67 protein-coding genes, 2 rRNA genes and 2 other annotated features (2 of these 71 cut by a window edge) are annotated in these 55,000 nt (G+C 49.5%); all 69 genes read left to right on the top strand.

All coding sequences use genetic code 11. The features are described from left to right. Positions 1-2,753 (top strand): 23S ribosomal RNA (locus AC13H5_RS14905); it begins 161 nt to the left of the window's first position. Positions 2,754-2,809: 56 nt separating this feature from the next. Further along, positions 2,810-2,925, top strand: a 5S ribosomal RNA gene (rrf, locus tag AC13H5_RS14900). A gap of 149 nt (positions 2,926-3,074) precedes the next feature. Beyond that, positions 3,075-3,542, top strand: coding sequence for a CtsR family transcriptional regulator (locus AC13H5_RS14895; protein ID WP_483546101.1), 468 nt, complete (start codon positions 3,075-3,077; stop codon positions 3,540-3,542). A gap of 19 nt (positions 3,543-3,561) precedes the next feature. Beyond that, a complete protein-coding gene (locus AC13H5_RS14890) occupies positions 3,562-3,996 on the top strand; it encodes a UvrB/UvrC motif-containing protein (RefSeq protein ID WP_034781746.1) in 435 nt (144 codons plus the stop codon). After that, positions 3,996-5,039: a protein arginine kinase gene (locus tag AC13H5_RS14885; RefSeq protein ID WP_200881519.1), complete on the top strand. Its 1,044-nt coding sequence runs from the start codon at positions 3,996-3,998 to the stop codon at positions 5,037-5,039. The genes AC13H5_RS14890 and AC13H5_RS14885 overlap by 1 nt, the downstream gene beginning before the upstream one ends. Positions 5,040-5,063: 24 nt before the next feature. Then, positions 5,064-7,499 carry an ATP-dependent protease ATP-binding subunit ClpC gene (gene clpC / locus AC13H5_RS14880; RefSeq protein WP_034781743.1) on the top strand — a complete coding sequence of 812 codons (2,436 nt, stop codon included), beginning with the start codon at positions 5,064-5,066 and terminating at the stop codon, positions 7,497-7,499. Between the two features lie 54 nt (positions 7,500-7,553). Further along, positions 7,554-8,930, top strand: a complete 1,377-nt coding sequence (gene radA, locus AC13H5_RS14875) for a DNA repair protein RadA (protein WP_034781742.1) — start codon at positions 7,554-7,556, stop codon at positions 8,928-8,930. A gap of 115 nt (positions 8,931-9,045) precedes the next feature. Beyond that, a complete protein-coding gene (locus AC13H5_RS14870; protein WP_034781740.1) occupies positions 9,046-10,110 on the top strand; it encodes a PIN/TRAM domain-containing protein in 1,065 nt (354 codons plus the stop codon). 59 nt (positions 10,111-10,169) lie between these two features. Next, on the top strand, positions 10,170-10,847 hold the full coding sequence (gene ispD / locus AC13H5_RS14865; protein ID WP_483546565.1) for a 2-C-methyl-D-erythritol 4-phosphate cytidylyltransferase: 678 nt from the start codon (positions 10,170-10,172) through the stop codon (positions 10,845-10,847). Then, positions 10,844-11,317, top strand: a complete 474-nt coding sequence (gene ispF / locus AC13H5_RS14860) for a 2-C-methyl-D-erythritol 2,4-cyclodiphosphate synthase (protein ID WP_021066582.1) — start codon at positions 10,844-10,846, stop codon at positions 11,315-11,317. Before ispD ends, ispF begins: the two co-directional genes overlap by 4 nt. Positions 11,318-11,362: 45 nt before the next feature. Further along, positions 11,363-12,820: a glutamate--tRNA ligase gene (gltX, locus tag AC13H5_RS14855; RefSeq protein ID WP_483546564.1), complete on the top strand. Its 1,458-nt coding sequence runs from the start codon at positions 11,363-11,365 to the stop codon at positions 12,818-12,820. Continuing rightward, positions 12,818-13,021 (top strand) — a binding site (T-box leader). It overlaps the preceding gene by 3 nt. Before the next feature lie 49 nt (positions 13,022-13,070). Next, entirely contained in the window at positions 13,071-13,760 is a 690-nt protein-coding gene (cysE, locus tag AC13H5_RS14850) for a serine O-acetyltransferase (RefSeq protein ID WP_034781737.1), read from the top strand. After that, positions 13,729-15,126, top strand: a complete 1,398-nt coding sequence (cysS, locus tag AC13H5_RS14845) for a cysteine--tRNA ligase (RefSeq protein WP_214797791.1) — start codon at positions 13,729-13,731, stop codon at positions 15,124-15,126. The genes cysE and cysS overlap by 32 nt, the downstream gene beginning before the upstream one ends. Next, complete coding sequence (locus tag AC13H5_RS14840) at positions 15,123-15,530, top strand: Mini-ribonuclease 3 (protein WP_138858558.1); 408 nt, start codon at positions 15,123-15,125, stop codon at positions 15,528-15,530. The genes cysS and AC13H5_RS14840 overlap by 4 nt, the downstream gene beginning before the upstream one ends. A 106-nt stretch (positions 15,531-15,636) precedes the next feature. After that, positions 15,637-16,389 (top strand): 23S rRNA (guanosine(2251)-2'-O)-methyltransferase RlmB, encoded by a 753-nt coding sequence (gene rlmB / locus AC13H5_RS14835; RefSeq protein WP_034781752.1) that lies wholly within the window; start codon positions 15,637-15,639, stop codon positions 16,387-16,389. Beyond that, the gene (locus AC13H5_RS14830) at positions 16,386-16,913 is read left to right on the top strand and encodes a YacP-like NYN domain-containing protein (protein ID WP_034781731.1); all 528 of its coding nucleotides are present in this window, start codon (positions 16,386-16,388) and stop codon (positions 16,911-16,913) included. The genes rlmB and AC13H5_RS14830 overlap by 4 nt, the downstream gene beginning before the upstream one ends. Positions 16,914-17,134: 221 nt before the next feature. Then, positions 17,135-17,776, top strand: coding sequence for an RNA polymerase sporulation sigma factor SigH (gene sigH, locus AC13H5_RS14825; RefSeq protein ID WP_034781729.1), 642 nt, complete (start codon positions 17,135-17,137; stop codon positions 17,774-17,776). Between the two features lie 127 nt (positions 17,777-17,903). After that, positions 17,904-18,050 carry a 50S ribosomal protein L33 gene (gene rpmG / locus AC13H5_RS14820; RefSeq protein ID WP_034781727.1) on the top strand — a complete coding sequence of 49 codons (147 nt, stop codon included), beginning with the start codon at positions 17,904-17,906 and terminating at the stop codon, positions 18,048-18,050. A gap of 34 nt (positions 18,051-18,084) precedes the next feature. After that, positions 18,085-18,255 carry a preprotein translocase subunit SecE gene (gene secE / locus AC13H5_RS14815; RefSeq protein ID WP_012727692.1) on the top strand — a complete coding sequence of 57 codons (171 nt, stop codon included), beginning with the start codon at positions 18,085-18,087 and terminating at the stop codon, positions 18,253-18,255. A gap of 17 nt (positions 18,256-18,272) precedes the next feature. Then, complete coding sequence (gene nusG / locus AC13H5_RS14810; protein WP_034781725.1) at positions 18,273-18,824, top strand: transcription termination/antitermination protein NusG; 552 nt, start codon at positions 18,273-18,275, stop codon at positions 18,822-18,824. Positions 18,825-18,972: 148 nt separating this feature from the next. Next, entirely contained in the window at positions 18,973-19,398 is a 426-nt protein-coding gene (gene rplK, locus AC13H5_RS14805) for a 50S ribosomal protein L11 (RefSeq protein WP_021066593.1), read from the top strand. Between the two features lie 98 nt (positions 19,399-19,496). Continuing rightward, positions 19,497-20,183 (top strand): 50S ribosomal protein L1, encoded by a 687-nt coding sequence (gene rplA, locus AC13H5_RS14800; protein ID WP_034781720.1) that lies wholly within the window; start codon positions 19,497-19,499, stop codon positions 20,181-20,183. A 59-nt stretch (positions 20,184-20,242) separates the two neighbouring features. Further along, positions 20,243-20,396: a sequence feature (ribosomal protein L10 leader region), on the top strand. Positions 20,397-20,441: 45 nt separating this feature from the next. After that, positions 20,442-20,948 (top strand): 50S ribosomal protein L10, encoded by a 507-nt coding sequence (gene rplJ, locus AC13H5_RS14795; protein WP_034781718.1) that lies wholly within the window; start codon positions 20,442-20,444, stop codon positions 20,946-20,948. Between the two features lie 59 nt (positions 20,949-21,007). Beyond that, positions 21,008-21,373 (top strand): 50S ribosomal protein L7/L12, encoded by a 366-nt coding sequence (gene rplL / locus AC13H5_RS14790; RefSeq protein WP_024372175.1) that lies wholly within the window; start codon positions 21,008-21,010, stop codon positions 21,371-21,373. An 85-nt stretch (positions 21,374-21,458) separates the two neighbouring features. Then, the gene (locus AC13H5_RS14785; protein WP_034781715.1) at positions 21,459-22,055 is read left to right on the top strand and encodes a class I SAM-dependent methyltransferase; all 597 of its coding nucleotides are present in this window, start codon (positions 21,459-21,461) and stop codon (positions 22,053-22,055) included. Positions 22,056-22,248: 193 nt separating this feature from the next. Continuing rightward, complete coding sequence (gene rpoB, locus AC13H5_RS14780) at positions 22,249-25,797, top strand: DNA-directed RNA polymerase subunit beta (RefSeq protein WP_034781750.1); 3,549 nt, start codon at positions 22,249-22,251, stop codon at positions 25,795-25,797. Between the two features lie 22 nt (positions 25,798-25,819). Next, on the top strand, positions 25,820-29,419 hold the full coding sequence (gene rpoC / locus AC13H5_RS14775) for a DNA-directed RNA polymerase subunit beta' (RefSeq protein WP_034781713.1): 3,600 nt from the start codon (positions 25,820-25,822) through the stop codon (positions 29,417-29,419). A 288-nt stretch (positions 29,420-29,707) separates the two neighbouring features. Next, the gene (gene rpsL, locus AC13H5_RS14770; protein ID WP_012727683.1) at positions 29,708-30,130 is read left to right on the top strand and encodes a 30S ribosomal protein S12; all 423 of its coding nucleotides are present in this window, start codon (positions 29,708-29,710) and stop codon (positions 30,128-30,130) included. Positions 30,131-30,178: 48 nt separating this feature from the next. After that, positions 30,179-30,646 carry a 30S ribosomal protein S7 gene (rpsG, locus tag AC13H5_RS14765; RefSeq protein ID WP_021066600.1) on the top strand — a complete coding sequence of 156 codons (468 nt, stop codon included), beginning with the start codon at positions 30,179-30,181 and terminating at the stop codon, positions 30,644-30,646. A 116-nt stretch (positions 30,647-30,762) separates the two neighbouring features. Then, a complete protein-coding gene (gene fusA, locus AC13H5_RS14760; protein WP_214755078.1) occupies positions 30,763-32,841 on the top strand; it encodes an elongation factor G in 2,079 nt (692 codons plus the stop codon). Positions 32,842-32,956: 115 nt separating this feature from the next. Further along, positions 32,957-34,144, top strand: coding sequence for an elongation factor Tu (tuf, locus tag AC13H5_RS14755; protein WP_131437953.1), 1,188 nt, complete (start codon positions 32,957-32,959; stop codon positions 34,142-34,144). 110 nt (positions 34,145-34,254) lie between these two features. Continuing rightward, entirely contained in the window at positions 34,255-34,764 is a 510-nt protein-coding gene (locus AC13H5_RS14750; protein WP_214755080.1) for a nucleotidyltransferase family protein, read from the top strand. A 378-nt stretch (positions 34,765-35,142) separates the two neighbouring features. Continuing rightward, on the top strand, positions 35,143-35,451 hold the full coding sequence (gene rpsJ, locus AC13H5_RS14745; RefSeq protein ID WP_012727678.1) for a 30S ribosomal protein S10: 309 nt from the start codon (positions 35,143-35,145) through the stop codon (positions 35,449-35,451). Positions 35,452-35,512: 61 nt separating this feature from the next. Beyond that, on the top strand, positions 35,513-36,139 hold the full coding sequence (gene rplC / locus AC13H5_RS14740) for a 50S ribosomal protein L3 (protein WP_034781707.1): 627 nt from the start codon (positions 35,513-35,515) through the stop codon (positions 36,137-36,139). 28 nt (positions 36,140-36,167) lie between these two features. After that, positions 36,168-36,791, top strand: a complete 624-nt coding sequence (gene rplD / locus AC13H5_RS14735) for a 50S ribosomal protein L4 (protein ID WP_034781706.1) — start codon at positions 36,168-36,170, stop codon at positions 36,789-36,791. Next, on the top strand, positions 36,791-37,072 hold the full coding sequence (gene rplW, locus AC13H5_RS14730) for a 50S ribosomal protein L23 (protein ID WP_034781704.1): 282 nt from the start codon (positions 36,791-36,793) through the stop codon (positions 37,070-37,072). Before rplD ends, rplW begins: the two co-directional genes overlap by 1 nt. Before the next feature lie 34 nt (positions 37,073-37,106). Then, on the top strand, positions 37,107-37,937 hold the full coding sequence (gene rplB / locus AC13H5_RS14725) for a 50S ribosomal protein L2 (RefSeq protein ID WP_034781701.1): 831 nt from the start codon (positions 37,107-37,109) through the stop codon (positions 37,935-37,937). 66 nt (positions 37,938-38,003) lie between these two features. Further along, a complete protein-coding gene (rpsS, locus tag AC13H5_RS14720) occupies positions 38,004-38,279 on the top strand; it encodes a 30S ribosomal protein S19 (RefSeq protein WP_012727673.1) in 276 nt (91 codons plus the stop codon). Between the two features lie 20 nt (positions 38,280-38,299). Beyond that, on the top strand, positions 38,300-38,632 hold the full coding sequence (gene rplV, locus AC13H5_RS14715) for a 50S ribosomal protein L22 (protein ID WP_034781699.1): 333 nt from the start codon (positions 38,300-38,302) through the stop codon (positions 38,630-38,632). Between the two features lie 13 nt (positions 38,633-38,645). Next, positions 38,646-39,305 carry a 30S ribosomal protein S3 gene (rpsC, locus tag AC13H5_RS14710; protein WP_034781696.1) on the top strand — a complete coding sequence of 220 codons (660 nt, stop codon included), beginning with the start codon at positions 38,646-38,648 and terminating at the stop codon, positions 39,303-39,305. A gap of 32 nt (positions 39,306-39,337) precedes the next feature. Beyond that, positions 39,338-39,775 carry a 50S ribosomal protein L16 gene (gene rplP / locus AC13H5_RS14705; RefSeq protein ID WP_016508922.1) on the top strand — a complete coding sequence of 146 codons (438 nt, stop codon included), beginning with the start codon at positions 39,338-39,340 and terminating at the stop codon, positions 39,773-39,775. Further along, complete coding sequence (gene rpmC / locus AC13H5_RS14700) at positions 39,762-39,965, top strand: 50S ribosomal protein L29 (RefSeq protein ID WP_012727669.1); 204 nt, start codon at positions 39,762-39,764, stop codon at positions 39,963-39,965. The genes rplP and rpmC overlap by 14 nt, the downstream gene beginning before the upstream one ends. Positions 39,966-39,998: 33 nt before the next feature. Beyond that, positions 39,999-40,259 carry a 30S ribosomal protein S17 gene (gene rpsQ / locus AC13H5_RS14695; protein ID WP_021066611.1) on the top strand — a complete coding sequence of 87 codons (261 nt, stop codon included), beginning with the start codon at positions 39,999-40,001 and terminating at the stop codon, positions 40,257-40,259. Positions 40,260-40,302: 43 nt separating this feature from the next. Further along, complete coding sequence (gene rplN, locus AC13H5_RS14690; RefSeq protein ID WP_012727667.1) at positions 40,303-40,671, top strand: 50S ribosomal protein L14; 369 nt, start codon at positions 40,303-40,305, stop codon at positions 40,669-40,671. A gap of 37 nt (positions 40,672-40,708) precedes the next feature. After that, entirely contained in the window at positions 40,709-41,017 is a 309-nt protein-coding gene (rplX, locus tag AC13H5_RS14685; protein WP_021066612.1) for a 50S ribosomal protein L24, read from the top strand. A 32-nt stretch (positions 41,018-41,049) separates the two neighbouring features. Then, positions 41,050-41,589: a 50S ribosomal protein L5 gene (gene rplE, locus AC13H5_RS14680; protein WP_016508927.1), complete on the top strand. Its 540-nt coding sequence runs from the start codon at positions 41,050-41,052 to the stop codon at positions 41,587-41,589. Between the two features lie 20 nt (positions 41,590-41,609). After that, positions 41,610-41,879, top strand: a complete 270-nt coding sequence (rpsN, locus tag AC13H5_RS14675) for a 30S ribosomal protein S14 (RefSeq protein ID WP_034781694.1) — start codon at positions 41,610-41,612, stop codon at positions 41,877-41,879. A 31-nt stretch (positions 41,880-41,910) separates the two neighbouring features. Beyond that, positions 41,911-42,309, top strand: a complete 399-nt coding sequence (gene rpsH / locus AC13H5_RS14670) for a 30S ribosomal protein S8 (protein WP_021066614.1) — start codon at positions 41,911-41,913, stop codon at positions 42,307-42,309. Between the two features lie 33 nt (positions 42,310-42,342). After that, the gene (rplF, locus tag AC13H5_RS14665; RefSeq protein WP_034781691.1) at positions 42,343-42,882 is read left to right on the top strand and encodes a 50S ribosomal protein L6; all 540 of its coding nucleotides are present in this window, start codon (positions 42,343-42,345) and stop codon (positions 42,880-42,882) included. 34 nt (positions 42,883-42,916) lie between these two features. After that, complete coding sequence (gene rplR, locus AC13H5_RS14660) at positions 42,917-43,279, top strand: 50S ribosomal protein L18 (protein WP_012727661.1); 363 nt, start codon at positions 42,917-42,919, stop codon at positions 43,277-43,279. Between the two features lie 20 nt (positions 43,280-43,299). Further along, positions 43,300-43,800 (top strand): 30S ribosomal protein S5, encoded by a 501-nt coding sequence (rpsE, locus tag AC13H5_RS14655; RefSeq protein WP_021066616.1) that lies wholly within the window; start codon positions 43,300-43,302, stop codon positions 43,798-43,800. Positions 43,801-43,815: 15 nt separating this feature from the next. Next, positions 43,816-44,001 (top strand): 50S ribosomal protein L30, encoded by a 186-nt coding sequence (gene rpmD / locus AC13H5_RS14650; protein ID WP_021066617.1) that lies wholly within the window; start codon positions 43,816-43,818, stop codon positions 43,999-44,001. 31 nt (positions 44,002-44,032) lie between these two features. Next, complete coding sequence (gene rplO, locus AC13H5_RS14645) at positions 44,033-44,473, top strand: 50S ribosomal protein L15 (protein WP_021066618.1); 441 nt, start codon at positions 44,033-44,035, stop codon at positions 44,471-44,473. Continuing rightward, positions 44,473-45,762 carry a preprotein translocase subunit SecY gene (gene secY / locus AC13H5_RS14640; RefSeq protein WP_034781688.1) on the top strand — a complete coding sequence of 430 codons (1,290 nt, stop codon included), beginning with the start codon at positions 44,473-44,475 and terminating at the stop codon, positions 45,760-45,762. Before rplO ends, secY begins: the two co-directional genes overlap by 1 nt. 78 nt (positions 45,763-45,840) lie before the next feature. Continuing rightward, on the top strand, positions 45,841-46,491 hold the full coding sequence (locus AC13H5_RS14635; RefSeq protein ID WP_029594431.1) for an adenylate kinase: 651 nt from the start codon (positions 45,841-45,843) through the stop codon (positions 46,489-46,491). Next, the gene (map, locus tag AC13H5_RS14630) at positions 46,488-47,246 is read left to right on the top strand and encodes a type I methionyl aminopeptidase (RefSeq protein ID WP_034781687.1); all 759 of its coding nucleotides are present in this window, start codon (positions 46,488-46,490) and stop codon (positions 47,244-47,246) included. Before AC13H5_RS14635 ends, map begins: the two co-directional genes overlap by 4 nt. A 105-nt stretch (positions 47,247-47,351) precedes the next feature. Next, positions 47,352-47,570 (top strand): translation initiation factor IF-1, encoded by a 219-nt coding sequence (gene infA, locus AC13H5_RS14625; protein ID WP_021066622.1) that lies wholly within the window; start codon positions 47,352-47,354, stop codon positions 47,568-47,570. A gap of 30 nt (positions 47,571-47,600) precedes the next feature. Continuing rightward, positions 47,601-47,714: a 50S ribosomal protein L36 gene (gene rpmJ / locus AC13H5_RS14620; protein WP_003156543.1), complete on the top strand. Its 114-nt coding sequence runs from the start codon at positions 47,601-47,603 to the stop codon at positions 47,712-47,714. A 19-nt stretch (positions 47,715-47,733) separates the two neighbouring features. Next, positions 47,734-48,099, top strand: coding sequence for a 30S ribosomal protein S13 (gene rpsM / locus AC13H5_RS14615; RefSeq protein ID WP_024372197.1), 366 nt, complete (start codon positions 47,734-47,736; stop codon positions 48,097-48,099). A 16-nt stretch (positions 48,100-48,115) separates the two neighbouring features. Further along, positions 48,116-48,511, top strand: a complete 396-nt coding sequence (rpsK, locus tag AC13H5_RS14610; RefSeq protein ID WP_021066624.1) for a 30S ribosomal protein S11 — start codon at positions 48,116-48,118, stop codon at positions 48,509-48,511. A gap of 92 nt (positions 48,512-48,603) precedes the next feature. Then, positions 48,604-49,548, top strand: a complete 945-nt coding sequence (locus AC13H5_RS14605; RefSeq protein WP_021066625.1) for a DNA-directed RNA polymerase subunit alpha — start codon at positions 48,604-48,606, stop codon at positions 49,546-49,548. Positions 49,549-49,572: 24 nt separating this feature from the next. Then, positions 49,573-49,926: a 50S ribosomal protein L17 gene (gene rplQ, locus AC13H5_RS14600; protein ID WP_012727650.1), complete on the top strand. Its 354-nt coding sequence runs from the start codon at positions 49,573-49,575 to the stop codon at positions 49,924-49,926. Positions 49,927-49,995: 69 nt separating this feature from the next. Further along, entirely contained in the window at positions 49,996-50,832 is an 837-nt protein-coding gene (locus AC13H5_RS14595) for an energy-coupling factor transporter ATPase (RefSeq protein ID WP_483546100.1), read from the top strand. Continuing rightward, complete coding sequence (locus AC13H5_RS14590) at positions 50,808-51,686, top strand: energy-coupling factor transporter ATPase (protein ID WP_034781683.1); 879 nt, start codon at positions 50,808-50,810, stop codon at positions 51,684-51,686. Before AC13H5_RS14595 ends, AC13H5_RS14590 begins: the two co-directional genes overlap by 25 nt. After that, positions 51,683-52,474, top strand: coding sequence for an energy-coupling factor transporter transmembrane component T family protein (locus tag AC13H5_RS14585; protein ID WP_034781681.1), 792 nt, complete (start codon positions 51,683-51,685; stop codon positions 52,472-52,474). The genes AC13H5_RS14590 and AC13H5_RS14585 overlap by 4 nt, the downstream gene beginning before the upstream one ends. Further along, a complete protein-coding gene (truA, locus tag AC13H5_RS14580) occupies positions 52,471-53,211 on the top strand; it encodes a tRNA pseudouridine(38-40) synthase TruA (protein ID WP_034781678.1) in 741 nt (246 codons plus the stop codon). The genes AC13H5_RS14585 and truA overlap by 4 nt, the downstream gene beginning before the upstream one ends. Before the next feature lie 154 nt (positions 53,212-53,365). Then, positions 53,366-53,803: a 50S ribosomal protein L13 gene (rplM, locus tag AC13H5_RS14575; RefSeq protein WP_034781675.1), complete on the top strand. Its 438-nt coding sequence runs from the start codon at positions 53,366-53,368 to the stop codon at positions 53,801-53,803. Between the two features lie 25 nt (positions 53,804-53,828). Next, on the top strand, positions 53,829-54,221 hold the full coding sequence (gene rpsI, locus AC13H5_RS14570; protein WP_021066631.1) for a 30S ribosomal protein S9: 393 nt from the start codon (positions 53,829-53,831) through the stop codon (positions 54,219-54,221). Between the two features lie 142 nt (positions 54,222-54,363). Continuing rightward, a protein-coding gene (locus AC13H5_RS14565) for an Mrp/NBP35 family ATP-binding protein (RefSeq protein WP_021066632.1) crosses the window boundary here: on the top strand, positions 54,364-55,000 show its 5' portion. 395 nt of this gene lie beyond the right edge of the window; the window shows 637 of its 1,032 coding nt (coding positions 1-637); it begins with the start codon at positions 54,364-54,366; its stop codon lies beyond the right edge, outside the window.

Raw genomic sequence — 55,000 nt, 5'->3', positions numbered from 1 at the left:
ATACATAGCACGGCGTGAGGCAAACCCGGGGAACTGAAACATCTAAGTACCCGGAGGAAGAGAAAGAAAATTCGATTCCCTGAGTAGCGGCGAGCGAAACGGGAACAGCCCAAACCAGGAAGCATGCTTCCTGGGGTTGTAGGACACTCTATACGGAGTTACAAAGGGATAGGATAGGTGAACGACCTGGAAAGGTCGGCCAGAGAAGGTGACGGCCCTGTAGCTGAAATCTTATCCCCTCCAGAGTGGATCCTGAGTACGGCGGGACACGTGAAACCCCGTCGGAATCCGGGAGGACCATCTCCCAAGGCTAAATACTTCCTAGTGACCGATAGTGAACCAGTACCGTGAGGGAAAGGTGAAAAGCACCCCGGAAGGGGAGTGAAACAGATCCTGAAACCGTATGCCTACAAGTAGTCAGAGCCCGTTAACGGGTGATGGCGTGCCTTTTGTAGAATGAACCGGCGAGTTACGATGGCGGGCGAGGTTAAGCCGATGAGGCGGAGCCGCAGCGAAAGCGAGTCTGAATAGGGCGCATCAGTCCGTCGTCGTAGACCCGAAACCAGGTGATCTACCCATGTCCAGGATGAAGGTCAGGTAACACTGACTGGAGGTCCGAACCCACGCACGTTGAAAAGTGCGGGGATGAGGTGTGGGTAGCGGTGAAATGCCAATCGAACCTGGAGATAGCTGGTTCTCCCCGAAATAGCTTTAGGGCTAGCCTCGAGGTGAAGAGTTCCGGAGGTAGAGCACTGATTGGACTAGGGGCCCCCACAGGGTTACCGAATTCAGTCAAACTCCGAATGCCGGCAACTTGTACTCGGGAGTCAGACTGCGAGTGATAAGATCCGTAGTCGAAAGGGAAACAGCCCAGACCATCAGCTAAGGTCCCCAAGTGTATGTTAAGTGGAAAAGGATGTGGCGTTGCACAGACAACTAGGATGTTGGCTTAGAAGCAGCCATCATTCAAAGAGTGCGTAATAGCTCACTAGTCGAGTGACGCCGCGCCGAAAATGTAACGGGGCTAAACATACCACCGAAGCTATGGATCCCGTAAGGGATGGTAGGGGAGCGTTCCAAGCAGCAGTGAAGCGGTATCGTGAGGAGCCGTGGAGCGCTTGGAAGTGAGAATGCCGGTGTGAGTAGCGAAAAGAGGGGTGAGAATCCCCTCCGTCGAAAGCCCAAGGTTTCCTGAGGAAGGCTCGTCCGCTCAGGGTTAGTCTGGACCTAAGCCGAGGCCGAAAGGCGTAGGCGATGGACAACAGGTTGATATTCCTGTACCGCCGTACCACCGTTTGAACGATGGGGGGACGCAGAAGGATAAGGTAACCGTGCGACTGGAAGTGCACGGACAAGCAGCGAGGCCGTCGGGTTGGCAAATCCGCCCGACACACAAGGCTGAGCTGTGATGTGGAGCCCGTAGGGCGAAGTACCGGATTTCACGCTGCCAAGAAAAGCCTCTAGTAAGGAGGTCGGCGCCAGTACCGTAAACCGACACAGGTAGGCGAGATGAGAATTCTAAGACGCGCGGGATAACTCTCGTTAAGGAACTCGGCAAAATGGTCCCGTAACTTCGGGAGAAGGGACGCTTATGGCAACATAAGCCGCAGTGAATAGGCCCAAACGACTGTTTAGCAAAAACACAGGTCTCTGCTAAATCGCAAGATGAAGTATAGGGGCTGACGCCTGCCCGGTGCTGGAAGGTTAAGGGGATGTGTCATCGCAAGAGAAGCACTGAACCGAAGCCCCAGTAAACGGCGGCCGTAACTATAACGGTCCTAAGGTAGCGAAATTCCTTGTCGGGTAAGTTCCGACCCGCACGAAAGGCGTAACGATTTGGGCACTGTCTCAACGAGAGACCCGGTGAAATCATAGTACCTGTGAAGATGCAGGTTACCCGCGACAGGACGGAAAGACCCCATGGAGCTTTACTACAGCCTGATATTGAGGCTTTGTACGCGATGTACAGGATAGGTGGGAGTTTGTGAAGCCGGAGCGCCAGCTTCGGTGGAGACACCCTTGGGATACCACCCTTTGCGTATAGAGTCTCTAACTCGCAGCCGTGATCCGGCTGGAGGACCGTGTCAGGTGGGTAGTTTGACTGGGGCGGTCGCCTCCTAAACAGTAACGGAGGCGCCCAAAGGTTCCCTCAGAATGGTTGGAAATCATTCGAAGAGTGCAAAGGCAGAAGGGAGCTTGACTGCGAGACCTACAAGTCGAGCAGGGACGAAAGTCGGGCTTAGTGATCCGGTGGTTCCGCATGGAAGGGCCATCGCTCAACGGATAAAAGCTACCCTGGGGATAACAGGCTGATCTCCCCCAAGAGTCCACATCGACGGGGAGGTTTGGCACCTCGATGTCGGCTCATCGCATCCTGGGGCTGGAGTAGGTCCCAAGGGTTGGGCTGTTCGCCCATTAAAGCGGTACGCGAGCTGGGTTCAGAACGTCGTGAGACAGTTCGGTCCCTATCCGTCGTGGGCGCAGGAAATTTGAGGAGAGCTGTCCTTAGTACGAGAGGACCGGGATGGACGCACCGCTGGTGTACCAGTTGTTCCGCCAGGAGCATCGCTGGGTAGCTACGTGCGGACGGGATAAGTGCTGAAAGCATCTAAGCATGAAGCCCCCTCCGAGATGAGATTTCCCTTTGAGCAATCAAGAAAGACCCCTCAGAGACGATGAGGTAGATAGGTCATGGGTGGAAGCACGGCGACGTGTGGAGCTGAATGATACTAATCGGTCGAGGCTTTGATCTAGTCTAAGGTTTGTATGAATTGATGAGTCTTCAGTTTTGAGAGAACGATCTCTCTTGTCTGGTGGCGATAGCGAAGCGGCCACACCCGTTCCCATGCCGAACACGGAAGTTAAGCGCTTCAGCGCCGAAAGTAGTTGGGGGTCTCCCCCTGTGAGGATAGGACGTTGCCAGGCCAACGCGAAGGACGATCAAGCATCCGCTTGGTCGTTCTTTTTTTGTATATCTAGCGATGTCGCAGTTGCGACATCGCTTTTCGTTTGCCTTTTTTTGAATCAATGATAGAATATAGTCAAAAGTCAAAGATGGTCAGAGGGTGGTGGAGATGAGAAACATATCGGATGTAATCGAACAGTATTTAAAACAAGTGCTGAAGGAGAGCCAGGCCGAAGCAATCGAGATTAAACGGCAAGATATTGCCAAGCGTTTCGAATGTGTTCCGTCTCAAATCAACTACGTCATTAATACGCGCTTTACGGTCGAGAAGGGCTATTTGGTGGAAAGTAAGCGTGGGGGCGGGGGATATATTCGCATTCGCCGCGTAATTTTACATGAAAAGCAAGACGTGTTGGTCAGCTTGATGGATATTTTACAAGACCATCCTCGTCTTTCCGAACAGCTTGTCGAGAACATCTTGATTCGCTTATTTGAAGAAGGGATGTTGAGTGAGCGGGAAGTGCGCTTGTTGTATCATTTATTGTCTGATGAAGCGCTCGGCTTGAACGCTGAAGATCGACACTTGATTCGAAGACAACAGTTACTCGTATTAATGAAATTACTTAGTTACCATTGACTGACGGAGGCATACATCTATGCTATGTGAACGATGCAAACGGCGACCTGCCGTCAATGAAATTCAAGTAGTGGAGAATGGAATTCCTGTAACGCGTAAACTATGTCGTAATTGTACAGTAGAAATCATGTCAGGTTATGTGCCGGTCGTGAAACGCTGTCCCACGTGTCAACTGACACAAAACGAGCTGGCTCATTTACGAAAAGCTGGATGCGCTACTTGTTATACGGTGTTTCGTGATGAACTGATTAAAATCACTCGGCAGTACCAGCAAGGCCATGATGTTCACGTCGGTTCGATGCCTGATGCCTTGCGCACACCCGACGAGCGAATCGAAGAGCGACTCCAAAAGTTAGCAGGGGAGTTACAACGAGCCGTCGAACAAGAAGATTATGAACGTGCAGCGCGAATTAAAAAAGAAATAATTCAGCTGAAAGGACAAGGTGAGGCATGATGGAACCATTTCTCAAGCATCCACTCGGTCCGAAGATGAAAGAGCGAGCGAAACTTGATGACTTAGTCATCTCCACTCGTATCCGTCTAGCGCGTAATTTAAAAGATACAGTCTTTTCTCCGGTTTTATCTAAAGAAAGTCAACATCAGCTTTGTCAACGTGTTGAAACGTCACTTGGCGGATTGCAAGGCTTCGAATATTTGCACATGGGCACTTACGATGTAGTGACACGACAAGCACTCGTTGAAAAACATTTGATTAGCCCAACGATTGCTGGAAAAGAAGAAAGTGCCGTCTTGTTAAGTGAAGATGAAACGATCAGTGTGCTTATTAATGAAGAAGATCACTTACGAATTCAAACGTTACTCCCGGGTTATCAAGTGGAAGAAGCGTTTGAACTCGCGAAACGAGTCGATGTTCTCTGTGGCGAATCTCTCCCATACGCATATGACGAACAGCTCGGATATTTAACGACTTGTCCAAGTAATATCGGTACAGGGCTTCGAGCGTCAGTGATGCTCCATCTCCCAGGGCTAACGTTGACAGGGCGAATTACTCCTATATTGAAAGAGCTTCGCAAGCTCGGATATACGATTCGGGGACGGTATGGAGAAGGTAGCGACGCGGCGGGACGATTGTTTCAATTATCGAATCAACGCACACTCGGCAGTCATGAATCACAGTTGTTGACAGATTTTATGGAAGTTACGGAGCAAGTCATTCAGGCGGAACGACAAGCACGGGAAGAGCTACTGGCTAGCAACCAAGACGAGTTAGAGGACCAGTTTTATCGCTCATACGGAATTTTACGTTATGCGAAACTGTTATCATCGACAGAAGCGATTGAACGTCTGTCGGATTTGCATTTGGCGAGTGACCTTGGTATTTTGTCCGACTGGAGTCCACCTCAGTTTCACGAATTAATTGTAAAGCTTCAATCAGGTTTCCTACAAAAACATTTCGGGAAAACATTATCTACGAAAGAACGAGATCGCGAACGAGCGACTCTCGTTCGTCGAACGTTAGATCATGGCTTAGTTTGATCCAACTTTAAGGAGGTTTTGTCAATGATGTTTGGTCGATTTACAGAACGAGCTCAGCGCGTATTAGCTTTAGCACAAGAGGAAGCGGTACGACTTGGCCATCATAATATTGGTACGGAACATATTTTACTCGGACTCGTCCGTGAAGGGGAAGGGATTGCTGCTAAAGCACTGTTCGCCCTCGGACTCACGTCTGAAAAGATTCAACAAGAAGTAGAGGCACTCATTGGCCGTGGATCAGAAAACGGCTCAACGATTCACTATACACCGCGTGCAAAAAAAGTAATCGAACTCTCGATGGACGAGGCTCGAAAACTTGGACATTCTTACGTCGGCACCGAGCACATTTTACTCGGCGTGATTCGTGAAGGCGAAGGTGTGGCGGCTCGTGTTTTGAACAACCTTGGAGTCAGTTTGACGAAGGCACGTCAGCAAGTACTTCAACTCTTAGGAAACACGGAGTCATCTTCTAATGCGTCACAACCTGGAACGAGTGCCGCGACACCAACGCTAGACGGCTTGGCCCGTGACTTGACCCAACAGGCGCGTGAGTCGCGTCTTGACCCAGTCATCGGCCGCGCTGGCGAGATTCAACGCGTCATCGAAGTGTTGTCTCGCCGGACAAAAAATAACCCGGTCCTCATTGGGGAACCAGGGGTCGGGAAAACGGCAGTCGTCGAAGGTCTCGCTCAACAGATCATTAATAACGAAGTTCCAGAAACTCTTCGTAATAAACGTGTCATGGTACTTGATATGGGAACACTCGTCGCCGGAACGAAATACCGCGGTGAATTTGAGGACCGATTGAAAAAGGTAATGGATGAGATTCGCCAAGCTGGGAACGTCATTCTTTTCATCGACGAATTGCACACATTGATTGGAGCTGGCGGCGCTGAAGGCGCAATCGACGCGTCGAACATTTTGAAACCGTCACTCGCACGTGGTGAACTCCAATGTATCGGAGCGACGACACTTGATGAGTACCGGAAGTATATCGAGAAAGATGCGGCACTCGAACGCCGGTTCCAACCGATCCAAGTCAATGAACCGACAACGGATGAGGCAGAACAAATCCTCTTCGGGTTACGTGACCGTTACGAGGCGCACCATCGCGTCACAATCACAGATGAAGCGATTCATGAAGCCGTCGTTCTCTCGGACCGCTACATCTCGGACCGTTTCCTTCCGGATAAAGCGATCGACCTCGTCGATGAGGCTGCTTCGAAAGTAAGACTTCGTTCGTTCACGGCACCGCCGAATTTGAAAGAACTCGAGGCTCGTCTTGAGTCGATTCGCAAAGAGAAAGATTCGGCTGTACAGAGTCAAGAGTTCGAGAAGGCTGCCTCGTTACGTGATACCGAACAGAAACTCCGGGATGAGCTCGAACAGCTCAAGTCGGAATGGCAGAATAAGCAAGGGAACGAAAAACTCGAAGTAACGAAAGAAGATATTGCGCAAGTCGTCGCCAACTGGACAGGTGTCCCGGTGACGAAGATCGCCGAAGAAGAGACAGATCGTCTCCTCAAACTCGAATCGATTCTCCACGGCCGGGTCATCGGTCAAGATGAGGCCGTCAAATCGATTTCGCGGGCGATTCGCCGGGCTCGTGCCGGATTGAAAGATCCGAAACGTCCGATTGGTTCGTTCGTATTCCTCGGACCAACTGGTGTCGGGAAAACCGAGTTGGCTCGTGCTGTGGCTGAAGCGTTGTTCGGTGACGAAGACGCCATCATCCGAATCGACATGTCTGAGTATATGGAGAAACACGCGACGAGCCGTCTCGTCGGGTCGCCTCCAGGTTACGTCGGCTATGAAGAAGGCGGTCAATTGACTGAGAAGGTTCGTCGCAAACCATATTCGGTCATCTTGCTTGATGAGATTGAGAAGGCCCATCCTGAAGTGTTCAACATCTTGCTTCAAGTGCTCGATGACGGTCGCTTGACTGACTCGAAAGGGCGTACGGTCGACTTCCGGAACACGGTCATCATCATGACGTCAAACGTCGGTGCGGCAGCCCTCAAACGCAACAAATATGTCGGATTCACGGTTGAAGATGATGTGAAACGTGAATATACCGAAATGAAAGACAAAGTCATGGAAGAGTTGAAAAAAGCGTTCCGTCCCGAGTTCTTGAACCGGATTGACGAGATCACCGTCTTTCACTCGCTCCAAAAAGAGCACATCCAAGAAATTGTCAAACTTATGGCCGAGACACTTACGAAACGTCTCGGAGAACAAGGCATTGATTTCAGTCTCACCGAATCAGCGCTCGAGAAAATCGCTGAAGTCGGGTACGACCCGGAATACGGGGCTCGTCCACTCCGCCGTGCGCTCCAGCGTGAGGTTGAGGACCGACTCTCAGAGGCGATGCTCAGCGGCAGCATCACAAAAGGCAGCAAAGTGGCGCTCGATGTACAAGACGGCGAATTCGTCGTCCGTAATGAAGGTGTCGTTCAGTAACTACAAGGCTCCCTCTCTCATGTGAGGGGGCTTTTTTAGACGGAAAGGAACATCATGGCAAAAATTAAAACGAAATACGTATGTCAGTCATGCGGGTACGAATCCGCAAAATGGATGGGGCGTTGCCCAGGATGTAACGAATGGAACACACTCGTTGAAGAGTTTGTCGAAGAGAAAAAGGCAAAGCGGGGGGCCGCATTCGTTCATAGCTCCTCGAGACAGCTGAAGCCGGAGCGTCTGTCGGACGTTGTGTCACAAGAAGAGACGCGCGTCCATACGAACAGTCAAGAGTTTGACCGCGTGCTTGGGGGCGGAATCGTTCCAGGCTCACTCGTCCTCGTCGGTGGCGATCCAGGAATCGGAAAGTCGACGATTTTGCTTCAAGTGAGCGCCCATTTGGCGCACAGTGGAAGGAAAGTGCTCTATATTTCCGGGGAAGAATCGCTCAAACAGACGAAACTTCGCGCCGAGCGGCTCGGCCTCCCGACCGAGGACTTATATGTCCTCGCGGAGACGGATATGTTGATGATTGAACGGGTCATCGATGAAGAGGAACCAGGGTTCGTCATTATCGACTCGATTCAAACCGTCTATATGGATGAGATCCAGTCGGCGCCAGGTAGTGTCGCCCAAGTTCGGGAATGTACGGCAGCGCTCATGAAAATCGCCAAGACCCGTGGAATTGCCGTCTTTATCGTCGGTCACGTGACGAAACAAGGTTCGATTGCGGGACCTCGTCTGCTCGAGCATATGGTCGATGCCGTCCTTTACTTTGAAGGCGAACGTCACCACACGTTCCGTATTTTACGGGCCGTCAAAAATCGGTTCGGATCGACGAACGAGATCGGTATCTTTGAAATGAAGGAAGGCGGTCTCGAAGAAGTGCTCAATCCGTCTGAAATTTTCCTAGAAGAACGGACTGCCGGGGTCTCGGGCTCAACTGTCGTCGCGTCGATGGAAGGGACGCGGACGGTGCTCGTCGAGCTGCAGGCATTAATTTCCCCGACCTCATTCGGAAATCCACGTCGGATGGCAACAGGGATCGACCAGAACCGGGTCGCGCTCCTCATGGCCGTCCTTGAGAAACGATCAGGGCTTTTACTCCAAACGCAAGATGCTTATTTAAAAGCTGCGGGCGGTGTCAAGTTGGATGAGCCTGCGATTGATTTGGCGATTTGCATCTCGATTGCGTCAAGTTTCCGCGATCGTCCGACCCGTCCGACGGATGTGTGCATCGGCGAAGTTGGATTGACCGGGGAAGTGCGACGGGTGTCACGGATTGAACAGCGTGTCGCCGAAGCGGCCAAGCTCGGATTTACGCGGGCGATTATCCCGAAAAATAACCTCGGGGGCTGGACGGCCCCACCTGGTATCGATGTCGTCGGTGTCAGTACTGTCGATGAAGCGCTCCAACTTGCCATCCCGTTCTGACGGGGCGCTTCCGGCAGTTTTTAACGCTTTGTAACGAACGCTTTCAAAAAAACCATGTTACAATGAAAGTGTTAATTTCTTGAAATTTTAATTCATAATAAAGGAGGTGGAATGAGTGAAGATTGCTGTACGAATCGGATTTATTTTAATCGGACTCGTCGTCGGTTGGTTCGGTATTATCGAAGCGATGTTGCTGTTAGGTGACCTCGGAGTGAATGTACCGGCTTGGTTGACGATTCCTTATGTGGCTAGTTTGATTGGTGGACTTATCTTCTTCATTCTTAGTTTATTCTTGACCGATGGGGTCGTTAAATTTATCCGTTTTGTTGAAGAACGGCTTGTCCGTTTACCGGTCGGTGATATTTTGTTCGGGTCGATCGGATTGATTATTGGTTTATTGATTGCCTTTTTGATCAGTGTCTCATTAGAAGTAACAAATATCTTCTTACTCAGCAAAATCGTACCGATTTTCGTGACCGCCTTGTTCGGGTACTTCGGTTTCGCTGTCGGCTATCGGAAGCGGAACGAATGGATTAAACTGTTCGTCAAGAGTGAACGCGAGAAGCCGGAAGCAGAACCGTTGCGCCGCTCGAACGATAAAATTTTGGATACGAGCGTCATTATCGACGGTCGGATCGCCGACATTTCGAAGACCGGTTTCATCGAAGGCACGCTCATCGTGCCACAATTCGTCATCGGCGAGCTTCAATATATCGCCGATTCGTCGGATACGTTGAAGCGGAACCGTGGTCGTCGCGGTCTTGATATTTTGAAGGAGTTACAAGACAACGACCGCATCGAAGTGGAGATTTACGATGGCGATTTCGAAGACGTCGCCGAAGTGGACATTAAATTGATCAAGTTGGCCGAATTGAAAAAAGGGATTGTCGTCACGAACGACTACAACTTGAATAAAGTGTGCGAAGTTCGAAATGTCCCTGTGCTGAACATTAATGATTTGGCAAATTCAGTCAAACAGATTGTCATCCCGGGGGAAGAGATGGTCGTGACGGTCATTAAAGAAGGTAAAGAACAAAATCAAGGCGTCGCGTACCTCGAAGACGGCACGATGGTCGTCGTTGAAGGTGGGCGCAAGTTGATTTCGAAGACATTGCCTGTTGTCGTGACGAGCGTTCTTCAAACATCGGCTGGCCGTATGATTTTTGCGCGTCCTGAATAAGCATGGAAAAAGAGACGCATTAGCGCTCTCTTTTTTCACGAACAGAGGTGAATGGAATGGTGCGTTATACCGTGGTCATCCCAGCCGCAGGGAAAGGGAAGCGGATGGGAGCCGATGAGAATAAATTGATGCTGACGTTACAAGGGAAGCCGATTATCGTATGGACGGTCGAAGCGTTCTCGAAAGATGCATGGTGTGAGCGCATCGTGCTCGCAGTGCGCCCTGAGGAACAAGGGTGGTTCGAGCGACAGTTGCATCATTTAGAGACCCCGATTATATACGTAACGGGTGGGGAAGAACGACAACAGAGCGTTCGGTCGGGTTTACAAGTCGTCGACCCGGATGCCGTCGTCTTGATTCATGATGGGGCACGGCCGTTTGTGCGTATTGATCAACTTCACGCTATCGCGGAAGCTGCCCAAACGGAAGGTGCGATTCTTGCTGTGCCGGTCAAAGATACGGTCAAACAAGTCGCAACCGGACACATCACACAGACTGTGCCGCGTGAGGCGCTCTGGCTGGCGCAAACCCCGCAAGCATTTCCTGCGGCTGACATCCGAGCGGTTCATGATCAGGCGGAAGCGTCAGGATTTATCGGGACGGACGATGCGAGTTTATTCGAGTGGGCTGGTAAAAAAGTGATTGTCCTTGCAGGGGACTATCACAACATTAAAATGACAACCCCAGAAGATTTATTATTTGGAGAAGCGATTTTAACGAAGGAGGATTATCGATGAGAATCGGACAAGGATTTGATGTACACGCGTTCGCGGAAGGGCGCCCGCTTATTTTAGGAGGAATCGAGATTCCGCATGACCGCGGCCTACTTGGCCACTCAGATGCGGACGTCTTGTTGCATACGATTGCCGACGCGGCGCTCGGGGCGATTGCAGCGGGCGATATTGGCAAGCATTTCCCGGACACGGACCCTGAGTTTAAGGATGCAGACTCGAAAGTGTTGTTACAACACGTGTGGCAACTCGTCAAAGCAGAAGGTTATGTGCTTGGCAACGTCGATGCGACGGTGATGGCGGAACGACCGAAACTCCGAACGTACATCGACGACATGCGAGCGGTTATCGCCGAGTTGCTTGAAGCGGATATCAGCCAAGTGAACGTCAAAGCGACGACGACCGAAAAGCTCGGCTTCACAGGACGTGAAGAAGGAATTGCCGCTCAGGCGGTCATCCTGCTCAACCGCGCTTGACAAAAGTGGTATACTATTTGGGCAGAAGAGAAGAAAGGTGGAAATATTATGAGTGAAGTGCGCGTACGCTATGCGCCGAGTCCGACGGGTCACCTTCATATCGGGAACGCCCGGACCGCGCTATTTAACTATTTATATGCTCGCCATGCTGGCGGAAAGATGATTCTCCGAATCGAGGATACGGACCAGAAACGGAACGTCGAGAACGGTGTCGAGAGCCAAATGAAATACTTGGAATGGCTCGGCATCGATTGGGATGAAGGCCCAGGCCGCGGCGGCGACTTCGGCCCGTACTTCCAAATGGAACGCCTCGACCTTTACAATCAATACGTGAACGAGTTGATGGATAAAGGACTCGCGTATAAGTGCTATATGACGTCTGAAGAACTTGAGGCGGAGCGCGAAGCCCAAATCGCACGTGGCGAAGCACCTCGTTATTCGGGTGCCCATCGTAACTTGAGCGAAGAAGAACGTGCGGCGTTCGAAGCCGAGGGACGTAAACCATCGATTCGGATTCGCGTACCAGAAGCGGTCACGTACAAGTGGACGGATGTCGTCAAAGGGGATGTCTCGTTCGAATCGAAAGACTTCGGCGACTGGGTCATTGTCAAACAGGATGGGATCCCGACATATAACTTTGCTGTCGTCGTCGACGACCACTTGATGAAAATCAGCCACGTCTTGCGTGGGGACGATCATATCGCCAACACACCGAAACAGATGATGGTGTATGATGCGCTCGGTTGGGACTACCCTTCGTTCGGCCATATGACATTGATCTATAACGAAAACCATAAGAAGCTCTCGAAACGTGATGAGTCGATCATCCAATTCATCGAGCAGTATGCCGACCTCGGGTATCTCCCAGGGGCGCTCTTTAACTTCATCTCGCTTCTCGGCTGGTCACCGGTCGGAGAAGAAGAGATCTTCACGAAAGAAGCGTTCATCGAGATGTTTGACGCCGGTCGTCTTTCGAAGAGCCCGGCCGTCTTCGACCAACAGAAACTCGCTTGGATCAACAGTGTCTACATGAAACAGGCTTCGCTTGACGAAGTGGTGGCACTCAGTTTACCATTCTTACAAGAAGCAGGACGTTTACCGAACGCCTTGTCGATGGAACAGGCGGATTGGGCGACGGCGCTCATCGCCCTCTATAAAGAACAAATGACGCACGGTGCTGAAATCGTGTCGTTGACGGACCTATTCTTTAAAGATGAGGTCGATTACGACGAAGAGGCCAATACGGTTCTCGCTGGTGAAACGGTACCGGCTGTCCTCGCCGAATTCAAGACTCAACTTGAAGCGATTGAGGAGTTCACGCCTGAAGCTATCAAAGCAGCGACGAAAGCGACACAAAAAGCAACAGGTCAAAAAGGGAAAAACTTGTTCATGCCGATCCGGGTCGCCACGACTGGGCAGACGCACGGACCAGAGCTTCCGAACGCCATTTCATTGATTGGCAAAGAGCGTGTCTTGGCACGTCTCACAACATTATTAACTTAAAAGGCAACGATGAGGAAAGTAAGCGGTATGACACTTAACAGAGACTAGAACCTAGGCTGGAAGTTCTAGAAGCGTCCCCCGTCGAAGTGCACCTCGGAGCCGTTCCGGCGATATGTAGTCGGGACCGCGACTCGGCGTTAACGAGACTTGAGAGGGGAACTTTCCCAAACAGAGTGGAACCGCGCTTACGGCGTCTCTGTGCCTTGGCACAGGGGCGTCTTTGTTTTTGATATGGAAAAGGAGAACAATTATGGGATTTTGGAAAAGTGTGAGTGAGGATATTCGGAACGTGCTCGAGCTCGATCCGGCTGCCCGCTCGAAAGCAGAAGTCATCTTAACATATCCTGGTTTGCATGCGCTTTGGGCACATCGGATTGCGCACGGACTGTGGACGCGTAACGTGAAATTGTTGGCGAAAATGATTGCTCAGACGAGCCGTTGGTTGACAGGGATTGAGATTCATCCCGGGGCGGTCATCGGCGAAGGGGTGTTCATCGATCACGGGTTCGGCATCGTCATCGGCGAGACCGCCATCATCGGTAATAACGTGACCATTTATCAAGGCGTGACGCTTGGTGGGACGGGCAAAGAGAAAGGGAAGCGACATCCGACCATCGGGAACGATGTGCTCATCTCAGCTGGGGCCAAAGTGCTCGGAAATATCACGATTGGCGATTGCGTCAAAATCGGGGCGAGTTCCGTCGTTTTAAAAGACGTCCCGTCTGACTCGACCGTCGTCGGGATTCCAGGCCGAGTCGTCATCCGAAACGGGGAGCGGGTCAAACAACATGACCTCGATCATCGATTGCCGGACCCGGACCGTGAATGCCAAGAGCGACTCGAAAATGCCGTCGCTGATTTGCAGCGGAAGCTTGCGTCATTAGAGAAACGGATGGAGGAAAAAACACATGATTCAGTTTTACAACAGCCTCACGAATAAGAAAGAACCGTTCGTCCCGATCGTTCCGGGAAAAGTGTCGATGTACGTATGCGGACCGACCGTCTACAATTACATTCACGTCGGTAACGCCCGGCCGGCCATCGCCTTCGATACAGTTCGTCGTTATTTAGCGTACCGAGGTTATGAGGTCAAATATGTTCTCAACTTCACGGATGTGGACGATAAAATCATCCGGACCGCAAACGAACTCGGTGAAGACGTCGGGACGCTGACGAACCGTTTTATCGACGCCTATTTAGAAGACACGGGTGCTTTGAACGTGTTACCGGCTGACGTCCATCCACGCGTTACAGACACGATGGACGAGATTATCACGTTCATCCGCGAACTTGAGACGCAAGATTTTGCGTATGAGGCAGGGGGGGACGTATATTTCCGTACTCGTAAGTTCGAGACGTACGGAAAATTGAGCCAGCAATCAATCGAAGACTTGCGCGCGGGTTCACGTGTCGACGTTGGGGAAAAGAAAGAAGACCCGCTCGATTTCGTCTTATGGAAAGCGGCGAAGCCAGGCGAGCCGGCGTGGGAGAGCCCATGGGGACAAGGTCGTCCGGGTTGGCATATCGAGTGCTCGGCGATGGCAAAGAAACACCTCGGCGAAACGATTGATATTCATGCTGGAGGACACGACCTCAAGTTCCCGCACCACGAGAACGAGATTGCCCAGTCGGAGGCGTGCAATCATACGAAGTTCGCCAACTACTGGCTGCATAACGGATTCATCAATATCGAGAATGAAAAGATGTCAAAATCGCTCGGGAACTTCCTGCTCGTCCATGAGGCGTTGAAGGAAGTGGATGCGATGGTGCTCCGCTTCTTTATGTTATCGGTCCACTATCGTCATCCAATCAACTATAGCCGTGAGTTGATCGAGCAAGCGGCGAACGGATGGGATCGCATCAAGGAGTCGTATCAAAACGTTGAATACCGCTTATCGGTCACGGCCGGCCTTGAAGAGCCGAGCGAGGCGATGGAACGCAAGCTCGCGACGATTAAAACAACGTTTATCGAAGCGATGGATGATGATATCAATACGGCGAATGCAGTGACCGTCCTATTTGACTTGGCACGTGAAGCGAACATCTACGCAAAAGCAGACCACGTCTCGAAAGTCACGCTCGAACACGTGATTGCTCTCTTCGAAGAATTGACAGGTGTGCTTGGTTTGACAATCAAGAAAGAGCTAGAGCTTCTTGACGCGGAAATTGATCAATTGATTGAAGAGCGGAACACGGCTCGGGCGGAGCGGAATTTCGCGCGTGCCGATGAGATTCGAGATCTCTTGAAAGAACAGAAGATTCAACTCGAGGATACAGCCCAAGGGGTGCGGTGGAAGCGGTTATGAAACAACTTGCCCCCCAACTGAACGCTCTCGCCCTCGCCTATATGGGCGACGCCGTCTATGAGATGGCGGTACGCAAACGACTGCTCGGACAAGGGATGACGAAGCCGAACGACCTACACCGTGGCGCCATCCGCTACGTGAATGCGGCAGCGCAGGCTGGGATCGTGACTCACTGGCTCGAGACGGGTGTCTTGAGTGATGATGAAGCGGCTGTCGTCCGCCGTGGGAAGAACGCGAAATCCGGTTCAATCCCGAAGCGGACAGATGTTCATACGTATCGCTATTCGACAGCGTTCGAAGCATTGATTGGTTACACATATCTAATGGAAAGAAGGGATCGTCTTGAAGAACTCATCGAACAAGCGTTCACATGGCTCGAAACCGAGTCATTCGAAACGACATGACGGAGGAAGGGCGCATGAGCAACGGTCATTTGATCGTCCGCGCGGCGAACGAAATGATCGACCGAAGCGTCAAAAACTAGAACGACCAGACTATCAAGAAGTCGACGTGCTCGAGGAAGGAATCGACTTCCTTTACGGGCGCAACCCGGTGATGGAAGCGCTCCGGAGCGGTCGCGATATGAACAAGGTCTTTATTATGGAAGGGCAACAGAAAGGGCCGCTCGCTCAAATCATCGGCATGGCCAACGAGGCATCGGTTCAAGTCTCGTTCGTCCCGAAAACGAAACTCGAGAAGATGGCCGGTAGCGAACATCACCAAGGTGTCGTCGCTGCGGTCGCCGCCTACGAATATAAGTCGATCGAAGATATGTTCGCCCTTGCCGAGTCAAAAGGAGAAACGCCGTTGTTCATCCTGCTCGATGAACTCGAAGACCCGCATAACCTCGGTTCGATTTTGCGGACAGCGGATGCGGTCGGGGCGCACGGGATTATCATTCCGAAGCGCCGCTCGGTCGGTTTGACGCAGACGGTGGCGAAAGCTTCGACAGGCGCGATCGAGTACATTCCGGTCGCACGCGTCACAAACTTGACGCGGACGCTTGAAGAACTGAAAGAGAAAGGACTATGGGTTGTCGGGACAGACGCGAGCGAGAGCCAAGATTATCGTCGCCTCGATGGGAACATGCCGCTCGTCGTTGTCATCGGTAGTGAAGGTAAAGGGATGAGCCGCCTCGTACGCGAATCGTGTGACTTCCTCGTCCACATGCCGATGGTCGGTCACGTCACATCGCTGAACGCCTCGGTCGCGGCCGCGCTTCTCTTGTATGAAGTGCATCGCTCACGTAACCCATTGTCATGAGCATCAAGAAACGGGAATTGCTCCTCGTGGATGGATATAACATTATTGGCGCATGGCCGCACCTTCGAAAGCTGCGCGACATCGATTTTGAGAAAGCGCGAAACGATTTGATTGAAGCGATGGCCGAGTACCAAGCGGTCACGGGTCGCGAAGTGACAATCGTCTTCGATGCCCATATGCGATACGGGCGGGAATCGAAAGCGAATCAGAGTCGTGTCGCGGTCGTCTATACGAAAGAAAACGAGACGGCGGATGAATGGATTGAACGCCGTGCGCACGCCCTTGTCGATGATCGGCTCGTGACGTTGTTTGTCGCGACGAACGACTTCACCGAACAGTGGGTTATCTTCGGACAAGGAGCGCTCCGGGTTCCTGCCAATGAGTTACTGAAGGATTGGAAGCACGCCCAGGTGTTGATTGAAAAAGAACGGTCGGCACTCGAACAGGACCGGTCGAATCGAAAAACGATTGACCTTTCACCAGACATAAGAGCCCGATTGGAAGAAATACGCCGTCGTAAATAAGGCGGTGAAGGATATCACAGACGAGTTCATCAAATGGACTCGTCTTTTGTTTTTAATTTGACATTTATTTGGAAAGAAATGTTGTATACTAATAGATGTATGAGTTACACGATATGTAATTGACGGAATTTTTAGAATTTTATTTGACGGTCGTTTTAACCGACGCCTATAATGAGAGCACAAACTTACATAAGTTCATCAATCGCCGGGGGGTATGAAACATGAACGGATGGCCATACGAGCAATTTGAAAGCATGTCCGACGAAGAGCTGGTCTTTCTTGCGCGTAATGAGGGGGATAGCGACGCTCTTGAGTTTTTGATTGAACGTTACCGATATTTCGTCCGGGCGAAGGCAAGGTCTTACTTTTTGATCGGTGCCGATCACGAGGACATCGTGCAAGAAGGCATGATCGGTCTGTATAAAGGTGTCCGGGATTACCGCGATGAGCGGCTCGCCTCGTTTAAAAGTTTTGCCGAGATGTGCATCACCCGTCAAATGATCACTGCCATCAAAACGGCGACCCGTCAAAAGCATATCCCGCTCAATTCTTACGTCTCGCTCGACAAGCCAATCTTTGACGACGAGTCGGATCGGACACTGCTCGATGTGATCTTGCCGCCGCATCCGACGGACCCGCAGGATTTGCTCGTGACGCGAGAAGAACAACTGTTCATGGAAGAAAAGATGGAAGAGCTCCTGAGTGACTTGGAACGAAAAGTGTTGCGTCTTTATTTGGACGGCCGTTCGTACCAAGAAATCTCGGACGACCTCGACCGTCATGTGAAATCGATTGATAATGCGTTACAGCGCGTGAAGAAAAAGTTTGAGCGGCATGTCGACGTCAAAACGATGACGAGCTAACCGATATTGACCGCACGCCTCCTATGTGATACTTTTAAGGCAGCGCCTTGTCCGTAGACGCCATTTACAGGAGGCGTTTTTTTTTCGCTCTTTTTTATAGGAGAGCTGTCGAAAGGGGCGCTCATGAATGGCAAAGAAAGTAAGTCTCGCGTGTTCAGATTGCGGGTCGAGCGGTTATTCGACCATGAAACAAGACGACGTGACGACACGGCTCGAGCTGAAAAAGTTCTGTCGGCGTTGCAATGCGCATACGACACACCGAGAATCGAAGTAATGTAGATTGGCATTCAACGTAGGAGGAAGCTACCATGAACTTTTTGCGCGATGTATGGAAAGAGTTAAAGAAAACGAGTTGGCCGACTCGTAAAGAGCTCACAAAATATACCATCACGGTCATCGCGACGGTCGTCGTGATCGGCCTGTTCGTGTTCGGCGTAGATACTGGTGTCAGCTATCTCGTCAACCTATTAATCAACTAAGGAAAGAGGTGAAAGCCGTGGAGAAACAATGGTTTGTTGTCCAGACGTATTCTGGATTTGAAAACAACGTCAAAGAAAACCTAGAACGTCGGATCGGTTCGATGAACATGGAAGATAAAATTTTCCGCGTCCTCGTTCCGACTGAAACAACGCAAGAAGAAGTCACGCTCAAGAGTGGCGAGAAGAAGATTAAAGAAAAAGAAGTGAAGAGCTTCCCAGGTTACGTCTTCGTCGAGATGGTCATGACTGACGACTCGTGGTATGTCGTGCGGAACACGCCGAACGTCACCGGCTTCCTCGGTTCAACAGGCGGCGGCGCCAAGCCGATCCCGCTTCAACCGGACGAAGTGACGAACGTCTTGTCACAGATGGGTCTCATCGAGAAGAAAGATCGTTACAACTACGAACTCGGCGACCTCGTCCGTGTCAAAGAAGGCGCATTTGAGAACTTTGAAGGTACGATTGATGAAATCGAAGCCGATAAAGAGAAGCTCAAAGTTGTCGTTGACATGTTCGGCCGTGAAACAAAAATTGAGCTTGATTTCGAACAAGTTCAGAAAATTAACTAATACCCACTTGCCATTCTCGGAAACGGATGGTACAATCGGAAATGTTTGATGTTGTGCTATATTTCGGTACAAACTCGACCTAATAGATTGAGTGGGAGGGCGCACAACGTCCAAGAAACCACATTTTAGACTTAAGGAGGTGTGTCTCGTGGCGAAAAAAGTTACTAAACTCGTTAAACTTCAAATCCCAGCTGGTAAAGCTAACCCAGCACCACCAGTAGGTCCAGCACTTGGTCAAGCAGGTGTTAACATCATGGGATTCTGTAAAGAGTTCAACGCTCGTACACAAGACCAAGCCGGATTGATTATTCCTGTAGTCATTACGGTATACGAAGATCGTTCGTTTACATTCATTACGAAAACTCCACCAGCTGCAGTTCTTTTGAAGAAAGCTGCTGGTATCGAGAGCGGTTCTGGTGAACCAAACCGTAAGAAGGTAGCAACGGTTAAGCGTGATAAAGTTCGCGAAATCGCTGAACTTAAAATGCCTGACCTTAACGCGTCGTCTGTTGAAACAGCGATGCTTATGGTTGAAGGTACTGCGCGTAGTATGGGTATTGTAATCGAAGACTAATTTATTAGTCTCTGGGATTGTCGGTGAATATTATGCTCACCTTCAATCCCTTCATTATGTGGGAGGAAATTCCGCTAACCACAAGGAGGAAAAGAATCATGGGTAAAAAACACCAAGAAGCAGCTAAGCTTGTTGACCGCATGAAGTCATACGAACTCGCTGAGGCCGTTGAACTCGTTCAGAAAACAGCTACTGCTAAATTCGATGAAACAATCGAAGTTGCTGTCCGTCTCGGCGTAGATCCGAAGAAAGCGGACCAACAAATCCGCGGTGCCGTCGTACTTCCACACGGTACTGGTAAAACACAAAAAGTTCTCGTCTTCGCAAAAGGCGAAAAAGTTAAAGAAGCTGAAGCGGCTGGCGCTGACTACGTCGGTGACTCTGAGTTCATCACTAAAATCCAACAAGGATGGTTCGACTTCGATGTAATCGTTGCGACACCTGACATGATGGGTGAAGTTGGTAAACTTGGTCGCGTTCTCGGACCAAAAGGCCTCATGCCTAACCCGAAAACAGGCACAGTCACGTTCGACGTTGCGAAAGCAATCGCGGACATCAAAGCTGGTAAAGTAGAATACCGCGTTGACAAAGCCGGTAACATCCACGTACCAGTTGGTAAGAAGTCATTTGAAGCAACAAAACTCTCTGAGAACATCGAGACAATCATCGAGACACTCATGAAAGTGAAGCCTGCTACTGCAAAAGGAACTTACCTTAAAAACATCGCGCTTTCTTCGACAATGGGTCCTGGAATCCGTGTCGCGACTGCCGACTTCATCAAGTAATCTACTTGAAATAAACTGTTGACAACGTGTGATACCGCTGTTAAAGTAATACACGTTCAACCGAATATGTTGGATTACCGTAGACAGAAGGTGGACATCGGTCCGTAAACCCTTCCGAGGTGTCTTTGCTCGAACTTGAGCCTGTTGTCACAGGTTTACTTTCAAACAATTACGCCCTCGTATGTCTTCATACGAGGGATTTCTTTTTGGAGAGCAGCCTCTCGTCCGGTATAAGAATTGACTAGGAGGTGCAAACACATGGCAAGCGAAAAAATCGTATCTCAAAAATCGGCACTCGTCGATGAGATCGCTGAAAAAATGCAAGCGAGCGTCGGAACAATCGTTGTTGACTACCGTGGACTTACAGTTGAAGAAGTGACTACACTCCGTAAATCACTCCGTGACGCTGGAATCGAGTTCAAAGTATACAAAAACGGTCTTCTTCGCCGCGCGGCAGTTCAGTCGAACTTCGAAGGTCTTGACGAAGTCTTCACAGGTCCTACAGCAATCGCCTTCTCTAACGAAGACGTTGTTGCCCCTGCGAAGATCTTGAACGACTTCTCGAAAGAGCACAAAGCGCTCGAATTGAAAGGCGGAATCATCGAAGGCAAAGTAACTTCACTCGAAGAAGTTAAAGCCCTTGCAGAACTTCCATCACGCGATGGTCTTCTCTCGATGCTTCTCAGCGTCCTTCAAGCTCCAATCCGTGGGCTCGCAGTCGCAACAAACGCAATCGCAGAACAAAAAGAAGAGCAAACTGCTTAATTTTTGTCTCGTAGCGTAACCAAAACCAATCTTTACAACATCAAAGGAGGAAAACCATAATGGCTTTCAACAAAGAGCAATTCATCGAAGACCTCAAATCAATGACGGTTCTCGAACTTAACGAACTCGTAAAAACAATCGAAGAAGAATTCGGCGTATCAGCAGCAGCTCCAGTAGCAGTTGCAGGTGCAGGCGCAGCAGCAGCTGAAGAGCAAACTGAATTCGACGTAATCCTCACAAACGCTGGCGCTGGTAAAATCAACGTCATCAAAGCAGTTCGTGAACTTACAGGCCTCGGTCTTAAAGAAGCGAAAGCACTCGTTGACGGAACTCCGGCTCCAGTCAAAGAAGGCGTTTCTAAAGAAGACGCAGACGCAGTCAAAGCTAAGCTTGAAGAAGCTGGCGCAACTGTCGAAGTTAAGTAATCCAACTTTTACTTCACAACCTATAGAAGCTCGCTATGGCGAGCTTCTTTTATTTCCTTGAAGAGTGGGTTAGGAGGTTCAATGCATGGGAGATCATTACTATACGAACGACCCTAGTTCGAAAAGTGCCCCTGAGACATGGACGTACGAGTTGCGAGGGAAGACATATCGCTTCACCTCGGACCGCGGCGTGTTCTCGAAAGGATCGGTCGATTTTGGGTCACGTCTCTTAATCGAATCATTTGAAGTGCCTGACGTCGAAGGGCGCATTTTAGATGTGGGCTGTGGCTACGGTCCGATGGGGATCTCGCTTGCCGATGCCTCTGGGCGTGAAGCACTCCTCGTCGACGTGAACGAGCGAGCGCTTGCCTTGTCAGAGCAAAACGCCGCCCAGAACGGAGTGACGATCGAGACGCGGCTCAGCCACGCTTACGACGCGGTCGGTGACGAACAGTTCGCCGCAATCGTGACCAATCCGCCAATTCGGGCCGGAAAGCAAGTGGTCCACACGATTCTGCGAGGCGCGCATGCGCATCTCGTTGTAGGTGGAGCGCTCTATGTCGTCATCCAAAAGAAACAAGGAGCGCCTTCTGCCAAGAAGTTGCTTGAAGATGTGTTTGGTCAAGTCGAGACGGTTGTGAAAGAAAAAGGCTATTTCATTTTCCGAGCAATTCGCTCTTGACAAACGGTGAAGTCTTGTTGACTCGCTATAACGTATATGCTAACATTATAAAATGCCATTGGAATGGAATTCGCCTTGAACTGCCGCGTTTGCCGCTTTTTAGACGCGGAAAAGAGACGACATTCAATGACAATGTTCGATTATTACGCCCGAAAAATTCGATAGAGAATTGGGGGTCTGAGAGGTGAATCAGTTGACTGGTCAACTTGTTCAGTACGGTCGTCACCGTCAGAGAAGAAGCTTTGCCCGTATCAGTGAGGTATTAGAGCTTCCGAATTTGATTGAAATTCAAACTGCTTCTTACGAGTGGTTCTTACGTGAAGGATTGAAAGAGATGTTTACGGACATTTCGCCAATCTCCGACTTCACTGGAAACCTTGTGCTCGAGTTCATCGATTATTCGCTCAGTGAGCCGAAGTATTCGATTGATGAATCGAAGGAGCGAGACGTTACTTACTCTGCGCCATTGCGCGTAAAAGTACGTCTGCAAAACAAAGAAACAGGTGAGCTCAAAGAACAAGAAGTGTTCATGGGAGATTTCCCACTCATGACAGAATCGGGAACGTTTATCATTAACGGTGCAGAACGCGTTATCGTTTCCCAGCTTGTTCGTTCGCCGAGCGTTTATTACAACGCTAAACTCGATAAAAACGGTAAGCGTGGTTTCGGTGCGACAGTCATTCCGAACCGCGGTGCATGGCTCGAACTTGAGACAGATGCTAAAGATATCGTTTACGTTCGTATCGACCGTACCCGTAAGATCCCGGTAACGGTGTTGTTGCGTGCCCTCGGATTCGGTACGGACCAAGAGATTATCGACCTTCTCGGGGATGATGAATATCTTCGCAATACCCTTGAAAAAGATAATACAGAATCAACAGAAAAAGCGTTGATCGAAATTTACGAGCGTCTCCGCCCTGGTGAACCACCAACGGTTGAGAACGCGAAGTCACTTCTCGTATCTCGTTTCTTCGACCCAAAACGTTACGACCTTGCAAACGTCGGTCGCTACAAGATGAACAAAAAACTTCATCTTAAAAACCGTCTCTTCGGTCAAAAATTGGCCGAGACGCTCGTTGATCCAGAAACAGGCGAAGTCATCGCTGAAGCTGGAACAATCCTCGATCGTCGCAACCTTGACCGCGTTCTTCCACATTTGGAAAACGGCCTCGGTTATATGGATGCTGAGCCGACAGGCGGCGTCGCTGAAGGTGAACCGTTCGGTCTTCAATCGATCAAAGTTATCTCACCAGATGACCCAGATGGAGAGCGTATCTTGAACATTATCGGTAACGGCAATATCGACCGCAGCGTGAAACACATCACGCCGGCTGATATCATCGCATCGATCAACTACTTCTTTAACTTGCTACACGAAGTCGGAACAACAGATGACATCGACCACCTAGGAAACCGTCGTCTTCGTTCAGTCGGAGAACTTCTCCAAAACCAATTCCGGATCGGGCTTTCTCGTATGGAACGTGTTGTTAAAGAGCGGATGTCGATTCAAGATCAAAACGCGATCACACCACAGGCACTCATCAACATTCGCCCGGTAATCGCGTCGCTAAAAGAGTTCTTTGGTAGCTCGCAGTTGTCACAGTTCATGGACCAAACAAACCCGCTCGCAGAGCTCACGCACAAGCGTCGTCTCTCTGCACTTGGACCGGGTGGTTTGACACGTGAGCGTGCCGGTTTCGAAGTTCGAGATGTTCACTATTCGCACTACGGTCGGATGTGTCCAATCGAAACACCAGAAGGACCGAACATCGGTCTCATCAACTCGCTTTCGTCTTATGCGAAAGTAAACGAGTACGGCTTCATCGAAGCACCGTACCGTCGAGTCGACCCAGAAACAGGTCTCGTCACGAGCGAGATTCAATATATGACGGCGGATGAAGAAGATCTCTACGTCGTCGCCCAGGCGAACATGCCGCTCACAGAAGAAGGCGGTTTCGCCAACGAACAAGTCCTTTGCCGTTTCCGCGGACAAAACTTGTCAGTTGAGCCAAACCGAGTCGATTACATGGACGTTTCGCCGAAACAGGTTGTTTCTGCCGCGACGGCATGTATCCCGTTCCTCGAGAACGATGACTCGAACCGTGCCCTCATGGGAGCGAACATGCAACGTCAAGCTGTACCGCTTCTCCAACCTGATTCACCGATTATCGGTACTGGTATGGAGTACGTGTCAGCGAAAGACTCTGGAGCCGCGATTATCGCGAAATTCCCAGGTGTCGTCGAGCGTGTCACAGCGCGCGAAATCTTGGTCCGCCGCACGTCTGACGTGAACGGTTCTGAGGTGTCGGGTGACCTTGACCGCTACAAACTTCAAAAGTATGTCCGTTCGAACCAAGGGACATGCTACAACCAGAAGCCGATCATCGCTGCTGGCGACCGTGTCGAAAAAGGAGAAATCCTTGCTGACGGTCCATCGATGGATATGGGTGAGCTCGCGCTCGGCCGTAACGTCGTTGTCGCCTTCATGACATGGGACGGTTACAACTATGAGGATGCGATCATCATGAGTGAGCGTCTCGTGAAAGATGACGTGTACACATCGATTCATATCGAAGAGTACGAGTCAGAATCACGCGACACGAAACTCGGACCTGAGGAAATCACACGTGATATTCCAAACGTCGGCGATGACGCGCTTCGCAACTTGGACGATCGTGGAATCATCCGCATCGGTGCGGAAGTCAAGGATGGCGATATCCTCGTCGGTAAAGTAACGCCTAAAGGCGTGACTGAATTGACGGCGGAAGAACGTCTCTTGCACGCGATCTTCGGTGAGAAAGCACGTGAAGTCCGTGATACGTCACTCCGTGTACCAAACGGCGGCGACGGCATCATCTTGGACGTCAAAGTGTTCGATCGTGAAAACGGTGACGAACTCTCACCAGGCGTGAACCAAATGGTTCGTGTCTACATCGTTCAAAAACGTAAGATTCACGAAGGGGATAAGATGGCGGGACGTCACGGTAACAAAGGTGTTATCTCGCGGATCCTCCCTGAAGAAGACATGCCATACATGCCGGACGGCACACCGATTGACATCATGCTTAACCCACTAGGTGTACCATCGCGGATGAACATCGGTCAGGTACTCGAACTCCACCTTGGAATGGCGGCTAAAAAGCTCGGCATCAAAGTGGCGACACCTGTATTCGATGGTGCGCGTGAGGAAGACGTATGGGCAACGATTGAAGAAGCTGGAATGGACAAAGATGCCAAGACTCGTCTCTATGACGGTCGTACTGGTGAAGCGTTCGATAACCGCGTCTCGGTCGGTGTCATGTATATGATCAAACTCGCGCACATGGTTGATGATAAACTTCACGCTCGTTCGACAGGACCATACTCGCTCGTCACACAACAACCGCTCGGTGGTAAAGCACAGTTCGGTGGACAGCGTTTCGGTGAGATGGAAGTATGGGCACTTGAAGCGTACGGCGCAGCCTACACGCTCCAAGAGATCCTTACAATCAAGTCGGATGACACGGTTGGCCGTGTGAAAGCATACGAGGCCATCGTGAAAGGTGAGAGCGTTCCGAAAGCGGGCGTTCCTGAGTCGTTCCGCGTCTTGATCAAAGAGCTCCAAGCGCTCGGTATGGAAGTCAAGATGATGTCTGCGGACGATGAAGAAGTTGAAATGAAAGATGAAGATGACGACAACATCCCGAACGCAACATCGGCGTTAGAACAAGTCGTTCAACCGACTGTTACGGAAGAGGAATAAGGCGAAAAGGGAGGTCGGCCCCTTGGTAGATGTTAATCGATTTGAATATATGAAAATCGGCTTGGCTTCACCTGAGAAGATCCGTTCGTGGTCTTACGGGGAAGTCAAAAAGCCGGAAACGATCAACTATCGTACACTCAAACCAGAGAAGGACGGATTGTTCTGTGAACGAATCTTCGGTCCTACGAAAGACTGGGAATGTTACTGCGGAAAGTACAAACGGATCCGTTATAAAGGAGTCATTTGTGACCGCTGTGGCGTTGAAGTGACGAAAGCGAAAGTGCGTCGCGAGCGTATGGGCCATATCGAGCTCGCGGCACCAGTTTCGCACATCTGGTACTTCAAAGGGATTCCAAGCCGAATGGGGCTTGTTCTCGACATGTCACCACGTGCACTCGAAGAAGTGATCTACTTCGCGTCGTACGTCGTGACGGAGCCAGGTGACACTCCGCTCGAGAAGAAACAACTTCTCTCGGAAAAAGAATACCGTCTCTACCGTGAAAAATACGGTAGTGACTTCAAAGCAGACATGGGTGCGGAAGCAATCCGGACACTCCTTCAAGACGTGCAACTCGAGAAGGAAGTCGGAGAACTCCGCGAAGAATTGAAGACAGTTCAAGGTCAGCGTCGTACACGTGCGATCAAACGCCTTGAAGTGCTCGATGCATTCTTCACATCAGGCAATGATCCAGATTGGATGATCCTTGAAGTACTTCCTGTCATTCCGCCTGAGCTTCGCCCGATGGTGCAGCTCGACGGTGGACGCTTTGCGACATCTGACTTGAACGATTTATATCGTCGAGTCATCAACCGTAACAACCGTCTCAAACGTTTGCTCGACCTCGGCGCGCCGAACATCATCGTGCAAAACGAGAAGCGTATGCTTCAAGAAGCGGTTGACGCCCTCATCGACAATGGTCGTCGTGGTCGTCCGGTAACAGGTCCAGGTAACCGTCCATTGAAATCACTTTCACACATGTTGAAAGGGAAACAAGGTCGTTTCCGTCAAAACCTTCTTGGTAAACGGGTCGACTATTCAGGACGTTCAGTTATCGTCGTTGGACCGAACTTGAAGATGTATCAGTGTGGTCTCCCGAAAGAGATGGCGCTTGAACTCTTCAAACCGTTCGTGATGAAAGAACTTGTCGGTCGCGGCATTGCTTCGAACATCAAGAACGCCAAACGTAAGATTGAGAAGATGCAACCAGAAATCTGGGGCGTCCTCGAAGAAGTCATTCGTGAGCACCCGGTTCTCTTGAACCGTGCCCCTACGCTTCACCGCCTAGGGATTCAAGCTTTCGAACCGATTCTCGTCGAGGGTCGTGCGATTCGTCTTCACCCGCTCGTATGTACGGCCTACAACGCCGACTTCGATGGTGACCAAATGGCGGTCCACGTACCACTTTCTGCCGAAGCGCAAGCCGAAGCTCGTCTTCTTATGCTCGCGGCGCAAAACATCTTGAACCCGAAAGATGGAAAACCAGTCGTTACACCATCGCAGGATATGGTCCTCGGTAACTACTACATCTCGCTTGAACGCGACGATGCCATCGGACAAGGGAAAGTGTTGTCGAACGTGAACGAAGCGCTCATCGCGTATCAAAATGGCTACGTCCACTTGCATACACGTGTGGCTCTTCCAGCACGGACGCTCAACAACCCGACGTTCACAGATGAGCAAAACGAGAAATTGTTGATCACAACGGTCGGTAAGATGATCTTTAACGAGATTTTACCGAACACGTTCCCATACTTGAACGAACCGACGATGGAAAACTTGCAGGAAGCAACGCCTGATAAGTACTTCATCGACAAAGGTGCCAACGTGGCGGAAGAAATCGCCTCACGTCCACTCATCGAACCGTTCAAAAAAGGATTCCTTGGAAAAGTCATCGCGGAAGTGTTCCAGAAGTTTGAAACGACTGAAACAAGCCGCATGCTTGACCGGATGAAAGATCTCGGCTTCAAACACTCGACGAAAGCCGGTGTGACGGTCGGAATCGCTGATATCATCGTTCTTCCGGACAAACAAGAAATTCTCGATGAAGCGCAAGCCCAAGTCGATCAAATCATGAAGTCATTCCGTCGCGGTCTCATCACTGAAGATGAGCGTTACGAGCGCGTTGTACGCTCTTGGAACGAAGCGAAAGATGAGATTCAATCACGATTGATGAAATCCCTCAATCGCTTGAACCCAATCTTCATGATGTCTGACTCAGGTGCCCGTGGTAACGCGTCCAACTTCACGCAGCTCGCAGGGATGCGTGGTTTGATGGCCGCTCCATCTGGCCGCATCATCGAACTTCCGATCAAATCTTCATTCCGTGAAGGTCTGACGGTACAGGAATACTTCATCTCGACACACGGTGCGCGTAAAGGTCTTGCCGATACAGCCCTTAAGACGGCTGACTCAGGTTACTTGACACGTCGTCTCGTTGACGTAGCCCAAGATGTCATCATCCGTGAAGAAGATTGTGGAACGGACCGCGGTATCCGCGTCGCCGCTCTCCGCGAAGGCACGGAAGAAATCGAAAACTTGTATGACCGCCTCGTCGGCCGTACAGCGTTCGAGACAGTGGCACATCCGGAAACGGGTGAAGTCATGGTCGAGAAGAACCAATTGATTACCGAAGATCTCGCTCGCGACATCGTCGACGCTGGAATCGAACGAGTTGAAATCCGGACAGCCTTTACATGTAACACGTCACACGGCGTATGTAAAAAATGTTACGGCCGCAACTTGGCGACTGGCTCGAACGTTGAAGTCGGCGAAGCTGTCGGAATCATCGCCGCGCAATCAATCGGTGAGCCAGGAACGCAGCTTACAATGCGTACCTTCCACACAGGTGGGGTAGCCGGAGATGATATCACACAAGGTCTTCCGCGTATCCAAGAGGTATTCGAGGCTCGTAACCCGAAAGGGCAAGCGGTCATCTCGGAAATCCCGGGTACGGTCATCGATTTCACAGAATCGCGTGACAAACGTGAACTCACGGTCGAAGGACTTAGCGAGACACGTACGTACACGATTCCGTTTGGAGCACGTCTTCGTGTTCAAATCGGAGATACGGTAGAAGCTGGGGAAGTCTTCACGGAAGGTTCGATCGATCCGAAAGAATTGCTCGCCGTCCGTGGTGTATCTGGCGTACAAAACTACCTTCTCCAAGAAGTACAAAAAGTTTACCGGATGCAAGGGGTAGAGATCGGCGACAAACACGTCGAAGTTATGGTTCGCCAAATGCTTCGCCGCGTCAAAGTCATCGAGTCTGGTGATACGCCGCTCCTCCCTGGTTCGCTCGTCGACATCAGCGTCTTCAAAGAAGCATGTAAAGATGCGCTCCGCGAAGGCAAGAGCCCGGCAACAGCGAAACCGGTCCTTCTCGGAATCACAAAAGCGTCGCTTGAGACAGATTCGTTCCTCTCGGCCGCTTCGTTCCAAGAAACAACTCGTGTGTTGACAGATGCTGCCATCAAAGGCAAGCGCGACTATCTTCTCGGACTCAAAGAGAACGTCATCATCGGGAAACTCGTTCCAGCTGGTACTGGGATGCCGGTTTACCGCGATGTACAGCTCAAAGAAGATGAGACGAAAGCCGTCCTCGAAGACACGACTGTAGAATAAAAACGTCTTGACAGCATAGGTTGGCGGTGCTACTATGATTTAGTGCCGCCAATCGGTTGTTGTCGATGACAACGGTGTCCAGCAGTCGGCAAGCTACTCGGACGTCACCCGATCTTTCTTCGGAAAGGTTTGGCTGCTATTATTGCCACTTTCAAGGTATAACTCACGTTTTTGCGAGGTCATGGAATGCCTACGCCTCGTAAAAGCGTTTCGTTATGACCTTAAATGAACCACCCGGGTCGGTGGGTCTAGAAAATAGCATAATTCAGGAAGGGAGGATCTTCAAAGATGCCTACTATCAACCAGTTAGTCCGTAAAGGACGTAAATCGAAAGTCGTTAAATCTGACTCTCCAGCACTTAACAAAGGTTACAACAGTTTCATCAAGTCACAAACTAACGTGAGCTCGCCACAGAAACGTGGTGTTTGTACACGTGTTGGTACAATGACTCCGAAGAAACCGAACTCGGCATTACGTAAGTATGCTCGTGTTCGTTTGACTAACCAAATCGAAGTGACTGCGTACATTCCAGGTATTGGCCACAACCTTCAAGAGCACAGCGTTGTTCTTATCCGTGGAGGACGTGTAAAAGACTTACCAGGGGTACGTTACCACATCGTTCGTGGTGCGCTTGACACTGCAGGTGTGGACGGACGTATGCAAGGCCGTTCTAAATACGGTACGAAACGTCCGAAAGCTGCGAAGAAGTAATTCTCGCAAAACTAAAAACTACTGAAATTTTGAAAGGAGGGTACTCGGATGCGTAAAAACCGTGCAGAACGTCGTGACGTTATCGCAGATCCGATCTACAACTCGAAATTGGTAACTCGCCTCATTAACCGTGTCATGTTAGACGGTAAAAAAGGTACAGCTCAAACTATCATTTACAACGCATTTGGCCTCATCGCTGAACGCTCAGGCAAAGAGCCTATGGAAGTGTTCGAAGAAGCAATGAACAACATCATGCCTGTACTTGAAGTTAAAGCTCGCCGTGTTGGTGGAGCAAACTACCAAGTTCCTGTTGAAGTTCGTCCAGAGCGCCGTACGACACTTGGTCTTCGTTACCTCGTGAACTACGCTCGTCTCCGCAACGAGAAAACGATGGAGCAACGTATCGCGAATGAAATCATGGATGCAGCCAATAACACTGGTGCGTCTGTTAAGAAACGCGAAGACATGCATAAGATGGCAGAAGCGAACAAAGCGTTTGCTCACTATCGTTGGTAAGTTAAACGTAAAGACCACTCCACGTCACCAAGCGGTGGCTTAATGGAGTGGCTTTCGGGTATAATCATATCGTGTGCCAGCACACGAAAAACACATGCGGAAGGAGAATACCCAGTATGGCAAGAGAATTCTCCCTAAAGAATACTCGTAACATCGGGATCATGGCTCACATCGATGCCGGTAAGACGACAACAACTGAACGTATTCTTTATTACACAGGTCGTATCCATAAAATTGGTGAAACTCATGAAGGAGCTTCACAAATGGACTGGATGGAGCAGGAGCAAGAGCGTGGAATCACGATCACTTCTGCTGCGACAACTGCACAGTGGAATGGCCACCGTGTAAACATCATCGATACACCTGGACACGTAGACTTCACGGTTGAAGTTGAACGTTCACTCCGTGTACTTGATGGCGCAGTTGCAGTACTTGACGCTCAGTCAGGTGTTGAACCACAAACAGAAACTGTATGGCGTCAAGCGACGACTTACGGTGTTCCACGTGTCGTATTCGTCAACAAGATGGATAAGATCGGTGCGGACTTCTTGTACTCGGTGAAAACACTTCACGAGCGCTTGCATGCAAATGCACACCCAATCCAACTTCCAATCGGTGCGGAAGACGAATTCAAAGGAATCGTCGACCTCGTCGAAATGAAGACGTACATGTACTCGAACGACCTCGGTACTGACATCGAAGTAACAGATGGCTTCCCAGCTGACATGGCTGACCAAGCTGAAGAACTTCGCGGTCAATTGATCGAAGCGGTCGCAGACTACAACGAAGAGTTGATGATGAAATACCTCGAAGGCGAAGAGATCTCAATCGACGAACTCAAAGCTGGTATTCGTAAAGCAACACTCAGCGTAGAATTCTACCCTGTACTCGTTGGTTCGGCCTTCAAAAACAAAGGTGTTCAATTGATGTTGAACGCTGTTGTTGATTACCTCCCATCACCAGTTGATGTTGAGTCAATCAAAGGGATCAACCTCGACACAGAAGAAGAAATCACGCGTGAGCCTTCAGATGACGCGCCGTTCTCAGCACTTGCGTTCAAAGTCATGACGGATCCTTACGTCGGTAAATTGACGTTCTTCCGTGTGTACTCTGGTACAGCACAAGCTGGTTCGTATGTGAAGAACTCGACTAAAGGTAAGCGTGAGCGCCTCGGTCGTATCCTTCAAATGCACGCGAACAGCCGTGAAGAGATTCCAATGGTATACGCTGGTGACATCGCCGCGGCTGTTGGTCTCAAAGATACTACGACTGGTGATACACTTTGCTCAGAGAAAGACAACGTCGTTCTCGAGTCAATGACATTCCCAGAACCAGTTATCTCGGTCGCTATCGAGCCTAAATCGAAAGCTGACCAAGACAAGATGGGTCAAGCCCTCGCGAAACTCGCAGAAGAGGATCCAACTTTCCGCACTGAAACAAACCAAGAGACTGGTCAAACGATCATCTCTGGTATGGGTGAGCTTCACCTTGATATCCTCGTTGACCGTATGCGTCGCGAATTCAAAGTAGAAGCAAACGTCGGTGCACCACAAGTTGCTTACCGTGAGACAATCCGTGGCGCTGCGAAGATCGATTCGAAATTCGTACGTCAATCTGGTGGACGCGGTCAGTACGGTCACGTTGTCGTAGAATTCGAGCCGAACGAAGAAGGCGCTGGATTCGCATTCGAGAACAAGATCGTCGGTGGTGTTGTACCACGTGAATACGTCCCAGCTGTTCAAAACGGGATTGAAGAAGCTCTCGAAAACGGTATCCTCGCTGGTTACCCAGTAGTTGACGTTAAAGCTGCCCTCGTCTTCGGATCGTACCACGATGTCGACTCGAACGAGATGGCGTTTAAAGTTGCTGCTTCGATGGCGGTTAAACAACTTAAGGAGCAAGCGAAAGCTGTTATCCTTGAGCCAATGATGCGTGTTGAAGTTGTCATCCCAGAAGAATACTTGGGAGACATCATGGGTGACGTCACGTCACGCCGTGGACGCGTAGAAGGTATGGAAGCACGCGGTAACGCTCAAGTCGTTAAAGCAATGGTTCCACTTTCAGAAATGTTTGGCTATGCGACATCGCTTCGTTCACGTACGCAAGGACGCGGAACGTACTCGATGCACTTCGATCACTACGAAGAAGTACCGAAGTCAATCGCAGAAGAAATCATCAAAAAAGCGAACGGCTAATAACGGTTGTAACGCTTAATTGATTGTTGTAAGCTAAGGAGGACGTATGTTAAAAGTAGCCTACGTCTTCCTAGTTAAATAAAAAACTAATTGTCTAATAGAGGAGGAATCTAGAATGGGTAAAGAAAAATTCGACCGTTCTAAACCGCACGTTAACGTTGGTACAATCGGCCACGTCGACCACGGTAAAACAACTTTGACTGCAGCGATCTCAGCTGTACTTTCAAAAGCACAAGGGAAAACAGCTACAAAGTTTGACGCAATCGATGGTGCTCCTGAAGAGCGTGAGCGCGGTATCACAATCGCAACAGCTCACATCGAGTACGAAACAGAAAAACGCCACTATGCACACGTTGACTGCCCAGGTCACGCTGACTATGTTAAAAACATGATCACTGGTGCTGCACAAATGGACGGCGCGATCCTCGTTGTTTCGGCAACTGATGGCCCAATGCCACAAACACGTGAGCACATCCTTCTTTCACGTCAAGTAGGTGTTCCTTTCATCGTCGTATTCATGAACAAAGTTGACATGGTTGACGACGAAGAACTCCTTGAGCTCGTTGAAATGGAAATCCGTGAACTTCTTTCTGAATATGACTTCCCAGGCGACGACCTCCCTGTAATCAAAGGTTCAGCACTTGGCGCGCTTAACGGCGAAGCTCAGTGGGAAGAAAAAATCATGGAACTCATGAACGCAGTTGATGAGTACATCCCTGAGCCAGTTCGTGACACGGACAAAGAATTCATGATGCCAGTTGAGGACGTATTCTCAATCACTGGTCGCGGTACTGTAGCGACTGGTCGTGTTGAGCGTGGTGTTCTCCGCGTCAACGACGAAGTTGAAATCGTTGGTCTTACAGAAGAAACTAAGAAAACTGTATGTACTGGTGTAGAGATGTTCCGTAAGCTTCTCGACTACGCTGAAGCTGGCGACAACATCGGTGCTCTTCTCCGTGGTGTATCACGTGAAGACATCGAGCGTGGACAAGTACTTGCTAAGCCAGGTTCAATCACGCCGCACTCAAAATTCAAAGCTTCAATCTACGTTCTTTCTAAAGAAGAGGGTGGCCGTCACACGCCATTCTTCGCGAACTACCGTCCGCAGTTCTACTTCCGTACAACTGACGTAACAGGTATCGTTCACCTTCCAGAAGGTACTGAAATGGTAATGCCAGGAGACAACATCGAGTTGACGATCGAATTGATTTCTACAATCGCGATCGAAGACGGAACACGTTTCTCAATCCGTGAGGGTGGCCGTACAGTAGGCGCTGGTTCAGTAACTGAAATCATCGAGTAATCGATTGATTCACTGACCTTTCAAGCAGTCCGCATTTTGCGGGCTGCTTTTTTGTTTTGTGGCAAGACGTGGTAAGATGGGACATATGTCGAACGAAAGGGGAGACGAAGATGGAGAAGCAAGTCGAAACGTTATGTCGGCTGAACGGGATCGCGTGTCGGTTCGGTGGGTCGACGTTACTGAAGCATCATGGGCTAATTGAAACGGCGAACGACTTGGATGTGTTTGTCGAACCGGATCAATTCGAGCGAGTCGATCAAGTACTGAGCCGTGCTGGAAAGAAAGTCGAGTCGACGCCTCATCCAGATTACGTGACGACCTATTTTGGCGAATATGAGTTCGAGGGCGGAGACATTGATGTGATGGCCAGCTTTCGGATGAAGTGCACCGATGGGATCTATACACATCCATATATTGAACCGGTCGGCAGTTGGATGCATCTCGAAGAGTGGGTCGTACTGTATACGGTAATGAACCGTATCGATAAGCTTGAACGGTTAAGTCAATACTTCGAGACTCATCCAATGAATGAAACGATCGTCCAAACCTGCTTGAAACGAGCCCCAGCCTCGGTCATCGAATCCGTCACGGAACGCTTCGGAGCACGTATGAAACGCTAGGTAGAGTTGGCATGGCGGTTCTTGTAACAAATAGTTCAACAAAAGAAGGAAAATAGCTTGCAAATGGGTTCAAATCTTGTTACATTAGTGAACGTTGAACAACTCATCAGACATCCGGCGCAATTTAAAAATCAAATCTTGCATTTCATATGTAGATTCGATATAATGATTAAGTGTTTGTGCGAGTGGTGAGAGACTTTACAGCAGAAATCGGGTCCAATCGTTGATTTGCAATGATCGGATACCTCTGCTGACACAAGCACGCTGCGATGAAGCGGGAGGTTATGACACGCCAGGCAGCTTTGCCATGGCCGGTGTGGAAATTTCCGCGGAGAACTGTCTATTTTTAAAAATAGGCGACAAAGGAGGGAAACTTACATGGCAAATGAAAAAATCCGTATTCGTTTAAAAGCATACGACCATCGCGTACTCGATCAATCAGCTGAGAAAATCGTTGATACTGCGAAGCGTTCAGGTGCAAAGGTTTCGGGACCAATCCCGCTTCCAACTGAAAAATCGATCTACACGATCCTTCGTGCGGTTCACAAGTACAAAGATGCTCGTGAGCAGTTCGAGATGCGTACACACAAACGCTTGATCGACATCGTTAACCCAACACCAAAAACGGTTGATGCGCTTATGCGCCTCGAATTACCATCAGGTGTTGACATCGAAATCAAACTTTAATTCTTCATATAGTAGATACTAGCCAGAAGAGACAATAATTATTAAACAGGAGGTGTATCTCATGGCTAAAGGAATCTTAGGAACAAAACTTGGTATGACTCAAATCTTCAACGAAGCAGGCGAAGTCGTACCGGTAACAGTAGTTGCTGTCGAAGGAAACGTTGTGCTTCAACTTAAAACAGTTGAAACAGACGGTTACGAAGCAGTTCAACTCGGTTTCGGCGACATCAAAGAATCACGTCAAAACAAACCGGCAAAAGGTCACGCTGCGAAAGCAAACGCGACACCTAAGCGCTTCATGAAAGAGATTCGTACTTCAGTAGAAGGATACGAAATCGGTCAAGAGATCAAGGCGGACATTTTCGCTGCAGGTGAATTAGTAGACGTAACAGGTACATCGAAAGGTAAAGGATTCCAAGGTGCGATCAAGCGTCACGGACAATCACGTGGACCAATGGCTCACGGTTCGCGCTACCACCGTCGTCCTGGTTCGATGGGTCCTGTAGCTCCTAACCGCGTATTTAAAGGGAAGCTTCTTCCTGGTCAAATGGGTGGCGAGCGTAAAACGATTCAAAACCTTGAAGTTGTCAAAGTTGACGCGGAACGCGGCCTTGTACTCGTTAAAGGCGCAATCCCAGGCGCTCGCAAGTCGAACGTCATCATCAAAACAGCGGTAAAAGGTAACTAATTAACTGCACGGAAAGGAGGAATTACGAATGCCTAAAGTAGCTTTGCTTAACCAAACAGGTTCACAAGTTGGCGAGATCGAATTGGCAGAAGCCATTTTCGGTATCGAGCCTAACGACTCAGTACTTTACGACGCGATCGTCATGCAACAAGCATCACGCCGTCAAGGTACTCACGATACGAAAGGTCGCTCGGAAGTACGCGGTGGCGGCCGTAAACCATGGAAACAAAAGGGAACTGGTCGTGCGCGCCAAGGTTCTATCCGCTCACCACAATGGGTTGGTGGTGGTACAGTCTTCGGTCCAACACCACGTTCATACTCTTACAAGCTTCCTAAAAAAGTTCGTCGTTTAGCACTTCTCTCGGCGCTTTCGTCGAAAGTGAAAAACAACGAAATGATCGTCCTCGAAGGCCTTGCTTTCGATGCACCAAAAACAAAAGACATGGCTGCTGTTTTGAACAGCTTGTCAGTAGAACGTAAGGCTCTTGTAGTCACAGCGGACTACAATGAGACTATCGCTCTCGCAGCTCGTAACATCCCAGGAGTGACTGTGATCGAGGCAGCAGGCGTTAACGTTCTTGACCTCGTTGCTAACGACAAAGTCATCTTCACTAAAGATGCGGTTGCGAAGGTAGAGGAGGTGCTTGCATAATGGCTCAAGCATACGATATCATCAAACGTCCTATCATCACTGAGCGTTCTGTTAGCCTCATGGAAGCTAACAAATACGTTTTCGAGATCGACGTTAAAGCGACTAAATCGCAAGTGAAGTACGCTATCGAAACAATCTTCAATGTGAAAGTTGCTTCGGTAAACACAATGAACATGAAACCGAAAGCGAAACGTGTCGGTCGTCACTCTGGTTACACAGCTCGTCGTAAAAAAGCGATCGTAACCCTTGCTGAAGGCAACACAATCGACTTCCTCGGTTAATTTACTACCTTAGAAGAAAAGGAGGGAATCCTCGATGGCAATTAAAAAGTTTAAGCCGACCACTAACGGTCGCCGTAACATGACATCTCTCGACTTTGCAGAGATCACAACGAACCGTCCTGAAAAATCGTTAACTGAAAAGCTTTCGAAAAAAGGCGGTCGTAACAACCAAGGTCGTTTGACTGTACGTCACCAAGGTGGCGGGCACAAACGCAAATACCGTATCATCGATTTCAAACGTAACAAAGATGGCATCGTCGGACGCGTTGCTACGATCGAATACGATCCAAACCGTTCAGCGAACATCGCCCTCATCAACTATGCAGATGGTGAGAAACGTTACATCCTCGCTCCTAAGGGCATCAAAGTAGGCATGGAAATCATGTCTGGTCCTGAGGCGGATATCAAAGTGGGGAACGCTCTTCCACTCGTGAACATCCCTGTCGGTACTACTATCCACAACATCGAGCTTAAGCCTGGTAAGGGCGGTCAGCTTGTTCGTGCGGCTGGTGCATCGGCACAAATCCAAGGACGTGACGGCAAGTACGTCATCGTTCGTCTTCAATCAGGTGAATCACGCTTGTTCCTCGGCACTTGCCGCGCGACAGTCGGTTCAGTTGGTAACGAAGAACACGAACTCGTAAACATCGGTAAAGCAGGACGTTCACGTTGGTTAGGCAAACGCCCAACAGTACGTGGTTCTGTAATGAACCCGGTTGATCACCCACACGGTGGTGGTGAAGGTCGTGCGCCAATCGGTCGTTCGGGCCCACTTACTCCTTGGGGTAAACCAGCTCTTGGTCTTAAAACTCGTAAGAAAAACAAATCGAGCGACATGTACATTCTTCGTCGTCGCAAGAAATAATTACTACATGATTCTCGGGCGGTTCGAAAGAGCCGTTCCCGAATCATTCCAAAGGGAGGTTCTATCATGGGTCGCAGCTTGAAAAAAGGTCCATTCGCAGATCACCATTTGCTCGCTAAAGTTGACAAACTCAACGAATCTGGTGAGAAGCAAGTCATCAAAACTTGGTCACGTCGCTCGACAATCTTCCCAGAATTCATGGGTCACACGTTCGGTGTACACGATGGTCGTAAACACGTACCAGTATTCGTGACAGAAGACATGGTCGGTCACAAACTTGGTGAATTCGCTCCAACACGCACGTACAAAGGTCACGGATCAGACAAGAAAACGAAACGGTAATTTGAGGGGAGGTCAAATCCATGCAAGCTAAAGCATCAGCTAATATGGTCCGTCTTGCTCCTCGCAAAGCACGTCTCGTTGTAGACTTAATTCGCGGGAAACAAGTCGGCGAAGCGCTCTCTGTCCTTGCTCACACGAACAAGGCAGCGTCGCCAATCGTTGAAAAAGTATTGAAGTCAGCGATTGCAAACGCAGAGCACAACTACGATATGAATATTGAGAACCTTGTGGTGTCGGAAATCTACGTCAACGAAGGTCCAACACTCAAACGCTTCCGCCCACGTGCGATGGGTCGCGCAAGCCGTATTAACAAACGCACAAGCCACATCCACATCGTGGTAACTGAGAAATAAGGAGGGATATGTAGTGGGTCAAAAGGTAAATCCGCACGGTCTTCGCGTTGGTATTATCAAAGACTGGGATTCGCGTTGGTACGCTGAGAAAGACTACGCAGATCTCCTTCATGAAGACTTCGTTATTCGTGAATACATCGAAAACAAAATGAAGGATGCTAGTATTTCTAAAGTAGAAATCGAACGCGCTGCAAATCGCGTGAACATTTCGCTTCACACTGCGAAACCAGGTATGGTTATCGGTAAGGGTGGTTCGGAAATCGAGTCACTCCGCAAAAACATCATCAAGCTTGCTGAAGGCAAACGTGTTCACATCAACGTTGTTGAAGTGAAAAACGCGGACGCTGTCGCTAAACTTGTTGCTGAAAACATCGCTCGTCAATTGGAAGGCCGTGTGTCATTCCGTCGTGCAATGAAACAATCAATCCAACGTTCGATGCGCACTGGCATCAAAGGGATCAAAACAGAAGTTTCTGGTCGTCTTGGTGGCGCTGATATCGCTCGTTCAGAGAAGTACTCGGAAGGAACAGTTCCACTTCACACACTCCGTGCCGATATCGATTACGGAACAGCTGAAGCTGACACAACTTATGGTAAAATCGGAATTAAAGTCTGGTTGTACCATGGTGAAGTTCTTCCAACAAAAAACAACACAGCTAAAAACGCTGAATAATAAACACTCTTTCAGGAAGGAGGCAACACACTATGTTGTTACCTAAACGCGTGAAATATCGTCGTGTACACCGTGGTAAAATGCGCGGAAATGCAAAACGCGGCACAACAGTACATTTCGGTGAATTCGGTCTCCAATCGCTCGAAGCGAGCTGGATCACAAACCGTCAAATCGAATCAGCACGTATCGCAATGACACGTTATATGAAACGTGGTGGTAAAGTGTGGATCAAGATCTTCCCACACAAACCATACACGAAAAAGCCTCTCGAAGTCCGAATGGGTTCGGGTAAAGGTGCTCCAGAAGGCTGGGTAGCTGTAGTTAAGCCTGGCAAAGTAATGTTCGAAATCGCGGGTGTATCTGAGGAAGTTGCACGTGAGGCACTTCGTCTTGCAGCGCACAAACTTCCAGTGAAATGTAAGTTCGTGAAACGTGAAGAAAATGGTGGTGATACGAATGAAAGCAACTGATCTCCGTCAATCAACAACTGAAGAGCTCAACGGTAAAGTAGGCGAGTGGAAAGAAGAACTCTTTAACCTTCGTTTCCAATTAGCTACAGGTCAGCTTGAGAATCCTGCTCGTATCCGTGAAGTACGCAAGTCGATTGCGCGTGCTAAAACGATTCTTCGTGAACGCGAACTCGGCATCAACAACGGCTAATCTAATCGGATTCTTTAAGAGGAGGTAACACTCATGGAACGCAATAAGCGTAAAGTACTCACTGGACGCGTCGTGTCTGACAAAATGGACAAAACGATCGTCGTTGCAGTTGAAACAAAAGTACGTCATAAGCTTTATGGCAAACGTGTAAACTACACGAAGAAATTTAAAGCGCACGATGAGAACAATGTCGCTAAAATCGGCGATGTCGTCCGCATCGCGGAAACACGTCCGCTTTCTAAAGACAAACGTTTCCGTCTCGTAACAGTAGTAGAAGAATCAGTAATCATCTAATAACAGTTCGGATCTATAAACATCCGGAGGGAGGTACACTCGCATGATTCAACAAGAATCTCGCTTGAAAGTAGCAGACAACTCTGGCGCGCGTGAACTGTTGACAATTAAAGTCCTCGGTGGTTCAGGTCGTAAGACTGCCAACATCGGTGACATCATCGTCGCGACGGTAAAACAAGCAACACCAGGTGGCGTTGTTAAAAAAGGTGACGTTGTCAGAGCAGTTGTCGTTCGTACAAAACGCGGCGCTCGTCGTAAAGATGGTTCGTACATCCGTTTCGATGAGAACGCAGCAGTCATCATCAAAGATGACAAGAGCCCACGCGGCACTCGGATCTTCGGGCCAGTTGCACGTGAACTTCGTGAAAAAGAATTCATGAAGATCGTTTCGTTGGCACCGGAAGTACTTTAATTTCCAATTTCAATCCTATAAGGAGGTGCGCAAAACGATGCATGTTAAAAAAGGCGATACAGTCCAGGTAATGTCTGGTAAAGATAAAGGCAAGCAAGGGGTTATCCTCAAAGCTATGCCAAGCAAGAACCGCGTAGTCGTAGAAGGTATCAACGTGATTAAAAAACACTCGAAACCATCACAAGCGAATCCACAAGGCGGTATCCTTGAAATCGAAGCACCAATTCACGTCTCGAACGTCATGCCACTCGACCCTAAAACGGGCAAACCGACTCGCGTTGGTTTCAAAGTAGTCGATGGTAAAAAAGTTCGTGTCGCGAAATCGGGCGAAGTACTCGATAAATAAGAAGAACGTGACGAAAGGAGGTCCATTCGACTATGAACCGTTTGCAAGAGAAGTATAAAAGCGACATCGTGAAAGCGATGATGGATAAATTCAACTATGACTCAGTCATGCAAGTCCCACAGGTCGACAAGATCGTCATCAACATGGGTGTAGGTGACGCTGTTTCGAACTCGAAGGCTCTTGACATGGCAGTGGAAGAATTATCAATTCTTTCTGGTCAAAAACCACTCGTAACGAAGGCTAAGAAATCAATCGCTGGTTTCAAACTTCGTGAAGGCATGCCAATCGGTGCGAAGGTTACTCTTCGTGGCGAGCGTATGTACGATTTCCTCGACAAATTGGTAACTGTTTCACTTCCACGTGTACGTGACTTCCGCGGTGTATCGAAGAAAGCATTCGACGGACGCGGTAACTACACGCTTGGTGTGAAAGAGCAACTTATTTTCCCTGAGATCGATTACGATAAAGTAACGAAAGTACGCGGTATGGACATCGTTGTTGTTACAACAGCGAACACAGACGAAGAAGCTCGTGAATTGCTCACACTTCTCGGAATGCCATTCCAAAAATAATCTAAAGGGAGGTCGACAACATGGCTAAAAAGTCAATGGTGAATCGCGAACACAAACGCGAGAAACTCGTTGCCCAGTACGCTGAGAAACGTGCACAATTGAAAGCTGAAGGCGACTACATCGGACTCAGCAAATTGCCACGTAACTCTTCACCTGTACGTCTTCATAACCGTTGCCGTATCACAGGTCGTCCACATGGTTACATGGGTAAATTCGGGATCAGCCGTATCAAGTTCCGTGATCTTGCATACAAAGGTCAAATCCCTGGTGTTAAAAAAGCAAGCTGGTAATCCACTAACAGTGTGAAAGGAGGTACATCGCATGGTAATGACAGACCCAATTGCAGATATGCTTACACGTATCCGTAACGCTAACATGGTTCGCCATGAAAAATTAGAGCTTCCAGCTTCTAATATCAAACGTGAGGTTGCAGAGATCCTCAAGCGTGAAGGTTTCATTCGCGATGTTGAATATATCGAGGACGCTAAGCAAGGTACACTTCGTCTGTTCCTTAAATACGGAGCAAGCAACGAACGTGTTATCACTGGTCTCAAACGCATTTCGAAACCAGGTCTTCGTGTATACGCAAAAGCTGATGAAGTACCAAAAGTACTCGGAGGACTCGGTATCGCAGTTCTTTCGACATCAAAAGGTCTTATGACTGATAAAGAAGCTCGCCAACAACAAGTCGGCGGCGAAGTGCTCGCCTACATCTGGTAAGTCACTTTTCTAACAAGAACGGAGGTGTAATCAATGTCACGTATTGGTAAAAAACCAGTTACGATTCCAGCTGGCGTTACTGTCACGGTTGCAGAAGACAACACGGTCACAGTAAAAGGTGCTAAAGGTGAACTTTCGCTTTCAGCTAACCCAGCCTTGGAAATCAAAGTTGAAGAGAACGAATTGAACGTCGTTCGTCCGGATGACTCGAAAGAGAACCGTACGATCCACGGGACGACACGTGCCCTTATCGCCAACATGGTGGAAGGTGTGTCTAACGGATTCCAGAAAACACTTGAGATCTCAGGGGTTGGTTACCGTGCAGCTAAGCAAGGTAACAAACTCGTCCTCAGCCTCGGTTACTCGCACCCAATCGAGTACGTTGCTGAAGAAGGTATCGAGATCGAAGTTCCTTCAAACACGCAAATCGTCGTTAAAGGGATTAACAAAGAGCGCGTCGGTCACGTTGCAGCTCAAATCCGCTCGTACCGTGCTCCAGAACCTTACAAAGGTAAAGGTGTTCGTTACTCTGATGAACGTATTCGCCGTAAAGAAGGTAAGACTGGTAAGTAATTCGTCACGAAATGAACGGAAAGGAGTGGCATAAATGATCACAAAAGCAGACAAAAATGCAGTTCGTAAGAAACGTCATGCTCGTGTACGTCGTACGATCACGGGGACAGCAGCTCGTCCACGTTTGAACGTATTCCGCTCGAGCAAGCACATCTACGTTCAACTCATCGATGATGCAGCACAAACAACGCTTGTGTCAGCATCTTCGAAAGATAAAGCTCTCGATCTTACAAACGGCGGCAACGTTGAAGCAGCGAAAGCTGTTGGTAAACTTGCAGCTGAACGTGCACTCGAGAAAGGTATCGACACTGTTGTGTTCGACCGTGGTGGATACCTCTATCATGGCCGCGTCAAAGCTGTTGCTGAAGCAGCTCGTGAAGCAGGTCTTAAATTCTAACAAAAAGGAGGGGACACTCGATGCGCCAGTTAGACGTTAACATGGAACAACTTGAAGAACGCGTTGTTACCGTAAACCGCGTCGCGAAAGTCGTGAAAGGTGGCCGTCGCTTCCGTTTCGCCGCTCTCGTCGTCGTAGGTGACAAAAATGGTCACGTCGGTTTCGGTACAGGTAAGGCACAAGAGGTGCCAGAAGCGATCCGCAAGGCTATTGAAGCCGCTAAGAAAAACATGGTTCAAGTACCGATGGTCGGTACAACAATTCCACACGAAATCACAGGAGTATTCGGAGCAGGTCGTGTATTCATGAAACCAGCTTCTGAAGGTACTGGGGTTATCGCTGGTGGTCCAGTTCGTGCAGTGCTCGAACTCGCAGGTGTAGGTGACATCCTTTCGAAATCGCTTGGATCTAACACACCAATCAACATCGTCCGCGCGACGGTTAAAGGCTTGACAGAGCTTAAAAAAGCAGAGGAAGTTGCTAAACTACGCGGTAAAAGCGTAGAAGAACTTCTTAAATAAGGGAGGGAATTAGACATGGCGAAACTCGCAATCACCCTCACACGCAGCACTATTGGTCGTCCGGAAGATCAGCGTGTAACAGTACGTACACTTGGTCTTCGTAAAATGCATCAGACTGTCGTTGTCCCTGACAACGTAGCGATGCGCGGTATGATCAAAAAAGTGTCGCACCTTGTGACTGTAAACGAAATCAACGAATAATAAAGATCTTACTAAATAAGGAGGTGCCACTATGAAACTCCATGAATTGAAGCCAACTCCAGGTTCGCGTCACGAACGCAACCGTGTCGGTCGCGGTATGGCGACTGGTAACGGTAAAACTTCTGGCCGTGGACATAAAGGTCAAAAAGCTCGTTCGGGCGGTGGCGTTCGTCCAGGATTCGAAGGTGGGCAAAACCCACTTTACCGTCGTCTTCCAAAACGCGGTTTCAACAACCCTACTCGTAAAGAGTATGCAGTTGTTTCCCTAGACACGCTTAACCGTTTCGAGGCAGGTACTGAAGTTACTCCAGAACTCTTAATTGAGACTGGTGTTGTCAGCTCTGCTAAAGACGGAATCAAAGTACTTGCTAACGGCAAGCTTGAAACAAAATTGACTGTAAAAGCCAACAAATTCTCGGGTGCAGCGAAAGAAGCGATCGAAGCAGCTGGCGGTTCAGTTGAGGTGATCTGATGTTTCAGACGATCTCCAATATGTGGCGCGTGAAAGATATTCGACAGCGTATTCTCTTCACACTCGCAATCATCATCATTTTCCGCATCGGGGCCCATATCCCGGTGCCGATGGTGAATACGGATGTGTTGCGTTTTGACTCAGGTGGTCTTTTAGACTTCTTGAACTTGTTTGGAGGAAATGCTTTACAGAACTTCTCCCTGTTCGCAATGGGGATCATGCCGTACATCACGGCATCGATCGTTGTGCAGCTCTTACAAATGGACGTCGTTCCGAAGTTTGCCGAATGGGCAAAACAAGGCGAGTCTGGGCGTAAAAAGCTAGCGACGGTCACGCGCTATGGGACGATCATGTTAGGGTTTATCCAAGCGACGTCATTGTCGTTCGGGTTTAACCGCCTCTATCCAGGTCTCGTCAACGAGACGTGGGGCACGGCAACCTATTTCGTGATCGCGATCGTGCTGACTGCAGGTACGGCGTTCTTGATGTTCCTTGGTGAGATGACGACGGAGAAAGGTGTTGGGAATGGTATTTCCATCATTATCTTCGCCGGTATCGTCGCTGGGTTCCCAAGAATCTTTACGCAGATTTATGAAACGAAGCTCCAAAATGCTGGAGACGCGTTATTCATTAACATCGTTTACTTGGTTGTGCTATTGCTCGTCATTCTTGCGGTGACCATGGGGATCATTTATGTTCAACAGGCCGCTCGCAAAATTCCGATTCAATACGCAAAACGCACGGCGAACCGTACCCCTGTGGGCGGACAGTCAACGCATTTGCCAATCAAACTAAACGCTGCCGGTGTCATCCCGGTCATCTTCGCGATTTCCTTCATGGTGACACCACCAACTGTTGCAAGCTTCATTGCTTCTCCGGAAACGACGCAGAAGTTGCAGACTTACTTCGATACGACGTCTCCAATCGGAATGTCGATCTACGTAGCGCTCATCATCGCGTTCGCTTACTTCTATACATTCATTCAGGTAAACCCTGAACAGATGGCAGAAAACCTGCAGAAGCAAGGTGGCTATATTCCTGGGATTCGTCCTGGGGCGCAAACAGAACAGTACATCACGAAGTTGCTTTATCGATTGACTTTCTTCGGAGCGATTTTCTTATCGCTCGTAGCGATCATGCCGACAATCTTCATTAAGCTTGCCGGTCTCCCAACTTCGGTGCAAATCGGAGGAACGAGCTTGTTGATCGTTATCGGGGTAGCCCTCGAAACGATGAAACAAATCGAGAGTCAACTCGTAAAACGACACTACAAAGGCTTTATCCGTTAAAGCGGAAGGAAGGGTACACCCTTCCTTCCTGTCGTGTTTACGACGTGTTGTGAAAATCAAAACTGGAGGCTAACTGAGATGAATCTAGTACTCATGGGCTTACCGGGTGCAGGGAAAGGGACTCAAGCGGCTAAAATCGTTGAAGAGTACCAAATCCCACACATTTCGACAGGCGACATGTTTCGTGCGGCAATCAAAGGCGGAACGCCACTCGGCAAAGAAGCAAAATCGTTCATGGATAAAGGCGAACTCGTACCGGATGAGGTAACAATCGGAATCGTACGCGAACGCTTGAGTCAAGATGATACGAAAAACGGCTTCCTGCTCGATGGATTCCCGCGTACTGTTGCTCAAGCAGAGGCACTCGAAAGTTTGCTTAAAGATTTGGGAAAACAGATTGACCATGTCGTGAATATCGATGTGGATGCGGAAATTCTCGTCCCGCGTTTGACAGGTCGTTGGATCTGCCCGACGTGTGGTGCGACATATCACGTGATCTTCAACCCACCTAAAGTGGAAGGCATCTGTGATGTGGATGGGTCGGCTCTCATGCAACGTGAAGACGATAAAGAGGAAACGGTCCGCCGTCGCCTTGACGTCAACATCGAGCAATCGAAACCACTCATTGACTTTTACGCTGAAAAAGGGTATCTTCGTACATTGGATGGAGATCGTCCAATCGATGTCGTATACGCCGATGTCAAAGCGTTACTCGGTGGTACTGAATGATCATCACGAAGACGCCTCGTGAAATAGCGATTATGCGTGAGGCTGGGCAAATTGTTGCTCGAACACACCAGGTGCTCAAAGAGCACATCAAACCAGGTATTACGACGCTTGAGCTCGACCGGATCGCGGAAGAATACATTCGCAGCCAAGGTGCGACACCGTCGTTCAAAGGCTATAACGGGTTTACCGGTAGCGTTTGTGCTTCAGTGAACGAAGAGCTTGTTCATGGGATTCCCGGAAAACGGGTATTGAACGATGGGGATATCATCTCGATCGACATCGGTGCCTACTATAACGGATACCATGGAGATTCCGCTTGGACGTATCCAGTGGGAACAATCTCGGAAGAGACACAGCAGTTACTTGACGTGACTGAAGAAAGTCTGTATAAAGGATTGGAGCACGCTAAGGCTGGACAGCGTTTGACAGACATTTCGCATGCGATTCAAGCGTATGTGGAATCTCATGATTTCTCTGTCGTCCGCGAATACGTCGGTCATGGTGTCGGACAAAATTTGCATGAAGAACCGCAAATTCCGCACTATGGTCCACCGGGGAAAGGGCCGCGCCTGAAGACTGGAATGACGTTAGCCATTGAACCAATGGTCAACGCTGGTCAACGCTATGTTCGGACACTGGCTGACAACTGGACAGTTGTGACAGTGGACGGTAGCATGTGCGCCCACTTTGAGCACACCATCGCCATCACAGACGATGGATACGAGATTTTAACGAAACTCGATTCCGGTGAATGAGGCTCTATTGCTTCGTGCTGATCCGTTACGGATCCTTCTCTCACAGTACAATGCGATAGATCGTCTGTGCTCCTAAATATCTTCATATAGAAAGGGGAATAAATGATGGCGAAACAAGATGTCATTGAAGTGGAAGGCACTGTTGTCGAACCACTTCCAAACGCAATGTTTAAAGTGGAGTTAGAAAACGGCCACACGGTGCTCGCGCACGTCTCAGGGAAAATTCGGATGCACTACATTCGAATCCTTCCAGGTGACCGCGTAACTGTCGAGTTGTCTCCGTACGACTTGACTCGCGGGCGGATTACGTACCGTTACAAGTAACTCCGATTTTTCCAGGAGGAGGGTATAATCATGAAAGTAAGACCGTCGGTAAAACCGATCTGCGAAAAATGTAAAGTTATTCGTCGTAAGGGTAAAGTAATGGTAATTTGCGAAAACCCGAAACACAAACAAAAACAAGGTTAATCTAAGAGGAGGTGCACACATGGCACGTATTGCTGGTGTAGATATTCCACGCGAAAAACGTATCGTTATTTCGCTCACATACATCTTTGGTATTGGTAAAACAAGAGCACAAGAAATTTTGAAGGCTGCAAACGTATCTGAAGATTCACGCACACGTGATCTTACAGAAGACGAAATCAACCGTATCCGTGAAGCAATTGACGGAATTAAAGTTGAAGGTGACCTTCGCCGTGAAGTTTCACTCAACATTAAACGTTTGATCGAGATCGGCGCATATCGCGGTGTTCGTCACCGTCGTAGTCTCCCTGTTCGCGGACAAAACACGAAGAACAACTCGCGTACTCGTAAAGGCCCACGCCGTACAGTAGCGAACAAGAAGAAGTAAAGGAGGGAATTGAACAATGGCGAAACGTAAGCAAAATGTACGTTCAAAACGTAAAGTCAAAAAACATGTTGAAGTCGGTGTGGTACACATCCGCTCTACATTCAACAACACAATCATTACAATCACTGACACGCAAGGTAACGCGATCTCATGGGCTACTTCTGGTAACCTTGGATTTAAAGGATCACGTAAATCGACTCCGTTCGCAGCACAATTGGCTGCTGAAACTGCAGCGAAAGTTGCAATGGACAACGGTATGCGTACAGTAGAAGTTAACGTTAAAGGTCCTGGTGCTGGACGTGAAGCGGCTATCCGTGCCCTCCAAGCTACTGGTCTTGAAGTAACTGCAATCCGTGACGTAACACCAGTTCCGCACAACGGTTGCCGCCCTCCGAAACGTCGCCGCGTATAATCGCTTGTGCGTGTGAAGGGCTTACCTAGCACAAACAGCATATACAATGCAGCTCGCGCTGCATGGCAGGATACACTCAAGGAGGGGTTCAGATGATCGAGATTGAAAAACCAAAGATCGAAACGGTCGAAATCAGCGAGGATGCTACGTTTGGTAAATTCGTGGTGGAACCGCTTGAACGTGGATATGGCACTACTCTCGGCAACTCACTACGTCGAATTCTTTTGTCATCGCTCCCTGGTGCAGCGGTAACAGCGGTTCAAATCGATGGCGTTCTTCATGAGTTCTCTACGATTGACGGAGTCGTCGAAGACGTCACGCAAATCGTATTAAACCTCAAGAAGTTGGCTCTCAAAGTGTACTCGGACGAAGAGAAAACGCTTGAGATTAACGTTTCAAGTGCCGGTGCTGTCACTGCGGCAGACATTACCCATGATAGCGACGTTGAAATCTTGAATCCTGAGCTCCACATCGCGACTCTCGCTGACAACGCGACGCTTCGCATGCGTTTGACTGCTCGCCGTGGTCGTGGTTACGTCCAGGCAGAAGATAACAAACGTGATGATATGCCGATTGGCGTTATTCCAATCGATTCGATCTACACACCGATTCAACGCGTGAACTACGAAGTAGATAAAACACGTGTCGGTCAAGATGCTAGCTTCGATAAGCTTCTATTAGACGTGTGGACAGATGGTTCAATCCGTCCGGAAGAAGCGGTATCGCTCGGGGCGAAAATTTTGACAGAACACTTGAACATCTTTGTTGGCTTGACTGACGAGGCTCTCAATGCAGAAATTATGGTCGAGAAAGAAGAAGACCAAAAAGAAAAAGTACTCGAAATGACGATCGAAGAACTCGATCTCTCAGTTCGTTCGTACAACTGCTTGAAGCGCGCGGGCATCAACACTGTTCAAGAACTCGCAAACAAATCAGAGGAAGAGATGATGAAAGTTCGTAACCTCGGACGTAAATCACTCGAAGAAGTTCAACTCAAGTTGGACGAGCTCGGTTTGGGCTTGCGTAAAGAAGACTAAGTTCAACCGAAGGAGGGAAATGTAATGGCTTATTCGAAACTCGGCCGTACAAGCTCACAACGTAAGGCACTTTTACGTGATCTTGCAACTGACCTTATTATCAACGAGCGCATTCAAACAACTGAACAAAAAGCGAAGGAACTTCGCCCAGTCGTTGAAAAATTGATCACTCTTGGGAAACGTGGCGATCTTCATGCCCGTCGTCAAGTAGCTTCATTCGTTCGTAAAGAGAACGCTGGAGAAAAAGACGCAATCCAAAAATTGTTCGAAGACGTGGCACCACGCTACGCTGAACGTCAAGGTGGATACACACGCATCATGAAAGTCGGCCCACGCCGCGGTGACGGTGCAGAAGTCGTAATCATCGAACTCGTCTAATTCATTAGGCAGTCAACAGGGCATGCGGTGACGTATTGCCCTGTTTCCACATCGGAAAGGAGTCGGCAGATGGAATCTCAAATTATGGTACGCGATATCGTGTTTCGTTACCCGGGACAAATCGAGCCAGCCTTAAACGGGCTGTCACTCGACGTATACAAAGGGGAATGGCTCGCTATCGTTGGCCATAACGGTTCTGGCAAGTCGACTTTGACGAAGTTGTGGAATGGGCTTTTGCTTCCTCAAGAAGGAGAAGTCCGGGTTGAGACACTCGATCCAACGGACGCCACAGACGTGTGGGACGTTCGGAAACGGATCGGTGTCGTCTTCCAAAATCCTGACAACCAGTTTGTCGGGGCGACCGTGCGCGATGATGTGGCATTTTCTCTCGAAAACATGGGACTTCCACGTCAAGAAATGGTTCGTCGAATTGATGACAGTCTAGCGCGCGTTGGATTATCGGAACTAGCGGACCGTGAACCGCATCAGTTATCCGGTGGACAAAAGCAGCGCGTTGCGATTGCTTCGGCACTCGCAATGCGCCCGCATGTCCTCGTGCTCGATGAAGCTACCTCAATGCTCGACCCGATTGGGCGCAAAGAGGTGATTGAAACGGTACAACAGCTCGTCTCAGAAGGGATGACCGTTGTCGCCATTACCCACGAGCTCGACGAAGTGTTGTTTGCCGACCGTATCATTGCATTGTCAAAAGGCAAGATTGCGATGACCGGCACACCCGAAGACGTGTTTCAGAATCCGGAGGCGTTACGAGCTATCCAGCTCGACGTACCGTTTATTGTCCGGATGCAACTCGAACTGAAGGAACGGGGCATACCACTCGATCGTCTGATGCTACAACATTCGGAGTTGGTGAACCATCTATGCCGATTAGCATTGAAGAAGTGACTTACCAATATCAATTGAATACTCCGTTTGAACGAACCGCGCTGCGCGATGTGAATGTAATGATTCCGTCGGGGGCGCTTGTTGCGTTTCTTGGCCATACTGGGTCAGGCAAGTCAACGCTCGTCCAACATATGAACGGACTGCTGCGACCGACAAAAGGGCGTGTCGTCGTCGATGACATCGAAGTCCGTGCGATTACGAAGCGTCGCGACAAAAAGCAAAGCCTGCTACCGCTTCGGCGCCGCGTTGGGCTCGTCTTTCAATATCCGGAGCATCAACTATTTGAAGAGACGGTCGAACGCGACGTCATGTTTGGTCCACGAAACTTTGGGGCGTCTGAAGACGAAGCGAAAGAGCGGGCTCATGCTGCGTTACGCCTCGTCGGCCTGGATGAAACGTTATGGGGCCGTTCCCCGTTCGATCTCTCGGGCGGACAGATGCGTCGCGTCGCCATTGCCGGCGTGCTCGCTAGTCGACCTGATGTTCTCGTCGTAGATGAGCCGACGGCTGGACTCGACCCGCTCGGCCGTCGTGAGATGCTGGCGCTATTCAAACGGCTAAAACAAGAACTCGATTTGACGCTCATTCTCGTTTCGCACGATATGGACGACGTGTTAGCGTACGCAGAACGAGTCGTCGTCATGGAACGGGGCGAGGTCGCCTTTGATGGGAATCCATTTGACTTGTTCAAAGATGAGGCGCTTGTCAAAGGGCTCCAGCTTGAAATCCCACATGTGCTTCGTTTCGCGAGTGAGCTTGCCCCTGCGTTCGGTGTCGCGACACCGGCCTTACGGACCGAAGGCGAATTGGCGGACTGGATCGCGCTCGAATTGAGAAAGGGGAGAGCGACATGATCATCGGACAGTACATTCCCGGACATTCATGGCTCCATACACTTGATGCGCGAGCCAAGACGTTGTTCATCCTCGGCTTCATTCCAATCGTCTTTTTGGCTGATAACTTATGGACGAACGTGTTCTTGCTCGGCTTTACCTTGTTCGCCGTGAGACTGTCTCAATTGTCATGGCGGTATTTATGGAATGGATTGAAGATGATTTTATTCCTCATCATTTTTACACTGTTGTTGCAACTGTTCTTTAACCGGGACGGGACGGAGTTGATTGCATTCGGTCCGTTCGCGATTTATTCGGAAGGCGTCCGGATGGGCTTGATCGTCTCGCTCCGCTTCTTCTATCTCGTCATGTTGACGACACTCGTCACACTGACGACAACACCGATGGAACTGACCGATTCGATTGAAGCAGGGCTCCGCCCCCTCGAACGATTCCGAGTGCCTGCCCATGAGATCGCCCTCATGCTGTCGATCTCGCTCCGGTTCCTTCCGACCTTGGCCGACGAGACCGATCGTATCATGAAGGCTCAGCAGGCGCGAGGCGTCGATTTGAAGAGCGGTCCGCTCAAGGATCGCTTGAAGGCAGTCGTCCCGCTTATGATCCCATTGTTTGTGTCGGCGTTTAAACGTGCTGAGGACCTCGCTACGGCAATGGAGGCCCGCGGGTACCGTGGGGGTGAAGGACGGACGCGCTTGCGTGAGATGACGTGGCACCGTCGTGACACGGTGTTACTCATCATCTTCGTGGTCATCACACTCATCTTGATTGGATTGCGAGGGATAGGATGAAGCGAATTAAATTGACGATTGCGTATGATGGAACGAACTATGCCGGTTATCAGGTCCAACCGAACGGAAATACGGTTCAAGCCGAAGTGGAGGGTGTGCTGGCGCGGATGCATAGTCAGACCGTCAAAGTAGTGGCCTCGGGTCGTACGGACGCCCGTGTGCATGCTCGGGGGCAAGTGCTACACTTCGATACGCACCTCGCTATGCCAGCCGACCGGTTCGTCAAAGCGCTGAATGCAATGTTGCCCGATGATATTCTTGTCCGGTCCGCCGAAGAGGTCGATACGTCGTTTCACGCGCGTTACGGGGCAAAACGGAAAGAGTATCGCTATTTCTTCCGAAGCGACGCGGACCCGTTCCGGCGCCACCATGCTGTAACGGTCACGTACACGCTCGACCATGAGCGGATCCGACAGGCGCTACGCATGCTCGTCGGGACTCACGACTTCACCTCCTTTTCAGTGACGAAGGCTGAGGTAGAGGATCGTGTCCGCACAATCTATGAAGCGGAGCTCGTCGAAGCGGGCGATGAGATGTATATTCGTTTCGTCGGCTCGGGCTTTCTTTATAACCAAGTCCGTATTATGGTAGGGACGTTGTTAGAGGTCGGGCGTGGGAAATATGAGCCGGCAGACGTGAGCCGGATGCTCGCCTCAAAAGACCGGCGTAGCGCTGGGATTACAGCCCCACCGCACGGTCTATACTTGTGGAATGTGAATTATGAAAAAGTAGATTGACATTCCCCCTATAAAATCGTATTATATTCATTGGCATTTCATTTTCACATTGAGAGATGAACCACAATCTTAGCCCCGTAAACTAGGATTATGATAAAGCATCAAACAAGCACTAAAAAAATTAAGCAAACAGACATTTTAGGAGGTATTCCACATGCGCACGACATTCATGGCAAAAGCATCTGAAGTAGAACGCAAATGGCTCCTTATCGACGCAGAAGGCAAAACACTTGGTCGTTTGACTAGTGAAGTAGCATCACTTCTTCGCGGTAAGCACAAGCCGACTTTCACACCAAACGTTGATTGCGGAGACCACGTCATCATCATCAACGCTGAGAAAATCCACTTGACTGGTAACAAAATGAACGACAAGATTTACTACCGTCATTCAGGTCATCCAGGCGGTTTGAAATCACAAACTGCAAAAGAGCTTCTCGCAAAACGCCCAGAGCGTATGCTTGAACTCGCAATCAAAGGGATGCTTCCAAAAGGATCACTTGGTCGTCAATCATTCACTAAACTCCACGTTTACGCTGGAGCTGAGCACAACCACGCAGCACAAAAACCAGAAGTTTACGAACTTCGCGGTTAATCGGGACACAGGGAGGAACTAAACGATGGCAGATGTACGTTACTACGGAACAGGCCGCCGCAAACACTCGGTGGCTCGCGTTCACCTCGTTGCAGGTGACGGCAAAGTTGTTGTAAATGGCCGTGATATTTCAGAATACTTCGGACATGAGACTTTGATCATGATGGCAAAATCACCACTCGTATTGACTGAAACAGAAGGTAAATACGATGTAATCGTTAACGTTAACGGTGGTGGATTCACTGGACAAGCTGGAGCAATTCGCCACGGCGTATCGCGTGCGCTTCTTCAAGCGGACCCAGAATTCCGTCCAAGCCTCAAAGAAAAAGGCTTCTTGACTCGTGACGCTCGCATGAAAGAACGTAAAAAATACGGTCTTAAAGCTGCACGTCGCGCACCACAATTCTCGAAGCGTTAATCTTCGAACAATTTGGTTCAAACTCTCTGCCCATCGGGGTAGAGAGTTTTTTTGTTGCTCATGAAATTGTTGGTTTCCATTCCCTCAAGAAAACGCTTTTTTTGATATACTGTTAGCGAGACAGAAATTAGGGGGAAACCACATGCTTACAGTAGAACAAGTTCGTGAAGAATTGGCGGGGTTGATCGATCCAACAATCAACCGTACGCTTGGAGATACAGCTGGCGTGAAGGATATTCGCATTAAAGAAGATTATGTCAGTGTAAAAGTGGCACTCGGTCAAACCGGGAGCGGCGAGCAACTCCAACTTCAACAAGAGATTGTCACGTTGCTGAAAGGAAAAGGATTCAAGACGGTCGGTCTTCGCTTCGAGGCGCTCAATGACGAAAGTTTGAAAGAAGCGACGAAGCCTGCTATTCTCCGTGAAAATGCTGGCACGACATTCATTGCGATTGCTTCGGGCAAAGGTGGCGTCGGGAAATCGACAGTCTCGGTCAACTTGGCAGTCGCGCTAGCGCGGGCAGGGAAGAAGGTCGGATTGATTGATGCGGATATTTACGGCTTCAGTGTACCTGACATGCTCGGGATTGAAGAGCGGCCGGTCGTCCGTGGCGAGAAAATCATTCCTGTCGAGCGTTTCGGCGTGAAAGTGATTTCGATGGGCTTCTTTGTAGAAGATAACGCTCCAGTCATCTGGCGTGGACCAATGCTCGGGAAGATGCTTAATAACTTCTTCAACGATGTTGAGTGGGGCGACCTAGACTACTTGCTCCTCGATT

This window comes from Exiguobacterium sp. FD-YE-25-4 (assembly GCF_057004685.1).
This window is presented reverse-complemented; position numbering and strand designations above follow the sequence as displayed.

Coding starts and splice junctions, on each gene's coding strand:
- rplQ (WP_012727650.1), top strand. CDS start 49,573: ATGGCTTATTCGAAACTCGGCCGTACAAGCTCACAACGTAAGGCACTT.
- rplF (WP_034781691.1), top strand. CDS start 42,343: ATGTCACGTATTGGTAAAAAACCAGTTACGATTCCAGCTGGCGTTACT.
- sigH (WP_034781729.1), top strand. CDS start 17,135: ATGAACGGATGGCCATACGAGCAATTTGAAAGCATGTCCGACGAAGAG.
- rpmD (WP_021066617.1), top strand. CDS start 43,816: ATGGCGAAACTCGCAATCACCCTCACACGCAGCACTATTGGTCGTCCG.
- rplE (WP_016508927.1), top strand. CDS start 41,050: ATGAACCGTTTGCAAGAGAAGTATAAAAGCGACATCGTGAAAGCGATG.
- rplO (WP_021066618.1), top strand. CDS start 44,033: ATGAAACTCCATGAATTGAAGCCAACTCCAGGTTCGCGTCACGAACGC.
- rpsN (WP_034781694.1), top strand. CDS start 41,610: ATGGCTAAAAAGTCAATGGTGAATCGCGAACACAAACGCGAGAAACTC.
- fusA (WP_214755078.1), top strand. CDS start 30,763: ATGGCAAGAGAATTCTCCCTAAAGAATACTCGTAACATCGGGATCATG.
- rpsI (WP_021066631.1), top strand. CDS start 53,829: ATGGCAGATGTACGTTACTACGGAACAGGCCGCCGCAAACACTCGGTG.
- AC13H5_RS14840 (WP_138858558.1), top strand. CDS start 15,123: ATGAAACAACTTGCCCCCCAACTGAACGCTCTCGCCCTCGCCTATATG.
- rplR (WP_012727661.1), top strand. CDS start 42,917: ATGATCACAAAAGCAGACAAAAATGCAGTTCGTAAGAAACGTCATGCT.
- rplX (WP_021066612.1), top strand. CDS start 40,709: ATGCATGTTAAAAAAGGCGATACAGTCCAGGTAATGTCTGGTAAAGAT.
- radA (WP_034781742.1), top strand. CDS start 7,554: ATGGCAAAAATTAAAACGAAATACGTATGTCAGTCATGCGGGTACGAA.
- rpsS (WP_012727673.1), top strand. CDS start 38,004: ATGGGTCGCAGCTTGAAAAAAGGTCCATTCGCAGATCACCATTTGCTC.
- rplA (WP_034781720.1), top strand. CDS start 19,497: ATGGGTAAAAAACACCAAGAAGCAGCTAAGCTTGTTGACCGCATGAAG.
- secY (WP_034781688.1), top strand. CDS start 44,473: ATGTTTCAGACGATCTCCAATATGTGGCGCGTGAAAGATATTCGACAG.
- AC13H5_RS14785 (WP_034781715.1), top strand. CDS start 21,459: ATGGGAGATCATTACTATACGAACGACCCTAGTTCGAAAAGTGCCCCT.
- rplN (WP_012727667.1), top strand. CDS start 40,303: ATGATTCAACAAGAATCTCGCTTGAAAGTAGCAGACAACTCTGGCGCG.
- rplW (WP_034781704.1), top strand. CDS start 36,791: ATGGCTCAAGCATACGATATCATCAAACGTCCTATCATCACTGAGCGT.
- secE (WP_012727692.1), top strand. CDS start 18,085: ATGAACTTTTTGCGCGATGTATGGAAAGAGTTAAAGAAAACGAGTTGG.
- AC13H5_RS14585 (WP_034781681.1), top strand. CDS start 51,683: ATGATCATCGGACAGTACATTCCCGGACATTCATGGCTCCATACACTT.
- AC13H5_RS14890 (WP_034781746.1), top strand. CDS start 3,562: ATGCTATGTGAACGATGCAAACGGCGACCTGCCGTCAATGAAATTCAA.
- tuf (WP_131437953.1), top strand. CDS start 32,957: ATGGGTAAAGAAAAATTCGACCGTTCTAAACCGCACGTTAACGTTGGT.
- rpsH (WP_021066614.1), top strand. CDS start 41,911: ATGGTAATGACAGACCCAATTGCAGATATGCTTACACGTATCCGTAAC.
- rpmC (WP_012727669.1), top strand. CDS start 39,762: ATGAAAGCAACTGATCTCCGTCAATCAACAACTGAAGAGCTCAACGGT.
- rplD (WP_034781706.1), top strand. CDS start 36,168: ATGCCTAAAGTAGCTTTGCTTAACCAAACAGGTTCACAAGTTGGCGAG.
- rpsQ (WP_021066611.1), top strand. CDS start 39,999: ATGGAACGCAATAAGCGTAAAGTACTCACTGGACGCGTCGTGTCTGAC.
- rpmG (WP_034781727.1), top strand. CDS start 17,904: ATGGCAAAGAAAGTAAGTCTCGCGTGTTCAGATTGCGGGTCGAGCGGT.
- rplM (WP_034781675.1), top strand. CDS start 53,366: ATGCGCACGACATTCATGGCAAAAGCATCTGAAGTAGAACGCAAATGG.
- rplJ (WP_034781718.1), top strand. CDS start 20,442: ATGGCAAGCGAAAAAATCGTATCTCAAAAATCGGCACTCGTCGATGAG.
- rplC (WP_034781707.1), top strand. CDS start 35,513: ATGGCTAAAGGAATCTTAGGAACAAAACTTGGTATGACTCAAATCTTC.
- ispF (WP_021066582.1), top strand. CDS start 10,844: ATGAGAATCGGACAAGGATTTGATGTACACGCGTTCGCGGAAGGGCGC.
- infA (WP_021066622.1), top strand. CDS start 47,352: ATGGCGAAACAAGATGTCATTGAAGTGGAAGGCACTGTTGTCGAACCA.
- map (WP_034781687.1), top strand. CDS start 46,488: ATGATCATCACGAAGACGCCTCGTGAAATAGCGATTATGCGTGAGGCT.
- AC13H5_RS14605 (WP_021066625.1), top strand. CDS start 48,604: ATGATCGAGATTGAAAAACCAAAGATCGAAACGGTCGAAATCAGCGAG.
- cysS (WP_214797791.1), top strand. CDS start 13,729: ATGATTCAGTTTTACAACAGCCTCACGAATAAGAAAGAACCGTTCGTC.
- rplV (WP_034781699.1), top strand. CDS start 38,300: ATGCAAGCTAAAGCATCAGCTAATATGGTCCGTCTTGCTCCTCGCAAA.
- AC13H5_RS14830 (WP_034781731.1), top strand. CDS start 16,386: ATGAGCATCAAGAAACGGGAATTGCTCCTCGTGGATGGATATAACATT.
- cysE (WP_034781737.1), top strand. CDS start 13,071: ATGGGATTTTGGAAAAGTGTGAGTGAGGATATTCGGAACGTGCTCGAG.
- rpsJ (WP_012727678.1), top strand. CDS start 35,143: ATGGCAAATGAAAAAATCCGTATTCGTTTAAAAGCATACGACCATCGC.
- clpC (WP_034781743.1), top strand. CDS start 5,064: ATGATGTTTGGTCGATTTACAGAACGAGCTCAGCGCGTATTAGCTTTA.
- rplB (WP_034781701.1), top strand. CDS start 37,107: ATGGCAATTAAAAAGTTTAAGCCGACCACTAACGGTCGCCGTAACATG.
- AC13H5_RS14590 (WP_034781683.1), top strand. CDS start 50,808: ATGCCGATTAGCATTGAAGAAGTGACTTACCAATATCAATTGAATACT.
- rplL (WP_024372175.1), top strand. CDS start 21,008: ATGGCTTTCAACAAAGAGCAATTCATCGAAGACCTCAAATCAATGACG.
- rplP (WP_016508922.1), top strand. CDS start 39,338: ATGTTGTTACCTAAACGCGTGAAATATCGTCGTGTACACCGTGGTAAA.
- AC13H5_RS14635 (WP_029594431.1), top strand. CDS start 45,841: ATGAATCTAGTACTCATGGGCTTACCGGGTGCAGGGAAAGGGACTCAA.
- rpsL (WP_012727683.1), top strand. CDS start 29,708: ATGCCTACTATCAACCAGTTAGTCCGTAAAGGACGTAAATCGAAAGTC.
- AC13H5_RS14885 (WP_200881519.1), top strand. CDS start 3,996: ATGGAACCATTTCTCAAGCATCCACTCGGTCCGAAGATGAAAGAGCGA.
- rpsM (WP_024372197.1), top strand. CDS start 47,734: ATGGCACGTATTGCTGGTGTAGATATTCCACGCGAAAAACGTATCGTT.
- AC13H5_RS14595 (WP_483546100.1), top strand. CDS start 49,996: ATGGAATCTCAAATTATGGTACGCGATATCGTGTTTCGTTACCCGGGA.
- truA (WP_034781678.1), top strand. CDS start 52,471: ATGAAGCGAATTAAATTGACGATTGCGTATGATGGAACGAACTATGCC.
- rpmJ (WP_003156543.1), top strand. CDS start 47,601: ATGAAAGTAAGACCGTCGGTAAAACCGATCTGCGAAAAATGTAAAGTT.
- rpsE (WP_021066616.1), top strand. CDS start 43,300: ATGCGCCAGTTAGACGTTAACATGGAACAACTTGAAGAACGCGTTGTT.
- rpsG (WP_021066600.1), top strand. CDS start 30,179: ATGCGTAAAAACCGTGCAGAACGTCGTGACGTTATCGCAGATCCGATC.
- AC13H5_RS14895 (WP_483546101.1), top strand. CDS start 3,075: ATGAGAAACATATCGGATGTAATCGAACAGTATTTAAAACAAGTGCTG.
- rpsK (WP_021066624.1), top strand. CDS start 48,116: ATGGCGAAACGTAAGCAAAATGTACGTTCAAAACGTAAAGTCAAAAAA.
- AC13H5_RS14750 (WP_214755080.1), top strand. CDS start 34,255: ATGGAGAAGCAAGTCGAAACGTTATGTCGGCTGAACGGGATCGCGTGT.